This is a genomic window from Rufibacter ruber (assembly GCF_001647275.1).
Classification (GTDB): domain Bacteria; phylum Bacteroidota; class Bacteroidia; order Cytophagales; family Hymenobacteraceae; genus Nibribacter; species Nibribacter ruber_C.
In genome coordinates, this window is sequence record NZ_LRMM01000040.1 from 1 (window position 1) to 42,943 (window position 42,943).

General features: G+C 53.2%; 32 protein-coding genes. 15 read left to right on the forward strand and 17 right to left on the reverse strand.

Annotated features, from left to right (window positions below):
- Positions 1–383: 383 nt before the first annotated feature.
- Entirely contained in the window at positions 384–1,175 is a 792-nt protein-coding gene (locus tag A8O25_RS14545) for a polysaccharide deacetylase family protein (protein WP_066836180.1), read from the forward strand.
- Between the two features lie 72 nt (positions 1,176–1,247).
- Here A8O25_RS14545 and A8O25_RS14550 read toward each other — a convergent pair whose 3' ends face one another.
- From A8O25_RS14550 to A8O25_RS14600, 11 genes are all read right to left on the reverse strand, one after another.
- Positions 1,248–2,378 carry a CgeB family protein gene (locus tag A8O25_RS14550; RefSeq protein ID WP_066836118.1) on the reverse strand — a complete coding sequence of 377 codons (1,131 nt, stop codon included), beginning with the start codon at positions 2,376–2,378 and terminating at the stop codon, positions 1,248–1,250.
- 353 nt (positions 2,379–2,731) lie between these two features.
- Positions 2,732–3,856, reverse strand: a complete 1,125-nt coding sequence (locus A8O25_RS14555; protein WP_066836120.1) for a CgeB family protein — start codon at positions 3,854–3,856, stop codon at positions 2,732–2,734.
- Positions 3,846–4,985, reverse strand: a complete 1,140-nt coding sequence (locus tag A8O25_RS14560) for a CgeB family protein (RefSeq protein WP_066836189.1) — start codon at positions 4,983–4,985, stop codon at positions 3,846–3,848. Before A8O25_RS14560 ends, A8O25_RS14555 begins: the two co-directional genes overlap by 11 nt.
- A gap of 474 nt (positions 4,986–5,459) precedes the next feature.
- Positions 5,460–6,584, reverse strand: a complete 1,125-nt coding sequence (locus tag A8O25_RS14565) for a glycosyltransferase (protein WP_241499036.1) — start codon at positions 6,582–6,584, stop codon at positions 5,460–5,462.
- Positions 6,574–7,620 carry a Gfo/Idh/MocA family protein gene (locus tag A8O25_RS14570; RefSeq protein ID WP_066836194.1) on the reverse strand — a complete coding sequence of 349 codons (1,047 nt, stop codon included), beginning with the start codon at positions 7,618–7,620 and terminating at the stop codon, positions 6,574–6,576. The genes A8O25_RS14565 and A8O25_RS14570 overlap by 11 nt, the downstream gene beginning before the upstream one ends.
- Positions 7,621–7,865: 245 nt before the next feature.
- Positions 7,866–8,870 (reverse strand): MDR/zinc-dependent alcohol dehydrogenase-like family protein, encoded by a 1,005-nt coding sequence (locus A8O25_RS14575; RefSeq protein WP_206598694.1) that lies wholly within the window; start codon positions 8,868–8,870, stop codon positions 7,866–7,868.
- Positions 8,871–8,874: 4 nt separating this feature from the next.
- Positions 8,875–10,944 carry an SDR family NAD(P)-dependent oxidoreductase gene (locus A8O25_RS14580; RefSeq protein ID WP_082893662.1) on the reverse strand — a complete coding sequence of 690 codons (2,070 nt, stop codon included), beginning with the start codon at positions 10,942–10,944 and terminating at the stop codon, positions 8,875–8,877.
- A 45-nt stretch (positions 10,945–10,989) separates the two neighbouring features.
- Positions 10,990–12,108 carry an NAD-dependent epimerase/dehydratase family protein gene (locus tag A8O25_RS14585; protein ID WP_066836122.1) on the reverse strand — a complete coding sequence of 373 codons (1,119 nt, stop codon included), beginning with the start codon at positions 12,106–12,108 and terminating at the stop codon, positions 10,990–10,992.
- Positions 12,109–12,135: 27 nt separating this feature from the next.
- A complete protein-coding gene (locus A8O25_RS14590; RefSeq protein ID WP_066836124.1) occupies positions 12,136–12,849 on the reverse strand; it encodes an SDR family oxidoreductase in 714 nt (237 codons plus the stop codon).
- A gap of 848 nt (positions 12,850–13,697) precedes the next feature.
- Positions 13,698–14,402, reverse strand: coding sequence for a class I SAM-dependent methyltransferase (locus A8O25_RS14595; RefSeq protein ID WP_206598695.1), 705 nt, complete (start codon positions 14,400–14,402; stop codon positions 13,698–13,700).
- Positions 14,403–14,723: 321 nt separating this feature from the next.
- Positions 14,724–16,034, reverse strand: coding sequence for a hemolysin family protein (locus A8O25_RS14600; RefSeq protein WP_066836131.1), 1,311 nt, complete (start codon positions 16,032–16,034; stop codon positions 14,724–14,726).
- A 214-nt stretch (positions 16,035–16,248) separates the two neighbouring features.
- On the opposite strand from A8O25_RS14600, the gene A8O25_RS14605 reads away from it, so the two are divergent.
- Both A8O25_RS14605 and A8O25_RS14610 read left to right on the forward strand, forming a co-directional pair.
- Positions 16,249–18,501: a protein-disulfide reductase DsbD family protein gene (locus tag A8O25_RS14605; protein WP_066836133.1), complete on the forward strand. Its 2,253-nt coding sequence runs from the start codon at positions 16,249–16,251 to the stop codon at positions 18,499–18,501.
- A 351-nt stretch (positions 18,502–18,852) separates the two neighbouring features.
- Positions 18,853–20,115 carry a DUF819 family protein gene (locus A8O25_RS14610; protein WP_066836135.1) on the forward strand — a complete coding sequence of 421 codons (1,263 nt, stop codon included), beginning with the start codon at positions 18,853–18,855 and terminating at the stop codon, positions 20,113–20,115.
- A gap of 45 nt (positions 20,116–20,160) precedes the next feature.
- On the opposite strand, the gene A8O25_RS14615 is transcribed toward A8O25_RS14610, so the two are convergent.
- The 4 genes from A8O25_RS14615 to A8O25_RS14630 form a co-directional block, all read right to left on the reverse strand.
- Positions 20,161–20,691: a DUF4385 domain-containing protein gene (locus A8O25_RS14615; RefSeq protein WP_066836137.1), complete on the reverse strand. Its 531-nt coding sequence runs from the start codon at positions 20,689–20,691 to the stop codon at positions 20,161–20,163.
- 140 nt (positions 20,692–20,831) lie between these two features.
- Complete coding sequence (locus A8O25_RS14620; RefSeq protein WP_241499037.1) at positions 20,832–21,491, reverse strand: ClpP family protease; 660 nt, start codon at positions 21,489–21,491, stop codon at positions 20,832–20,834.
- A 19-nt stretch (positions 21,492–21,510) separates the two neighbouring features.
- A complete protein-coding gene (locus tag A8O25_RS14625) occupies positions 21,511–21,783 on the reverse strand; it encodes a hypothetical protein (RefSeq protein ID WP_066836142.1) in 273 nt (90 codons plus the stop codon).
- Positions 21,764–22,315: an RNA polymerase sigma factor gene (locus A8O25_RS14630; protein ID WP_066836144.1), complete on the reverse strand. Its 552-nt coding sequence runs from the start codon at positions 22,313–22,315 to the stop codon at positions 21,764–21,766. Before A8O25_RS14630 ends, A8O25_RS14625 begins: the two co-directional genes overlap by 20 nt.
- Positions 22,316–22,501: 186 nt before the next feature.
- Here A8O25_RS14630 and A8O25_RS14635 point away from each other — a divergent pair, with 186 nt between their 5' ends.
- The 5 genes from A8O25_RS14635 (at position 22,502) to A8O25_RS14655 (ending at position 30,618) form a co-directional block, all read left to right on the forward strand.
- Positions 22,502–23,065, forward strand: a complete 564-nt coding sequence (locus A8O25_RS14635; protein ID WP_153042762.1) for a hypothetical protein — start codon at positions 22,502–22,504, stop codon at positions 23,063–23,065.
- 561 nt (positions 23,066–23,626) lie between these two features.
- Entirely contained in the window at positions 23,627–24,670 is a 1,044-nt protein-coding gene (locus tag A8O25_RS14640) for an isoaspartyl peptidase/L-asparaginase family protein (RefSeq protein ID WP_082893663.1), read from the forward strand.
- A 408-nt stretch (positions 24,671–25,078) separates the two neighbouring features.
- Positions 25,079–25,405, forward strand: a complete 327-nt coding sequence (locus tag A8O25_RS14645; protein ID WP_066836149.1) for a hypothetical protein — start codon at positions 25,079–25,081, stop codon at positions 25,403–25,405.
- Between the two features lie 94 nt (positions 25,406–25,499).
- A complete protein-coding gene (locus A8O25_RS14650) occupies positions 25,500–28,427 on the forward strand; it encodes a M4 family metallopeptidase (protein WP_066836152.1) in 2,928 nt (975 codons plus the stop codon).
- Between the two features lie 337 nt (positions 28,428–28,764).
- Complete coding sequence (locus A8O25_RS14655) at positions 28,765–30,618, forward strand: hypothetical protein (RefSeq protein WP_082893665.1); 1,854 nt, start codon at positions 28,765–28,767, stop codon at positions 30,616–30,618.
- A gap of 101 nt (positions 30,619–30,719) precedes the next feature.
- On the opposite strand, the gene trxA is transcribed toward A8O25_RS14655, so the two are convergent.
- A complete protein-coding gene (gene trxA / locus A8O25_RS14660) occupies positions 30,720–31,046 on the reverse strand; it encodes a thioredoxin (RefSeq protein ID WP_062542637.1) in 327 nt (108 codons plus the stop codon).
- Positions 31,047–32,334: 1,288 nt separating this feature from the next.
- Between trxA and A8O25_RS14670 the strand changes: the two genes are divergently transcribed.
- Positions 32,335–33,417, forward strand: a complete 1,083-nt coding sequence (locus tag A8O25_RS14670) for a hypothetical protein (RefSeq protein ID WP_066836161.1) — start codon at positions 32,335–32,337, stop codon at positions 33,415–33,417.
- A 566-nt stretch (positions 33,418–33,983) separates the two neighbouring features.
- On the opposite strand, the gene dnaE is transcribed toward A8O25_RS14670, so the two are convergent.
- Positions 33,984–37,619: a DNA polymerase III subunit alpha gene (dnaE, locus tag A8O25_RS14675; protein WP_066836163.1), complete on the reverse strand. Its 3,636-nt coding sequence runs from the start codon at positions 37,617–37,619 to the stop codon at positions 33,984–33,986.
- Positions 37,620–37,794: 175 nt separating this feature from the next.
- Between dnaE and A8O25_RS14680 the strand changes: the two genes are divergently transcribed.
- The 6 genes from A8O25_RS14680 (at position 37,795) to A8O25_RS14705 (ending at position 42,848) form a co-directional block, all read left to right on the forward strand.
- On the forward strand, positions 37,795–38,316 hold the full coding sequence (locus A8O25_RS14680) for a copper resistance protein NlpE (protein WP_153042763.1): 522 nt from the start codon (positions 37,795–37,797) through the stop codon (positions 38,314–38,316).
- A 64-nt stretch (positions 38,317–38,380) separates the two neighbouring features.
- Positions 38,381–38,686: a DUF3817 domain-containing protein gene (locus A8O25_RS14685; protein WP_066836167.1), complete on the forward strand. Its 306-nt coding sequence runs from the start codon at positions 38,381–38,383 to the stop codon at positions 38,684–38,686.
- Between the two features lie 244 nt (positions 38,687–38,930).
- Positions 38,931–39,617: a response regulator transcription factor gene (locus A8O25_RS14690; protein WP_066836197.1), complete on the forward strand. Its 687-nt coding sequence runs from the start codon at positions 38,931–38,933 to the stop codon at positions 39,615–39,617.
- On the forward strand, positions 39,614–40,993 hold the full coding sequence (locus A8O25_RS14695; protein ID WP_066836176.1) for a sensor histidine kinase: 1,380 nt from the start codon (positions 39,614–39,616) through the stop codon (positions 40,991–40,993). The genes A8O25_RS14690 and A8O25_RS14695 overlap by 4 nt, the downstream gene beginning before the upstream one ends.
- A 429-nt stretch (positions 40,994–41,422) precedes the next feature.
- Positions 41,423–41,875 (forward strand): hypothetical protein, encoded by a 453-nt coding sequence (locus tag A8O25_RS14700; protein WP_066836177.1) that lies wholly within the window; start codon positions 41,423–41,425, stop codon positions 41,873–41,875.
- Positions 41,876–41,927: 52 nt separating this feature from the next.
- Positions 41,928–42,848: a bestrophin family protein gene (locus A8O25_RS14705; RefSeq protein ID WP_066836178.1), complete on the forward strand. Its 921-nt coding sequence runs from the start codon at positions 41,928–41,930 to the stop codon at positions 42,846–42,848.
- Positions 42,849–42,943: the final 95 nt, after the last annotated feature.

The window sequence follows — 42,943 nt, forward strand, 5'->3', positions numbered from 1 at the left end:
AATGAAATAATAATCAAAGTCAACTTTTTTTATTAATGCCATGCTATATTTAATTTAATAGTTAAGAAAAAAGAAAACAGAACGTGCCCTGCTGCTAAAGAAATAATGTACCGGCACTTAAAGCAGATCATTGCCTTTATCTTTTTCTATGGGTATCTGGCTTACCGCTGGATACCGGTTGCCCCTAGGGGTGGTTGGGGAATGAAGATGGAGTGCTTGCCCCCAAAGCCAGATTGAACAAGTCTGATGCCTGGTAGCATGACCGGTTCCGGAGCAGAATCACTCCCTGGCAATTAGAAAATCCTGTATATTGGGTAGTAATTTCAGGCTTTGTACCGCAAGGGCTGGCGCTTGATTGTTGTATGGTCACTTATCCACCCCAGATGATCTTTAGAAAAACCCTTCTGTTCCTGTTTTGCTGTTTGAGCCTTTCTGTGGCGGAGGCCCAGCATTGGAACCAGAAAAAATGTGCCGTGGTGCTTACGTATGATGACGCCTTAGACGTGCACCTGGACAATGTGATTCCGGTGCTGGACTCGCTCCACCTGAAAGGAACCTTCTACCTCACCGCCGGGGCCCGTGCCTTTACCCAGCGCCTGCCCGAGTGGAAGAAGGTAGCCGCCAACCAGCACGAATTGGCCAACCACACCCTTTTCCACCCCTGTGACGGCAGCCTGCCCGGCCGCAACTTCGTGTCTGAGTATGATCTGTCTAAATACTCCATGCGGCGGCTTATAGATGAGCTGCGCATGACCAACACCGTGCTGGAAGCTATTGACGGCAAAAAAGAACGCACCTTTGCCTACCCCTGCGGCGATGCCAAACTCAACGGTGTTTCTTATCTGGATCAAATGAAGGGCGAGTTTGTAGCGGCCCGTGGCGTGCACAATGAGCTGGTGCCCTTTGCACCCAGAGACCTCTACACCATTGGCTGCTACAGCGGCAACGGCCAAACCGGCCAAGAGCTGATTGACCTGGTGAAAAAGGCCATGCAGAGCAATAGTCTGATTGTGTTCCTGTTCCACGGTGTAGGCGGCGGCCATGGCCTCAACGTCTCCAATGAGGCGCACCGCCAGTTGGCGCAGTTTCTGAAACAGCACGAAAAAGAGATATGGACAACCACTTTTCTGGAGGCCGCCCAGCATTTAAAAACGGCCGGCGCTGTGAAGAAGTAGGAGCGGGTCCTGTTTTCGGCCTGTTTTGAGAAAAACAGCGAAAACGGAAATCACAAATACGTTCAACTACAATCAACTCCCCAGCTCCACTTCTTCCTCTGCACTTAGAACGCTAGACTCAGAAGGCAGGACTCCCAATACATAGCTTTCCAGCTCCTGCGCGCGGTGGGCGGCGGTGTGTTGGGTAAGCACTTTCTGGCGGGCGCGTTCGCCAATGGCGAGGCGTTCTTCCTCGGGTAAATCTATCAGGAAGCCTAGGGTGTCTTCAGCGGAGTAGGAGACCAGAATCTCTTTGTTGAACTCAAAGATTTCATCCAGCCCGTCCCAATAGTCGGAGATGATGGGCGTACCGCAGGCGGCGGCTTCAAAGAGGCGCACGCTGGGCGAGTATCCTGCCTTGATCATATCGGCGCGGGTGATGTTCTGGGTGAAGCGCTGGCGGTTGTAGAATTTACGGTGTTCAGCGGGCGGAAGGTGGTGGATGTATTCGCAGTTCTCAGGCCACTGAATAGAGTCTGGGTACTGCGGACCCGCCACTACAAAGCTGCCCAACTCCCACTGGCGGGCGGCGTCCAGCATGAGTTTCTCCAGCGGCGGCTGGCGGTCATCTGAATAGGTGCCCAGGTAACCTAAGTCCCATACTTTCTCCTCGTTGGGTTCGGGGAAGTACAGCTCCGGGTCAAACGAGCAGTACAGCGGCCGCGCCATAGGCGACCCGAATTCTTTCTCCAGCTTTTCCAGCGTGGGCCCGCCCGTGAACGACAGGTATAGGTCATACATCGGGATGAGGCGCGGGTGCAGGTACTCGTAATCTTCGCGGGCCAGTTTGGCCAGGGTCACCGGCGTGTCAATGTCATAGAAGCCCGTCACGCCCTGCGCGGTGTTGATGGCCCATTCACCCACGGCCACGCCCTCGGGCACATAAGACCCAACCATCACGAAATCCGCGTCGCGCACCTGCTCGGTGAAGCGGGCCTGCAAATCATCTAAGGATTGGTACAGCTCCAGTTGGCAGTATTCAGGATTGGGTAAATCGCGGTGAGAGGCGTACCACGGCACATCGCGCTCCAGGAACAGGATATGGTGGCCTCGGTTACGCAGTTCGCGCACCAGCCCTCTAAACGTGGTGGCGTGCCCGTTCCCCCAACTGGAGGTGATGGACAAACCTAGGATGACTATGTTCAGATGTTTTATTTGACTCATGGTGATGAGATGTTAGTATCTGGATGTTAGATGCTAGACTTTTTTCTTTTTTACTCTTTCGGATTTCTCAATCCGAAAGCCCTCTGTCGGGGTTTGGAATCCCCATGCCTGCCAATTCTGCTCGTGGTTCACGGAGGATTGATAAATCCGCGACAGAGTGGTTCGGGATTGCAAATCCCGAACAGCAATAGTAGAAGCGGCTAACAATTTTCCTGGCGCAAGCGTCCGCTTGTGTCCGCACGCATTTTGAATCTGCTATGCGTTGGCACAAGCGGACGCTTGCGCCAGAAGTAGGTATATCTAGTTATTGTTTTGGGGCTGTTTTCTGAAAAACAGCCAAAACGGAAACTCATTTAAGACACCAGCGCATCAGCGGCCGAAGATTTGGCAGTGGTGCGTGGGGTGGTCAAGAGCAGTTGCTCCAGTTCATCGGCACGGTGCCCGTAGGTGTGCTTAGCCAGTACTTTTTTGTAGGCGGCTTCCCCGATGGCTTTGGCGCGTTCCGGAGTTAAGCCTTGCAGCAACTTGGCTACTTCCTCGCCGTCTTTGGCTACCAGAATCTCTGTGTCTGGCTCGAAGAAGAAGTCAATGCCTTCCCAATAATCAGTGATGAGGCAGGCACCGGCTCCGGCGGCCTCAAACACGCGGGTAGCGGGGGAGAAGCCGTAGCGGGCCATGCTCTCGCGGCTGATGTTCAGGACGGCTTTGGGGGTGCAGTTGAAGGCATTGTGCTCGTTGGTGTACACGTGCCCGATGTAGTTTACGTTGGCACTCAGAGGTTTATCACCCCAGCCGCTGCCGCCTATGATGAATTTCTGTTTTGGTAATTTGGCGGCTACGTCTAAGAAGAACTGCTCTACGCGGGCTTCGCGGTCGGGTAGGCGGTTGCCTAAAAACGCGAGGTCACATTCAAATTTCGCCTCTGGCGCAACGTGGTAATGGGTGGCGGTGTCCAGAGCGTTGTAGATGGGCACGCATTTCTTGGCGCCCAGTTTAGTGTAGGCATTTACCACGGGGTCGCCGCCGCCGTAGGTTAAGATTAAATCATACTGCGGAATGCAGGGGCGGAACGGATCGGCGGGGTCGCTTTCCACGCGGTCCAGGGTAGCGGGGGCATCCACGTCCCAGAAAATCACGAGGCGGTCTTTGCTTTGTAGTTTCAGCACCTCGGCCTCCAGCAGTTCGTCAAACACGCCTACGCCGCTGGCTTTCACTACCACATCGGCGGTAGCCGCGTCTTCCAAGGCATTATAAACTGCTTCCTCGGTGGCTTGGTACACCACTACTTTGGCGTACTCGGGGTCTGGGATGTCGCGGTTTTCCTGGCGCTGGTAGGCATCTGGCTCATAGAAAGTAACCTGGTGGCCGCGGGCATGCAGGGCCCGCACGATACCACGGTAATAGGTGGCGGCCCCGTTCCAGTACGCTGAAACCAGACTTGATCCGAAAAAGGCGATGTTGAGCTTTTTATTCTGCATATGCTACGGGGGAGTTAGACGTGGAGGAAATTTTAGAGGGGGCAATGCCCAGTTCTGCGCAGATGGCTTCCAGTTCATTGACGCGGTGGGCGCAGGAATGGCGGCGGTTGATGACGCGCAGGCCGTTGCACATTAAGTCCATGGCGCGGCGCTGGTCGGTGAGCACGGTTTGCAGGTGCTGTTTCATTTCTTCGCCGTTGCGGGCTACCAGGAAATCTTTGCCCGGGGCGAACAGGTTCTCAGCGTCTTCCCACGGCGCCGAAATAAGCGGAATCCCGCAGGCCATGGCCTCAAACGGACGGATGGTAGGAATGCCGGGCAGCGCCTCTACGTACGGTCTGCGCGGCACGTGCACCGTTACTTTGTACCTGGCAAATACCTCGGGCGCTTTATAATTGGGCAGCCACTCACCGTACTCAATGCCGGCTTCGGCTAAGGATTTAATGGCGTGGTCTGGATAACGTACGCCATACACTTTGGCCTTCAGGCCGAGTTCTTTCACTGGATTTAAAAGGAATTCGTGCAATTCAGCGGTGCGCTCTTCGTCGCCCCAGTTGCCAATCCAGACCAAGTCGCCGTCAAAGGAATCTTTGGTGTGGGGGTAAAAAACGCGGGTATCGGCGGCCTCGTGCCAAGTCCAGGCTTTTTGGGTCCAGCCTTCTTTGAGGTATAACTCTTTGATAACTTGGCCGAAGGCCAGCACTCCGTCATAATGAGTCAAATCATAGGCGGCCATGCTTTCGCGTTCGGTCACGGCGCGGTGGTGGGTGTCATGGAATAGCAGGCGGTAATTGTTCTGCGTTCTGTGCTCACCCACGCGGCGTACTAGTTCATGGTCGTTCCACTCGTGCATGAGCACCAAATCGGCGCCCGCCAGAACTTCGTCTAAATTAAGCGAATCCAGCTCATAAAAATTTGTTTCCAGACCCGGATAATACTGTTGTAGTTCCTCCAGTTTTTGCTCGCCGTATTGGCCAATTAAGTTGCTCAGGCTCCAGCCGCTTTTGGGTTCATAGACCTGCACGACATGGCCTCTGGATTTCAGTTCCGTCACCACGCCGCGCAGGAAGTGGGCGTTGCCATGGTTCCAGTCAGAGAGGAGGGAGTGGTAGAATAAGACAAGTTTCATAGGCATTTTTTGGGACATAAGACTCAAGATGTAAGACTTAAGACTTTTTGTTTTATTAATTTTTTATTCAGGTTCAAGTCTGGGACTTGGACCTGAAATGGCGGGAAGTTCTCAACTGCCATGAGGCGGAGCCTCAAATTTCTTTTGCTGGTCGTCCCCCTTTGGAGGGGGTAGGGGGAGGATTACACAGGAGAGCCAGACATTGCTGATTCTTTTTCAATTGTAAACACCCCTCTTTATCTCCCCTCAAGGGGAGAATCTGCTTCTTCAAACGTTCACTTACTAAGACGCGGATTTACTTCCGTGCCTTTCTGATACTCCCCCTTTGAAGGGGGCGAAGGGGGATGTTTACACCTGCAGGTTCACGCATTGCAGATGTTCACTGTTTTGTTCTTAGCATGAGCTACTCCTATCAGCAACCGTCCTTGTCCTCACCCTATCCCCTCCGAAGGGGGACCACCAGGAATGCTTTAATTACAGTGTCTCCACCTGATTCGCTGCTTCTGTTTTCACGCGCGCTTGCAGACTGGCATAAGCTTGCAGGTATTCCTGCGCCATGAGGGCGGCGGTGTAATCCTGGGCTTTCTTCACGGCACGGCAGGCCATGATGTTGCGGAGGAATTCATCATCAATCAGTTTCTGCAAAATGGCGGTGAGGCCTTCTACATCGTTTGTTTCCACGAACTCTGCGGAACGGTCCCAGACTTCCTTGAGGCTGTTAATCTTGCCCAGCACTAAGGCGCAACCCGAAAACGCAGCCTCCAGAATGGATAACCCGAAAGGCTCATATTTGGCAGGCAGCACGTACAAAGAGGCGCGGGAAAGCCAATCAGAAATTTCCCTTTGGGACAGCTTGCCCAGGAAGTGCACGTTCTTGAAGAGCTTGTTTTCGCCTGTGGCGGGGTGGGTGGCATCACCGGCTATATAAATAGGCCAGTCCACGGCATCGGCTACCTGGGTGAGGAGGGCGATGTTCTTGGCCTCGTCCCAGACCCGGCCCATGCTGAAGATGAACGGTTCCTTTCGCCCGAAGCGGAAGGCGTGTGGGTCGCGGCCGTTGTTTATGACCTGTTTTTGCGAAAATGTGCCATAAACGGCTTCGGCCTCGGTGAGCATGGCTTGGGTAGGGGCTACTACCACATCGGCGGCATGCAGGCCATCGCGCACGCGCTCAAAGTAATAGTCTCGGCCGGCGGGGGCTTTCTCGTTTTTCACGGCGCGCCACCAGGTCTGCACGCACGAATGGATGACCATGAGCACGGGTTTGTTCCAGGGCAGTTGGCCGTGGCAGAAGTTGTTGAGGTGAATGAGGTCTGGATTGAGTTCGCGGCTGAGTTCCAGGAGCCACTCACCGGCCGCGTCCACATCGGCCCAGGGGTAATCCATCCACTCCAGCTGATATTCACTTTCGTACACCGTCACGTTAGAAAGGACGGTCAGTTCCTGCCGTTGCTGCAGGGTAATGGCGGCACCCATGGTGGCCAGGTAAAAGTGCACGTGGTGCGGCGCCATGGCCCGGATGAGCTCCAGGCTGTACGTCCAGACGCCGCCTACGGTGTCGGTGGTCATGAGAACGGTTCTGTGCTGCTTATCTACCATAGATGCGGTCTAAAACGGTGGCTACTTTTACAAACTGCTCTGCCTCTTCATTGAATTTCTCGCCGTTGGCTACCCGTTGGGCCCATTCTACGGCGGCACGTCCGCCCCAGGTATCTGGCGGAGAGACCAGCGTTTCGGTCTTGGTGCCCCAGAACCGATCGGCCACGAAGTCATAGAAGGAACCGTTCACGTTCTTGAACGAGGCGCCGCCGTTGGTGCCGTAGAACGTGGCGCTGATGATGGCTTCCTGCCCCGCGGGTAGGTTCCAGGAACAGCTCAACTGCACGTGCGGACCCGTAGCCAGGTGAATGCTGGCGGTGGCGTAGTCTTCTACCTTGCCATCGGCGGGGGTAACACGTTTGCCTTTGGAGAAGAGGCTGCTGGTCACGTTCTCCACTTCAGGGAAACCTAGTGTCCAGAGGGCTAAATCAACCAAGTGCACACCCAGGTCAATCACGCAGCCGCCGCCCGACAGTTTGGGGTCATAGAACCAGGCCTTATCGGGGCCATAGGCGTTGTGGAAGACCAGCTCCACGCCGTAGATGTCGCCTAGCTCACCTGATTTCACCAGTTCATAGACTTTGCACATGGCCACGGTGCTGCGGTAAGAAAGGTCTACGCCCAGTAAGGTATTGGCCTGGCGGGCGGCCTCTACCACGCGCTTGGTTTCCTCGGCGTAGCGGCCCAGCGGCTTCTGGCAGAAAACGGCTTTGCCGCTCTCTAACGCAATGATGGATTGCTCGGCGTGAAAGGCGCTGGGAGTGGCGATGACCACGCCCTCAATGTCTTCCTCTAACAATTCATTGATGGTTTGGCAGACTTTGGTGTTAGGCGCGGTTTTCTGGGCCTCCTCCACGTTTTGCGGTACAGGGTCGGCCACGGCGGTTACTTCGCCCACGCCCGAATTGGCAATGGCTTCCATGCGGTTACGGCCAATCCAGCCAATGCCCAGAAAGCCGAGTTTTAAAGTATCAGTAGGAGCAACGGTAGGGGCCGCTGCGGCTTGAGTAGGTTCTAGTACAGTCTCTTCCGCCATAGTGTAAAGGGTTATGGTTGTGTTTTGCGTTTTTGGCCTGTTTTCAGAAAAGTAGGCCAAAAACGGGTTTGTGTTTGTTGTTGGTCGTCCCCCTTTGAAGGGGGTAGGGGGGTGATTACTCCTGTAGAATTTGGCTTTCTCGCTTTCAATTTTTCAAACCATTGCTTATAGCCGGAGCTAATTAAGCTTTAAGCGGCCATGTCATCCCCCTACCCCCTTCAAAGGGGGACGGAATAAGTGAGAGTCTACATCGTCACCAACGCCTTCATGAATCCGTCTGGGCGGTTGGTCAGGGCTTGAAACGCCTCTTCCATGTTTTCCAGCGGGAAGGTGTGGGTGTAGAGCATGTCTGGTTTCAGGCGGCCGCTTTCTACGGCGTCTACGGCTTCTTTCATGCCGTCAAGGTACATCTGCGGGTCGCGCTCGTGGGCGTTGATGACGTCCAGACCGCGCCAATTCCAGAGTTGGATGTTTACCTGGCGCATGCCGTCCTGGTGGAAACCGGCAATGATTAATCTGCCGCGTTCCTTGCATAACTCGCCGGCAAGGTTCAGGGGCCACTCCTTGCCAGTGCACTCAATCACGCGGTCGCAGAAAACGCCGCCGGTGAGGTCTTTCACCTGCTCAATGATTTTGTAGTGATCATTCATGGGAATGAGTTCATCGGCACCGCATTGTTGGGCGATGTCCAGAGAGAACGGACGCTGGGAAATGGCAATAACCCTGGCGCCCGCCTCTTTGGCCAATTGAACCAGTAAAGCGCCTAAAAACCCGATGCCCAAAATGGCCACCGTCTGGCCCGCCTTGATGTCGGAGCGTTTGAAGATGTTCATCGCGCAGCCTAGCGGTTCACCTGGGAACGGTTTACCTGCCAAGGAGGCTGGCAATTTTACCACAGAAGTAGCCTCAGCCACGTCATAGGCGGCGTAGGAATTGTAAGAAAGAGCCGCCACGCGGTCGCCCACCTGCAGGTCTTTCACTTCGGCACCCACGGCGTCAATGATTCCCCAGCCTTCGTGGCCAGGATTTCCTGCGCTGATGGGGTAAGTGAACCAGTCACGGCCTTCCCACACGGGAATGTTGGAGGCGCAGAGGCCACAGCCTTCCAGCTTAATGCGCACTTGCGTGGCGGTAGGCTCGGGCAGGGCTACTTCTTTGATTTCAACCTGCTGGGGCGCAGTAAGCACCGCCGCAGCCATGGAGGTGGCGACGGCGGTGTCTGGAGTGTCTTGGAAAAGATCAGTCTGCATAAAACTAAGCGACGGCTACGTTATCGGTTTCTTGTTCAACGGCGGTGGCAACGGGGGCGGGCAGGGAAACTTCAATGCCTCTGGTTTCGCAGAGCCATTGGTACAGTTTGGCTACGCCTTCCTGCACGCTGTTCTTGGGGTACCAGCCCGTGGCCTCATGGAACTTGCGGATGTCAGAGACATAATAGTGCTGGTCACCGGGGCGCCAATCACCGAAGCTCAAGTTCACTTTCTTGCCGCGGTAGGTGCCAATCAGGTCTAAAAGTTCTAACAAGCTGGTGGTGTTTTTTACGCCGCCGCCAATGTTGAACGCCTGACCCGACAGGTCTTTCATGTTCTCCTGTGCCAGTAAAAACGCGTCAACCAGGTCTTCCACGAACAGGATGTCACGCACCTGTTTGCCATCGCCGTAAATACTGATGGGTTTGTTTTCAATGGCGCGTATGGCGAAGTGGGCTACCCAACCCTGGTCTTCGTTGCCGTACTGGTGCGGACCGTAGATGCAGCTCATTCTGAACACCACGGCCGGAATGCCATAGGTTCTGGCATAATCTACCACGTACTGGTCGGCGGCTCCTTTTGAGCAACCGTAGGGGCTGTGGAAATCCAGCGGACGGGCCTCAGAGATACCGCTGGCCAGAATGTTTTTATCTGACGGGTTATACCGGGTTTTGTCTGGCAGAAACTGTAAATCTTCCAGGCCGCCATATACCTTATTGGTAGAAGTGAACACCAGTGGCGGCGGATTGTCCTGGGCTCTGATGGCTTCCAGCACGTTCACCACGCCTCGGGCGTTGATTTCAAAGTCCTGAATGGGACCCGTGAGCGAAGTGGTCACGGCAACTTGTGCCGCGAAATGGAACACCTCATTGGCATACTTCATCACCCGCTTCACCGACTGCAAATCACGGATATCGCCTACATATACTTCCAGTTTATCGCCGTAGTTTTCGTGCAGCCACTGGAGGTTGCGCTCTACGCCGGTGCGGGAGAGGTTGTCAAAAATAAGCACACGCTTGCCTTGCTCCAAGAGGCGCTTGGCCAAGTTAGTGCCCACAAACCCGGCACCGCCGGTTACTACGGAATAGCGCTCTTGGTTGGAGAAATCCGTTTTGCGGCGGATGAAGTTGAATTTGTTTAGACCTTCCAATCCGTTCTCGGCCCAGAGGCGGTACAGGAGTTTAGGCGAGCCGTCGGTTTGCTTTAGCCCGAAGTAATATTCGCGGTCATCTACGTGAAACCCGCCCACGGTAGAACGCTCCAGATCCAGGTCATGCAGGCTGTACCAGAACACTTTGTTTACCGGTGCCTGGCACACGTTCCGGAACTCCTGCAGTTGCTTGAATTCATCGTGCTGCCAGGTGGAGAAACCAGCTTCGGTAATCCAGAGCTCGGCTTTGCTTTCGTTGCGGTCCAAGACTTCGCGCACGCGGCTGATGTTGGTTTCCCAGCCTTCCCACATCTGATCGAAGACATCGGGGAAGCCATGGATGCCCACGGCATCAATGTATTGCATCACGCCACGATCAAACATGAGTTGCAGCCAGTTAGGGTCAATGGGGCTCATGCCGCCCAGCACGGTTTTCTTGCCACGGTGCTTGGCCCAATAGGCCGCGCCGCCAATCATCTCAGCGAATTTGTCCCAGCTGTGGTCCAGCGTATAATCGTATTCTACTTTGTTGTTGGGTTCGTTCCAGAGCTCTACCCACTCAAAGTGCTGGCCCAGGTCGGTGATGATCACGTCCAGGAAATCGGCGAAGGCCTTTAGGTCTCTGGGTGGGGAAGAGGTTTTGGCAACCTCGCCTAGAGATGGTGGCGTGTACAGGAAACATGGCAGCACCTTCACCTGTTGGGCGAGGGTAGGGATTAACCAGGCGTACCAGTCTTTGCCGCTGGGGGTGTAATAGTCGGCCCAGGAGATGCCGGTGCGCAGCTCGGTCACGCCCAGTTCCTTCAGTTCCGCGAGCACTTTCTCCACGCGGGCGTGCTCGTTGGGCTGGAACCATTCAACCAAGCCGATGGTAGGGGCGGCGAGGGGAGTATGTATAGGTTGAGTTTTAGCGATTTTAGTCATAGCGTTTTTAGCTTCTTTTGGGAAAAACAGGTCAGAAACGCAGCGTTAAACGGTTAAGCCTCTGGCCGCCAGTTCGGCGCTGGCCTCATTCACGCGGTCGTACGCAATCTGTCCCTCCAGCCAGTCGGCCAGCTCGGTTAAGCCGCTGTTGAACTCAACCTGCGGATAGAAACCGAGCACTTTATTGGCCAGGCTGATATCGGCGTAGCAGTGCCGGATGTCGCCTACGCGGTACTTGCCCGTAATCTCTGGCATCAAGTCTTGCTTGCCCATTACCTCGGCCAGACGCTCGCCAATTTCTCTGATGGTGTAGTTGTTGCCACTGCCCACGTTGAAAACCTGCCCATTGGCTTCTTCTTTTTCCATGGCCAGACGGCAGGCCAATGCCACGTCGCGCACGTGCACAAAATCGCGCTGCTGGTTTCCGTCCTCAAAAATCATAGGGGCGTTGTTGTTCAGGAACCTTGATGCGAAGATGGCCAGCACGCCCGTGTACGGGTTGGAAAGCGCCTGCCGCGTACCATACACGTTGAAGAAGCGCATGGCCACGGTTGGGATGTTATAGGCGCGGCCTACCATGAGGCAAAGGCGCTCCTGATCATACTTAGACAGCGCGTACACCGACGAAAGTGACGGGATTTTAGACTCTGGCGTAGGTACGGGCCTTAAGGTTTCGCCTTTGGGATCTTTCAGTTCCCAATCACCGGCTTTCAGTTGCTCCAGACCGCGCTCAACGGCGGTGACGGTCTCGCCGGAAGTTGATTTATATAGGCCCTCACCGTAGATGCTCATGCTGGAGGCCACCACCAGTTTGTTCACGGGTTTCTCAATGAGGCATTCCAACAGAACGGCGGTGCCGATGTTGTTCACGTCTGTGTATTCCTTGATCTCATACATGCTCTGGCCCACACCCACCATGGCCGCGAAGTGGAACACGGCATCTACCCCGTCCAGGGCTTTCATGACGGCGGCTTTGTCGCGCACGTCGCCAATTTGTAGTTCTACCGCTGGGTTCAGGTATTCTGGGCGCTCACAGTCTTTGCCGTGCACCTGCTCAGAAAGGTTGTCCAGTGCGCGTACCTCATACCCAAAGTTGATCAGTTCATCTGCCAGGTGCGACCCAATGAAGCCAGCGCCGCCCGTAATCAATACTTTCTTTTTCATCGTCATTCGTGGGTGTTTTTTAGGGGGTTAAAAGGGTTGTGGCGTGGGCCGAAGGGTGAGGTAGTTCAGCGAGACGTGCCGGGGTTGCTGCAACGCAAACAGCACGGTCTCGGCTACCTCCGCAGGGCTCAACGCGCCATACCCGATAGATTCAACAGTGTTATAGCCAGAAATGGTGTTCTCAAAGAAATGGGTATCCGTGACGCCCGGGGCGATGGTGGTGACCCGCAGTTTGGGCAGCGTCTCCTGCCGGAGCGTCTCGGCAATGATGTTGAGGGCGCTCTTGCTGGCCGCGTAAATGCCACCGTACGGGTATGCCTGTCCCGCCGAAACGGAACTCATGATGACCACATCGCCGGCTCCTTTCTCCAGCATACCGGGCGTAAAGGCCCTGATGAGCCGCAGCGTACCCATGATGTTCAGGTCCAGTACCTTCTGCCATTTGGCGGGATCGCCCTCCGTAAGTTTCTCATGAATGCCTTGCCCGGCGCAGCATACCAGTACATCCGGGTGACCGTAGGTCTGGGTCACGTGGGCATAGAGCGCGTCAATGTCCTCTGGTTGGGTGACATCACAGGTGAAATAATCAACTCCTGTGCCTGTTGGGCCAGCCGCCACATCGGCTGCGATGACGTTTATGCCTGCTGCGGCCAGTTTCTCCGCGATAGCTTTCCCAATTCCCGATGCTCCGCCGCTTACTACGGCTACGGATTTCTGGGTATGGGAAGAGGTTGCTGCCATAGAAGAAGATGCTGACGGATTTATATATAGTTATTTTGCTTTCTTTCAAGTCAACAAAACGTGATTCAACGGCATGGGGTTTAGGTAAATTCAAGGAATAGGTATTTATACGGATAGGGCAACGGCGTTATCCTTTGTGTCTATTGCCGGAGTTTTATTTTTATAGAAATTGTAATAATAGTGAGGGCAGATGAGAGCGTGAATGGAGGGGGAAAGAGCGACCTGGTAGTATGAGGCTGGTTCCAAGGTGTTTGGTGGAAAGGTGGCCTATGTAAAGAGATGCGATTGATTTGTGCTATTCTGATAAAATGAAAAGTATTGTTCAGGGAAGGCAGACAAAAGAGGCGTTCAAGAAGAAGATGGTTGAGTAATCTACTTTTTTGAGGTAGGACAACCGTTTTCTGTTTTCGGCCTGTTTTCTGAAAAACAGCGCCAAAACAGAAAACCGCAACTTGAAAAACCACGATCTAAGAGCAGGTTTACATTTGTCTTTTGCGCTGCAAACGGGCCTCAACAGAACCTGACCTGGCGGTTGTCTCTCCCCGTAGCGCTGTTATGCTGCTCAAAATACGCTGTAGAAGAACCTTTTGCTCCTGTTTTCGCCTGCACAACCAAAAGGAAAATCAAGTTTTAACAAGAGACGCCCTCATTGCCTTGAAGCGTTCTTAAAGCCTGGTCGCGAGCATCTGGCCCAGCCGGTGCTAGCTCAATCCAGAAAATAAGTTGTCATCGTTATTGTTCTGCTGCTGACCAGGTACGCCTAACAGGGAGTCGGCAGACCTCTTGCGGGTAGTAAACAGGCCCAAGAGGTATACCCAGCAGCCCGGGGTTGGGAAGAAAAGCTGTTGTTATTTTTTCTTAACAATCCAGAAGTCATGAGGGAGCCAACCGTTTGCGTGCGGAGGAGCTGTAAGATGCTCTACAATTTCCTCCTTTCTGAAAAGGTGCCGCATAAATGGTTCAGGGTGAAAAGCTGAATAGGTTCTATGGCCTTCCTTTACCTTCCCTCTCACTACCAGTTGCCCTTGGTTGAAGGACTCCCGTTCAGTGTTTGTGAGCTTGGCTATGTAGTTGTTGCCCTGGGTGGTTAAAAATAAGATTCCCTGTGGCTTTAAAACCCTGATGAGCTCTGCGTACCATTCATAATGAAGCGTTTCAGAGAGATGGGTAAAAATTGAGTAACCGTAGATAAGGTCAAAAAAGTTGTCTGGGTAAGGTAACTGGGCGGCTAAGGTGTTGGTGTTGAAGGTGATGCCTTTCAGGTGTTGGGAGCACCACGCAATTGATTTTTGGTTGTAGTCAGTACCGTAGAATTCACAGCCATTCCCAGTCAAGGCTGGCATGTGCCGTATAATTCGGCCGGGGCCGCAGCCCCAGTCTAAAATTTTCTTATCCTTTAATTCAATATGTTGACGAAACAACTCTACCAGCTCCTGTGCGGTTTCCCAGCCATCTTCATAGTACAGCGGGTAGTGCAGCTGGAACGATTCATAGAGCAGGTAATCTGGCGGTAACTTTACTTCAGGGTGAGCTTTTCTAAAAGATTGGTTCAATTTCCGGTACCTCAGCCAATGGAAATAGAACCGGGCCTTGTCAGTTAGGTAAAGTAATCTAAGATGCCTGAGCAAATTACTGATTTTCGCCTTGAGCATTGGCTAGCTGGAATAGGAGTGAACTCAAAGATAAACAGACAACCAATATGAGGCACTTTAAAACCGAAAACAAAACCCCGCCTGCAGGAGGTGAGCGCGGGGTTTTGTTTTCAATCTGTAGGTAAAGCGGGTGAATGACTAAATTGAACGTAGCCGTTTTCACCCCTCAGGGCCGGTGCTGACGGGAGGTTGGGACCATGAAGACTATATGGTAGGGGCAATCTACAAGATATCATCCCGCTTGTCTTCAGTCACGGTGAGCAGCACAGATTCAATGTTCCGCTCCGTTTTCTCCAGCACTTTGATTTCATAAACGCCGTGTACTACCGTTTCGCCCACTTCAGGGATACGGCCGTAGATCATGGTCACGTAACCGCCCACGGTTTCATAGTCTTCGCCCTCTGGCAGCGGGTAAGGGAGGTCGTCATTGGCATCTTGAATAGAGACGGAGGTGCTTACCTTGTACTCAAAGTCCCCAATCTTCTCAATAAGCGGTACCTCCTCATCATACTCGTCCTGAATCTCGCCCACCAGCTCTTCAATGATGTCTTCAATGGTCACAATGCCTGAGGTGCCGCCAAATTCATCTGTGACCACGGCAATGTGCATGCGGTTGCGCTGGAAATCTTTGAGCAGGCGGCTGATGCGCTTGGTCTCCGGCACAAAGTAGGCGGGGCGCATGAGCTTCTCCAGGTTCACGGGCTCGCCGGCCCGCAGTACCACCAGCAGGTCTTTCACATAGAGAATGCCCACAATGTTGTCAATGGAGTCACGGTAGACGGGCATGCGGGTGTAGCCTTCGTTGAAGACCACGTCAAAGATTTCCTGCTCGGTAGAGTCCAGGTCCAGGGCAATAAGTTTGGTACGGGGCACCATGATCTGCTTCACCATGCGCTCATTGAACTCAAACACATTCTCAATCAGCTCCTGCTGGCTCCCGCCAATCTCGCCGCTTTCAGCACTCTGCTCAAACAACAGCCTCAGCTCTTCAGCGGTGTGTACCTCTGAGCCATGCATGGGGGTAACGCCAATGCGCTTTAAGATAAAGTTAGAGAACCCGTTCAGTACCCAAATGAAGGGCAGCAGCACATAATACACAATGCGCAGCGGGAGTGCCACGGCCAGCGTAGTGGCCTCAGGGCGCTGAATGGCCAGGGACTTAGGGGCCAACTCCCCAAAGACAATGTGCAGCACGGTAATCACCGCAAAGGAAATGGGCAAGGCAATCTGGTGGGCAAGTTCCGGGTCAGGGGCGGCCCCAAACGCATGCATGATCTCAATGACAATCTCAGACACCACCCCTTCGCCAATCCAGCCAAGCCCCAGTGAGGCGAGGGTGATGCCCAGCTGGGTAGCCGAAAGATAGGCGTCCAGGTGGCTGATCATGTGGTGGGCAATCTTGGCCAGCTGGTTTCCGGCCTGGGCTCTCAGTTCAATTTGGGAGGACCGTACTTTTACCAGCGCAAACTCTGCGGCTACAAAGAAACCGTTGAGTGCTACCAGCAGGATGGTCCAAAATATGTTCAGTATCATAGTTTCAACGCCGGGCAGTCGGGGTGTGACAGACCAGCTTGCGTCAAATTTAGCGGTTTGTTAACACTATCAAAGGGAGAATCTGCGTTTGGTTTACGGTAAATGCAGAAGAAAGGTGATTTTGCGGGTGGTTCCTTAGAGGCAATGGCGGCAATGGTAAACGGTGTGAGGGATTTGTGTAAATTTGTCCGTTGCTAGACTGAAAAAAGAACAAATGACTATATTCCTGAAACGCAGCTGGGCGTTGTGGTTGCCCTTGTGGTTGCTGAGCCAAACGGTTCTGGGCCAGATCCTGAAGCCCTCTACCTGGAGCCATGACGTGTCTGCCTCTGAGGTGAAGGTGGGCGAAGAGGTAGACCTGGTTTTCAACGTAAAGATCATCCCAGACTGGTACCTGTATTCCTCAGACTTTGATCCTGACCTGGGGCCTATTGTCACGTCTTTTTCCTTTCAGAAGCACCCGTCATACGCGCTGGTGGGTAAGATCAAACCGGTCAACCCCAAGAAAAAGTATGACGAGATGTGGGGCGGGGAGTACACCTACTTTACCAAAACCGCTCAGTTCAGGCAGCGCATCAAAGTGCTGCAGCCCACGCTGGTGGTCAAAGGCACTTATGAATACCAGGTTTGCTCTGAAGTGAGTGGCCAGTGTATTCCCGGCGAAGGCGATTTCAACTTCACGCAGATCAAAGTTGTGGCGGGGGCCGCTCCGGCAGCCTCCCCTGCTTCTGGTACGGGCGCTTCACCAGGTACTGGGGCTGTGCAACAGCCTGCTTTGGGTGCGGCTACCACTGCGGCTGCCCCGGCAGGGGCAGGTTCAGGCAGACAGGCTACAAACAATGCTTCGGCTGCTACTACAGATGTTTTCCCGCAAGATAGCTCCTTGTTGGGTACCGGTGCAGAGGGCTCAGCGCAGCCGGGAGTTTTAGACAGTGGCACTGCGCCACAAACTGAAACGGCGCCTGCACCGGCGGCCAGTGCTCCCGTGGCGGCGGCGGCGGTAGAGGCTGCCGTAGAGGAGAACCTGTGGGAGTTCATGCTGGGGGCGTTTCTCTCTGGCTTACTGGCATTGCTTACGCCCTGTGTGTTCCCTATGGTGCCCATGACGGTGACCTTCTTTACCGGCGGAAGCTCCAGCCGCAGCCAGGGCATCATGAAAGCGCTGGTCTATGGCTTTTCTATCATTGCCGTGTACACGCTGATAGGCACGCTGGTGGCAAAACTGGCTGGCCCCGAAGCCGCCAATTTCCTGAGTACGCACTGGTTCCCCAACATCCTGTTCTTTGCCATCTTCCTTTTTTTTGCCATGTCTTTTCTGGGCATGTTCGAAATTACCCTACCGCACTGGCTGGTGAACAAAGCGGATGCCCAAGCCGATAAAGGCGGTTACTACGGCGTCTTTTTTATGGCGCTTACGCTGGTGCTGGTGTCGTTTTCCTGTACGGGGCCCATTGTGGGTTCCCTGCTGGTGCTTTCCGCCGGCGGCGAAACCCTGAAACCTATTGCGGGCATGTTTGCCTATTCTCTGGCGTTTGCGCTGCCCTTCACGCTGTTTGCCATTTTCCCCAACTGGCTCAGCCGCTTACCTAAATCTGGGGGCTGGCTGAACTCCGTAAAAGTATGTCTGGGGTTTATAGAGCTGGCGCTGGCGCTGAAATTTTTGAGCGTAGCTGACCAGGTGTACCACTGGCGTCTGCTGGACCGTGAAATCTATCTGGCGCTCTGGATTGTCATTTTCTCCCTCATGGGCATTTACCTGCTGGGCAAACTCAAGTTCTCCCATGACTCAGACCTGCCGTACCTGGGGGTGCCGCGCCTGTTTGTGGCTATTGCCACCTTTGCGTTTGTAGTCTACCTGGTACCGGGGCTGTTTGGCGCCCCCCTGAAGGCCTTGGCCGGTTATCTTCCGCCACAGTCCACCTTAGATTTTGATCTCATGGCTAACCGCGGTGCCGCGGGAACTACTACGGCCAGCACAATCTGTGAACCGCCCAAGTATGATGAGTTTCTGGACCTCCCGCACGGGTTGCAGGGATATTTTGATCTGGAGCAGGCCAAGAAATGCGCCGCAGAGCAAGGCAAGCCTATCTTCATTGACTTCACCGGCCACGGTTGCGTGAACTGCCGCGAGATGGAGGCCAACGTGTGGTCGCACCCCGAGGTGCTGAAGCGTCTGAAGGAAAATTTTGTGATTGCCGCCCTGTACGTAGATGACAAAACCGAACTTCCGCAGAGCGAGTGGTACACCAGCACTTATGACGGAAAGGAGAAAAAGACATTAGGCAAGAAATACGCTGATTACCAGATCACCAGGTTCAACGTGAACGCCCAGCCGTATTACGTGCTCCTAGATGAACACGAGAACTCACTGGTGGCCCCGGTAGCGTATGAGAAAGACGTGCAGAAGTTCATCCGGTTCTTAGACGCTGGTGTGGCCGCCTATAAAGCCCGGCAGCAGGCGCAGTAATTATCTTATAAGTACCGCCCTTTTCTGATGAACCGCACGCTTTCCCATTCTGGAAGGATCTTGGTGGCCAACAGGAGGAAAGATTCTGAATTGCTTTTCTAGTTTGCCCAGAAGGTCCTTTTAAGATGGCAGGGTGGTATGCTGCCGCGCTACCCCTGTACTGCTCACCCTTTGGCGCAACCTAGGAATCTGTTTTAGGGCTGTTTTTAGAAAAGTAGCCCTAAAACGTATTTTGATTCGGCCTGCCGCGCATTTTAATAGAAAAGACTGGTGATTTACGGGTGTAGCTCTTTATCTTCACCCTTTCCAACCTAACAGACAAACCCTAACCTACCCACTTACGCTCTCTCCATGGAACCAGCCCATACGCCAGAACCGCTTATTACCAATGATGCCGTTGTCTTAGGCATTTTGGTGCTCATTCTCGCTTTTGTTTTTACCACCTCCTCCAGTGACCGCCCGTTTTTCAAGAAGTTTTACGGGGTTGTGCCCTCGGTGCTGCTGTGCTACCTGATCCCCAGCCTGCTGAACTCGGCGGGGGTCATTAACGGGGAGGTGTCTAAGCTGTATTTTGTAGCCTCGCGGTATCTGCTGCCGGCCAGTTTGGTGCTGTTCACCGTTAGCCTGGACCTGAAGGAAATCTGGAAGCTGCGGCACAAGGCCGGGGCCATGTTCATTACGGGCACCGTTGGGATCATGATTGGCGGCCCCCTGGCTATTCTGCTGGTGTCTGCCGTGGCACCAGACGTGGTGGGCGGTGCCGGGCCAGACGCCGTGTGGCGCGGGCTCTCTACCATAGCGGGCAGCTGGATTGGCGGCGGCGCCAACCAATTGGCCATGAAAGAGGTGTTTCAGCCAAGCCCTACGCTTTTCTCAGCCATGATTGCGGTAGACGTGGTGGTGGCCAACGTCTGGATGGCCACGTTGCTCTACGGCATTGGCAAAAGCGAAAAGGTAGATGCCTTCTTCAACGCAGACAGCACTGCGGTAACCGAACTGAAAAACAAGATTGAAACCTACCGCCTAAGCATTACCCGCATCCCCACGCTGTCAGACACCATGGCCATTGTGGGGATAGGGCTGGGCATTACCGGTATTTCCCACTTCTTCGCAGATATCATTGCCCCCTGGATTGCCGAGCATGCCCCGTATCTGGAGCAGTACAGCCTAACCTCCGGCTTCTTCTGGCTGGTGGTGATTGCCACGGCCCTGGGTATTCTGCTTTCCTTCACCAAAGCCCGGGAGCTGGAAGGCGTGGGCGCTTCCCGCATTGGCAGCGTGTTCCTCTATATTATGGTGGCCACCATTGGGATGCAGATGGACCTGCTGGCGGTGTTTGATAACCCGGGGCTGTTCCTGGTGGGCTTTATCTGGATTGCCATTCACGCCGTTCTGCTTATCATTGTGGGGAAACTGATCAAAGCGCCGTTCTTCTTCTTCGCCGTAGGCAGCCAGGCAAACGTGGGCGGGGCCGCCTCAGCGTCTATTCTGGCGGGGGCGTTTCATCCGGCCCTGGCCCCGGTGGGCGTGTTGCTGTCCATTCTGGGCTATGCCATTGGAACCTACGGGGCGTACCTCAGTGCACTGGTCATGCAGATGGTGGCGCCGCAGTAAGGATTTCTGTTTTTGGGCTGTTTTTCAGAAAACAGCCCAAAAACGCTACGTCTCATAATATTTCTCCCTGAACAACTGCTTCTGCCGCAGGTACTCCGGGTGGTCTTTGGCCCTGAACCAGTATTCCTTGAAGATAGCGGCGGCCTGGGCTTTCTCATTGGTCAACGCATCTTCTGCCTGCGGTAACTCTTTGTTGCCTTTATGGGCGCTGCCCGAGGAATAAGGGTAAGGCAGGCTTGCGCTTTTGTCTTCATGGGAGGCGGTGTATTTGTGGCCGCTCTGGTGGTTGGCGTAGCGGCGGGCGCGGGTGAAGCCCATCTGCAGAAACTTGCGGGCCATGTCAGCGCCCACAAAATCCTGCTGCCCCAGGTACTCCTCAAATAGCTGGTAGATTTTCTGGGCAGAGGCGGTTGCCAGCTGCACGTTCTTAAACCGCCAGTGCGGCAGTATCTCGCTTTTATACGGCTCTACCAGCAGCACACCCTGCTCGCCCACCCCCACGCGGTACAGCTCTGGGTGCAGCCTGAAATCAGTAGACGTAAAGTTCAGGTGGTAGGGGAATTTGTTTTTGGCCATATCTCCTGTAACTGAACCTTTGAAATTTTGTTAGTTTCTGTAGAGGGGACAAATCAATTTCGGTTTCACAAGGCCATTTTAGGCCTGTTTTCCCAAAACAGGCCTAAAACGGGTTCTGTGGGAATAACTTTTGGTGAAGGCTAAGGGGTTAGCGCTTTGCCCTCTGCATAGAAGCGAATGTCAAAGGCGGGCTGGTTGAGCTGGATCAGATCAGTGGTATCCCCCAGTACCTCATCAATCAGCCCAAACGCCTTGGCCTCCAATACGCTCATGTAGCGGTCCCTGATGAAGAACTCCTCCACTTCTCGCCAGGAGCGGCCGCAGTGCTTGCCCATGAGGTGGAACAACTGCGTCTGAATGCGCTCCTGCTCACGGGTGGCAATGCGCACATCCTCAGTATATCCTTTAGAACCGCTGGTGGTGGGGTGCATGTGAATGGTGGCATGCGGCAGCGCCAACCGTTTGCCCTTGGCACCCGCTGAGAGCAGAGCTGTGGCCATGCTGCCCGTAAACCCGAAAGAGACGGTCGAGATTGGGGCTGCTACCATTTGCATAGCGTCATAGATGGCCAGGCCCGCATAAACGCTTCCGCCGGGGCTCTGGATATAAAGGTTGATCTGCTCAGTCTGGCTCAGGCTGTTGAGGTAGAGCATCTGCGCTACCACTACATTGGCTAACTGGTCATCAATGGCGCTGCCCAAGAAGATGATGCGCTCTTTCAGGAGCAGGCTGTAAATGTCAAAGGCACGCTCCCCGCGGCTGGTGTTGTCAATCACCATGGGAATAAGGCCAGAATTCATGGGAAACATAGCGGTAGTATTATAAGTGGGAGAAAAGCTGAAGAATGCGTTGCCTGAAGCTGCGGTGTTCAGGTGCCTGAAACAGTTTCTGGTGCACCGCCTCCAGTTCGGCTTTCAACTGCTGCCTGCCGTACAGGTGCACCAGCTGGTAGGTCTTCTGCTGCCATTGCACCTTCTCCTGCAGGGCCGGCGAAAGCAGTAGGTTTGCCTCAAAAACCAACTTGTCTTCGGCTGGGCCCAGACCAAGCAGGTGCTGTTCTATTTGCTTGCTTTCAATCACAGAAGTCTTCATAGTCAAGGGCTTGGGTGCGTACGGCTTCTCTTACTTTCTCCAGGCATTTAAACTTTTGAACGGTGGCAGACCGCGGCCCGGAAAACCCGAAGGAGCTGGCCATTTCCTCAGCGGGGATTCTGTCATAGTAGAAGGCCTTGAGCAAGTCCATGCATTTTTGACCAGCGGTGTTCAGGAACCGTAGCACCTTTTGAACTGAGGGCGTTGGCGGTTCTAGCGTGGCCGTTTCCAGTTGCAGCTGCGCCGGGTCAAGTGACTTCTGTTGCTGCTCTTGGCTATACCGCTTTGCCCACAGGTGTTTGGCTATGCCCATCAGGTACTTGGGCACATGGGGGATTTCATTGGTGTGCCCGTTGGCCGCTTTCTCATAATACACCACCACAGTGTCCTGGAAAACATCTTTGGCCTGGTCTAACGAGCCGCCTCTTCTGCTGACATACCTGGCCACCGCTGGAAATACCTGCTGGTACAGTTCTGTAAAGAGCGCCTCCCGTTCAGCCGCGGCGGGCGCTACTAACATGCTCTGGGTCATGGCTTTGTTTTTTTGTTTATCTATATGTGCCTGATTCAGCAGACGTATCACCTGAAAACCTGAGTTTAATTTTTCCTGCTGACTTCTAGCCCGCCCTCTTTCCAACAGATGCTACCTGCAGAACAACAGAAAAGCATCTGCAACGGCAGAATTTCGTATGAGGGGTATTTCAACCTTTGTTGTACCATGAAACGTCCTTTCCTGTTCCCGCTTTCGCTGTTCATGTTTCTCACCGGCCTGCTCACGGCCACCATCTCCTGTGACACCACTCCGCGGGAGCGGAAGGAAACGGTTAGCCGGGAGCTGGACAAGCTGGATGAGCGGGTGGAAAGCGCCGCCAACAAAACCAGGGAGGAAGCCAAAGAGGCCAAAGCCGCCCTGGCCAGAAAGCGCGCCCAATCATTGGAGCGCAAAGCCCGCGGCCCCGTGGCGGGCAAGCAGCAGCAGATGGAGCAGGAGCTGCTGGGGGAGTACCGCTTCCTGTCCCAGGTTTCGGCAGAAAATATCAAAGATGCCTACGTGCATTTCCTCCAGCAGGTGCGTGACCGCAAAGACGTCTGGACCATGGAAGACTGGGACTACGCCAACGGCATTTACAAGCGCCTGAACGAACGCGAGAAAGTGTTGCATGAAGATATCATCTTACGCCACGCCACCAAGATCAAGGCCCTGCAGGCCGAATACCTGGCCCTGGAGAACCGGGCTGATTTAAAAGATTACCAGCGCATCAAGAAAGAGCAGGGCCAGTAATTGCTAATTTTTGAATGTGCTGATGTGCTAATTGGGATTTGAAGTTTTTCGCAATTTGGAGATGTGGGAATGGGTTGCTTCACTTAACTTCTCCTGTCATCCTGAAAGGATCTTGTGGGCGAACGGTAGTGGCTTTTTCTAAATGCGCAATCTGTGAACTGTACTCAATTTCAGAGTAACAATTCAATAATAAACCTTTTCCGCAAGTTTAGCGGCAGCATACCTTATGGGTGCCATAAGGTAAGTTTAAAAACTTACCCATTAGTCTCAGTTGAAATACCAGCATGCCTGTTCGGCTTGGCGTGTAGCCCGGGCAGAAGAAGGAAGTTGAAAACTTCCTGTCAAGTAAACCCGCAAGTTACGGTGTCGCTAAACTTGCGGGGGTTGCGTTTTGAGCCTGTTTTCTGAAAAACAGGTCAAAAATAGAAATGCTCTCAATCCTGGGCTCCGCTTCATTAATCCCCAATACCCTTTATCTTCAAATTCTCACATCTCCAGATTTCTCAATTACATTCTGTAAATTAGCACATCAGCCCATTCTCACCTTAGCACCTTAATCCCTTGAAAAAACAACTACTCCTTACCTGGTTCTGCTGCTTTTTGGCCCTGACCGGGTGGGCCCAGGCCCCAAAGCAGGACTTTAGCAAAATCACACTGGTGATTCATGGCGGCGCCGGCACCATTACGCGCAAGAACATGACGCCCGAACGGGAGAAAGCCTATCAGGAGGTTCTCAACCAGGCGTTGCAAACCGGCTATGCCGTTCTCAAAAAAGGCGGCTCCAGCCTTGATGCGGTAGAGGCCACCGTGCGCGTGATGGAAGACTCCCCTTTGTTCAATGCCGGCAAGGGTGCCGTGTTCACCAATGAAGGCAGGAATGAGCTGGATGCCGCCATCATGGACGGCAAGACCCGCAAAGCCGGTGCCATTGCCAGCGTCACCACCATCCGGAACCCCATCTCCACGGCCCGGGCGGTGATGGAGAAATCTGAGCACGTGATGATGATTGGCTCCGGCGCAGAAAAATTTGCGAAGGAGCAGGGGCAGACCCTGGTAGATCCGGGGTACTTTAGAACCGAGACCCGGTTCCAGCAGCTCCAGAGGGCCAAGGTTAAGGAGAAACCCACCCTGGACCATTCAGACACCACCAGCAGCCTTAACAACGGCGAGAACATCTTCACCGAAGGCAAAAAGTTTGGGACGGTGGGTGCCGTGGCCCTGGACGCCTACGGTAACCTGGCCGCGGCCACCTCTACCGGCGGCATGACCAACAAACGCTACGGCCGGGTTGGGGATGCCCCCATCATTGGCGCGGGCACCTACGCAGACAACGGCACGTGTGCGGTTTCGGCCACCGGCCACGGCGAGTTTTTCATCAGGTCAGTGGTGGCCTATGACATTGCCGCCATCATGAAATACAAGAATGCCAGCGTGAAGAAAGCCGCCGAGGAGGTGGTGAATGACAAGCTGGTGACGTTTGGCGGCGAAGGCGGCGTGATTGCCCTGGACAGGAATGGAAATTTTGCCATGCCGTTCAACTCTGAGGGCATGTACCGCGGCTACATCAACCAGAAGAAAAGCGAAGTGCTGATTTACAAGAACTGAGGCAGCTGGAGAACAGCTGAAAGCCTGTGCCTCAAGCGGTTTTCTGTTTTAGCGCTGTTTTCAGAAAAAGAGGCCGGAAACGCTCCGGCCTCTTTTTTTGCCTACACTGGAATTGCCCGCCTCTCTGGGGGTAGGAGCAGCCTGAGCTGGGGCCGTTCATGAGGATTTTAAATTTCTCTGTCCTCCCCAGTAGAAGCATTTGGAAACATGCAGGGCTGCTGCCTATATTTACTTGAAAATCATTTACCTACCTCTGCCTTCCGCCGTTCCCACTGAACAGGATGCTGTTATTCTTTTTACATGAAGCCAAGTTGCTTTTTTCACCTTTCCGGCTGGTGGGTGTTTCTTCTGGTCTGCAGCCTCTCAGCGTGTGTAACACAGGCCCCCACTGCCAGTGAGTATACAAGTATGGCCCTGGTATGGGGCAAAGGCGGCGGTGTGACGGGTAAAGTGACTGAATACGTGCTTATGCCCAACGGGCAGCTCTCAGAAAGGGATGCTTTTACCAGGGAGCTGAAAGACGTGAAAACGGTAGGCCAGGCAGAGACTCTCCAATTCTTCAGGCAGATGACCTCCCTGCCGGCTTCCTTTCACCGGCCTGGAAACATGTACCAATACCTTAAATTAGAAAAAGAAGGCACGGTGCAGAAAGAAGCCGTGTGGGGAGAACACAGGTTTACCCCGCCCGCAGAGATAGAGGCTCTTCACCGTCAGTTACAATCCTTGGTTTTATAAACGAATCGGCTATTCTTATATCCAGAATTTTATGCAGTCAATTTTTACACGGGCCACCTCTGTTGCCGCTCTTTTTTGTTTACTACAGCTCCCAATGGCCCACGGGCAGCAGAAGCCGGTGCGTTTGCCGGCTGCAGATGTTTCTGTGGTAGAGGCAGAAATTCCCCATTTTCCCGCGTTGCCAGAAGGCCTTGAGGTCAAGCGTGCGCAGCAATCGCACCTGCCTGTTTTCATTACAGGCAAGTTGCCGGCCAAGGGCCAACCAAATGCCCGCAAAAGCAGCTCTCCGCAGGAAGCAGGTTATAGCTATTTAAGGGAGCTCAAGGCTACCCTGCAGATTATTGAACCAGACCAGGAGTTTGTGGTGGCCAACGTGCAGACAGATGAGCTGCAGCAAACCCACCTTCGCATGCGCCAGCAGTACCGCGGGGTGCCGGTGTACGGCGGCGAGGTGATGCTGCATACCCAGAATAACCAGGTTTCTGTGTTGAACGGGCAGTATTTTCCCACCCCTTCGCTGGTAAGCGTGTTGCCAACCGTGTCTGGGGAGGCGGCCATTAAAACAGCCCTGGCTTCTCTGGGTACTACGGGCACTGCTGCGCATTTGCAAAGCCATTCTATGCTGGGCAAGGGGGAAAACAAGGCCCGGCTGGTGATTTACCACCCCAAGAGAAACCATTTGGCAGAACGGCTTACGTGGCATGTAACGGTCTATCCTGATCTGGTGCACCGGTGGGAATACTTTATTGATGCCCTGAATGGGGAAGTGCTCCACAGGTACAACCACCTCTGTTCGGCAGACGGCCCCAGAACAGCCACCGGCAAAGACCTCAACAACGTCAACCAGTCTTTGAACACCTACCAGCTGGGCGCTTCTTACTACCTGATAGACGCCTCCCGGGCCATGTATAACCCAAGTTCTGTTCTGCCAGAGAAAGGAACGGGCGTGATCTATACCTTAGATCTGAAAGACGCCGCCTACACGTTCAATGGCGCTTTTCAGCAGGTAACCTCTACTGATAACCTCTGGGCTAGCTCTGCCTCCGTTTCGGCGCATTACAATGCCGGGGTGGTGTATGAGTATTTTAAAACCAAGCATGGGCGTAACTCCATTGATAATGAGGGAAGTTCCATTGTCTCCGTCATCAATGTGAAAAGTGATAAAGGGGAAATATTGGATAACGCCTTCTGGAATGGAGAGGCAATTTTCTACGGGAATGGAGACAAGGCATTCAAACCTCTGGCGGGCGCCTTAGATGTGGCAGGCCATGAGATGTCACATGGCGTAGTGCAATACACCGCAGGGTTAGAGTACCAGGATGAGCCTGGTGCTATCAATGAGTCAATGGCAGATGTGTTTGGGGTGTTGGTAGAAGGCCGCAACTGGTTGATTGGCGAAGACATTGTCAAGGCTACCGCTTACCCGTCTGGGGCTCTAAGGAGCATGCAAGACCCGCATAACGGCGGCACCGGGTTGCAAGATGTCAACAAAGGCTGGCAGCCGGCGCATTACAGTGAGCGCTACACCGGCACGCAAGACAATGGTGGCGTACACGTAAACAGCGGGGTTCCCAATAAAGCTTTCTATCAGTTTGCCACCGCTACAGGCATGAGTAAAGACAAAGCCGGGCGGGTGTACTACCGGGCGCTGAGTGTCTACCTGACCAGCCTGTCTCAGTTTACTGACCTCAGGTATGCGGTGATTCAGGCGGCCACAGATTTATATGGGGCTAACTCAGCAGAGGTGGCGGCCGCCCGCACTGCCTTTACCACCGTGGGGATTGTGGACCCGGGCACCGGGCCTACCCAGGAGGGGTACCAATTTACCATGGCTCCCAACCCGGGCGCTGACTTCCTGTTGTATCAGTATGCCCCAGATAAGTCATTGCGGAACGTAAATATCGCTAGCATGACGTACACCACCGTCACCACTACCCTGATGAAAGGCAAACCCAGTGTGACAGATAACGGAACGGTCGCCTACTTTGTAGCCCAGAACGGTATGATCAAGGCTGTAAACCTCACCGGGGCGGTAAACGAGCGGGTAATAGACAGCCAGCCGGTTTGGGACTATGTGGCAGTATCTAAAGACGGCTCTAAACTGGCGGCAGTAAAGTCTGTCCTGGAACCGGTTGTCCATATTTATGACTTAGCCCGGAGCCAGTGGTCTGCCGTGACTGCCGTTAATCCTGACCCGTTTCTGCAAGATGAGAAGCTACTTGATATCAAAAGCCTGGAGTGGGACTACACCGGTGAAAAGCTCCTTTTTGATGCCCTGTATTCTTACACAAGTGGCGCTGCCAAAAAAGAGATCAGAAACATTGGGCTTCTGAGTGCCTGGAGCAACACCAGTGCAAGCGTGGGAGATGGGGCTACTAAGAACTTTATTCTGCTGAACTCAGATATCATCAACCCCACGTTTTCCAAAAACTCTCCCCATATTGTAGCTTTTGACTATGTGGGAAAGGACCCTGCCAACCCCACCTCTGTCTCTTATACATTGGTTACCTTAAACTTGAAAACGTCAGTGTTCAGAGGGGTTTTTGGCGGACAGGTCATGCACTACCCGTCATTCTCCAGAACAGATGACAGACTTATTTTTGGCGGCCGCAGCACCACCGGCTCTGAGTTGATAGGTTACCTGCCAATGGCCGAAGATAAATTACTTGCCTCTGCAGGGCCGGTGGGCTTTATTGGGCAAGGCAACTGGGCCGTCTGGTATGCCCAGGGCACCCGCATTCTGGGGTCTGAAGAAGATGTGGCCACCCAGGTGAATGCGCAGGTGTATCCCAACCCTTTCCTCTCAGAGTTGACCGTGCGGTATGACTACAAGGGCAAAGGGGCCGTCTCTATGACACTTATCAACCTGCTGGGGCAGGAATGCAAAACCGTGACTGTTCCCCGGGCGGCTGTAGGGCAGAACCTGGAGACGCTTTCTCTGCAGGGGCTCCCCGCGGGACCCTACATTCTGCGTCTCACCAACGGGGAGGTAACCAGTAGTTACCGCCTGCTTAAACAGTAAAGAAAAGGGGACAAAGCCCCCTTTCCCCAGAGGAACCAAAAACCTCTGGGGATTTTTTTTGCCTTAGACCCAGGGAGCCATGGCGGGTAGAAATCCTGTTTTAAGCCTGTTTTTCAGAAAACAGACCGAAAACAGGAGAGGGGTACGCTGAGAAACCTGCCCTGCCGGCTTGGCAAAAGCCTCAGATTCACCGAACTTTACGCAGGCACACACGCGTTGGGGCAATTAAATCGTTAGGGATACAGAATTAATCACTGAGTACATGAGGTCAAGTAGCTTACGCCACTTCTTTTTGCTTTTTCTACTACTAGGCGCTTTCTCTGCAAAAGCGCAGGACATGCAGATTGACACCCGCCTGGGCTATAATTACCTGGACAAGTTTGAGTTTACAGATGAGTGGCAGTACCTCTCAACAGACATGTACCTCTTTAATCCCAGCAAATTTTCCAGGGTGATCAATGAGCTGGAGCAGGGCACTACCAAAGCCAGGAGGCGGGACTACATCAACCTGGAGTCGTTGTTTATTTCGGCGCAGCTCAAGAACGCCAAGCTGTTTGGGCAGGAACCGGTGGTGTACCCGTTGTACAACTTCTCTATTGACAACTCCAAGCAGGGCTATACCACCACCACCTCAGACAACATTGACGCCATCCGTATCATAGACAAACTGCCGCTGGCCGCAGATGAGCGCAACATTGACGCCCTGGTAGAGGCCAAGCTGTTCACCTCAGACAGCCGCGAGCTGTTCTTCCACCTCATAGCCAACCAGCTCACCAATATCTCCAAGCAGGTGTCTCTGCAGGCGGCCATGCTCTCCCTGGTGGGGGAGTTTGGGAATTTGATCCGGAACTCCGCGCAGCGGAAGGAGTACAAGTTCAGCTCTACCATCAGGCTGTATGAGGGGCAGAACTTTGATACCCGGTTGCACTCTGTGCGCGTGTATGTTTTCGTGCCCAGCTTTGCCAAGATTCCGGCGCTGCGCACAGCCCGGTTGACAGAGCTGCTGAGCAGCAGCCCGCAGGGCTTTGAGCGCGCCAAACTGGAGGCGGCGCTGGCGTATAAAGATTATCCGGTGCTGGTGGTGGCCAACTACAAGTCACTGTACCGCATGGATGCCCTCACCGGCTCTGAGATTACCTCTGAGACCATTGAGCGCCGCCGCGTGCGCATTGAGAACGCCTACGGCGCCGGTCTGGTGAATGATGACGCCTATAAGCAGGAAAAGTTCTTTATTGAGTTCCTGCGCAGCTTCGCAGATCTTAAACAGAAGCTGAACAGCTACCAGCTCAACTACAAGAACAACAGCCCAGAGGCCAACGCCAAAACCCTCTTTGCGGTAATTCAGGAGTACAAGCGCCTGAAAACCATGGCCAGCCTGCGCGACCAGGAGTTTTCACGCAACAGCACCTACCAGCGCATCTTCAAAAACGAGTATGAGTCTATTCTGGCAAACGCTGATGGCTACATGGAGTCTGACCACAACCTTAAAAACGGAAAGGAACTGGTGAACACCCTGCTGGTGCTGGACCGTGAGCAAACCAAACCCTACACCCAGCCCCAGCGCGAGTTTTACCTGAGCCGGCTGTATTCAGTGGAGCTGCCCAGCAAAGACTACCTGACCAGCACCCTGGAGGGCGAAGGCATTTCCCGCCACCTCAACCGCCTGGAAACTGCCCAGTACACAGACCTCTTCGCCAGAGACGTGGTGCGCCTGCGCGATGCCCCGCCCACTGAGGAGAATGTCTCTTTCAGGAACTCAGTGCTGGAGAAAGCCAGCACCACCAAGTGCCGAAGCTGCCGTGACGAGGTGCAGCAGGCGGCCCGGCAGTTTAACCAGCGGCTGGAAGAGCAGCAGCTGCAGCAGGAACGCATTAAGCTGCAAGAGCTCAACCAGCAGGTGGAGCAAAAGATCTTCGCCTACCTCAAGCGTGACGACTGCCTGGATACTATTTTCAAGACCCAATATCCGGCAGACGCCCTGCCTGACTTCATTCAGCGGTTGTATGAAAAGAAGGTTGAGCTAAGGAAGCAGGTGACAGAGCTGGATAACCTGTACAAGGCCCCTCCCAAGGAGCTGAAGTTATCTTTGCTCAAAGAGCATAACCAGCGTCTGGCCGTTCGTTTAAAGCTCCTGGACCAAGGCTACGCCGATATCTGTACCGCTGAGAAAACCCTCTGTGGCTGTGACTAGCGTGTCTTCTGTTTTCGCCTGTTTTCTGAAAAACAGGCCGAAAACAGAAAAGCCGCTCCTGCAAAGGAGCGGCTTTTCTGTTTGATGAGGGCAGAATCAGCTTACGCCAGCTGGCCGTCTAATTTCTGGGCCAGCACGTTCTTAGGAACGGCGCCCACTTGTTTGTCTACCACTTGGCCGTTTTTGAAAACCAGCAGGGTAGGAATGCTTCTGATACCAAACTTGGCAGACGTCTGCGGGTTGGCGTCTACGTCTACTTTTCCTACTACCACGCGGCCTTCATAGTCGCCGGCCAGTTCTTCCACCACGGGGCCAACCATGCGGCAAGGTCCGCACCACTCGGCCCAGAAGTCTACTAAAACGGGTTTATCAGAATTGATGATCTCCTCAAAGTTAGCATCGGTGATCTCTATTGCTTTATGTGCCATAATTGTCAGTTTATGATTGCTTAGTCTAACGTAATGATCTCTGTTCAAAGATAGAACCAAATTTGGTCTTCAGGTAAAACTACCACTTTTCTAGCAGGAAATCTAGTTTCCCCCAGGATACCGTTTTTGGCCTGTTTTCTGGAAAACAGCCCGAAAACAGTCAGTATATCTACTGATTACTATGTGAAAAGGTTAGGTTGGCCCGGAAGTTTGTACCTGACAGAATGTCAACGTCTGTGCCTTGCCTGAGCAGCTGCCGTTTCTGCCCGGCAGCGGGAGGTCCCTGAAAAAAACAAGGCTTTCCCAGAGAAAAGAGGTGGAAGCCAACTTAACCCGGAAAAGCCCAGAACCCGAAGGTTGGGACAAAGATAGGCAAAGTTGTGATGGCGGGCAAGCCGAAAGGAGATGGTTTTGCAAAGGCCGGCTATAAAGCCAGCTCCAGCACCCCTTTGCAGCTTTACGGTGGCCTGTCTCCTTACAGGCCGTCATCTGCCCTACCGGAGTTCTGCTTCGTATGCTAACTGCTAGGGCGTTTCTACTTTCCGGTATCCTTTTCAGATTCGCCTGAACGGGCTCAAACTGTTGCCGGTAAGGCTTCTATGGGGGTGAAGGGTAAAATACATGAAGACACCTTTCCTTTTTAACCATAGCAGTAGTAGGTTGGGTAGACGTTTTCACACGTTCAGTATAGCGGAGCAGACTTATAGACTCTCTTAAATTCTGCCAAGAAAAGAAAGACCTGGAAATTTAGGCGTGGTGGTGGTGAGCAACCACCTTCCTTTGATTGCCGCCGCCAAAGATGGGTATCCTCTGTTTAACATTCTTCGGGATTTTAAACAATTCACCAGCCGCAACATCACAGAGACTGGATTACATTCACAAATGCCCGGTACGCACGGAGATTGTGCAGAAACCAGGGCAATAATACAGCTCTGCCATTGATTATGCAGGCGGGAAAGGTCTGCTGGAGATGATTCTGGTGGAGTAGTTGTATTTGTTCGGTACTTTTAGATTCCTGTAGTTGCTGTTTGGGAGATCTACGGTGTGCTGTTCGGGAGTTCCACTCCCGAACGTATCTGCTACGGAGTTCCACTCCGCGGGAACCACGGGCAGAAGAAGGGGAGTGGAACTCCCCGGCAGATGGCTTTAGGAGTAGGACTCCGAAAGAGCAGAGAGCAGAGGAGCAGAGTTTCTTTTAAGAGCTTGTCGGTTTTTACAACATAACTGTTCGCAAAAAGTAGAAGAACATCTAGTGCCACTTGATTTGTACTGATAAACGCTTTTTACCATGGCCAAAACCAAACCAGCCCAGGATACCCTGCTCCCGCAGATTCAGCAGAAGGAAAAAGCCAGCCTTTCTAAGTTGCAGCAGCAATTCAACAGCAAGGTGAAAAAGATAGACAAACTCAAAGCCGACCTGGCCGAGCGGGTCAGGGTGCTGGATGAGATCAGGGCCCGGGTGCAGCAGGAGATTCACCCGCTGGTGCAGGAACTGGTGCAGCAACGGGTGGCGTACGTGAAAATGCTGGACCAGATGTGCGGGCAAGATTTCTTCCGGAAGAAAGAAAAAGAGAAACTGGGTTACCTGATTGAAGACCTTTCCTATTCCCTCATTCATACTTACGGGGTGGAGGAGATGAAGGAGTACTTTGACAAATACGCTGAAACCACCTTTGAGGAGGAAGAGGAACTGGCTGACGCCGAAGCCAAAGAAATGACCCAAACCCTGCTCAAAAACCTGCTGGGCCTAGACGTAGACCTCAAAGACCTGGATGATTTTGGAACGTTGCAAGAGAAGCTGGAGGGGCAAATGCGGGAAGAGCAGCAGAAGCGCGAAGCCCAGCAGAAGAAGCGTCAAAAGACCAAAGCCCAACTTGCCAAAGAAGAGAAAGCCAAGGCCGAGCTCCAGAACATCAGCAAAGCCACCCGCCGCCTCTACACAGACCTGGTCAAGCTGCTGCACCCAGACAAAGAGCAGGACCCCGCCGCCAAAGCCTGGAAAGAGGAGGCCATGAAAAAAGTAACCACCGCCTACAACCAGAATGATTTCTTTGAACTGCTAAGGCTGCAGATGGAGTTCATGCACGAGCAGGAACTGCACCTGGACCGCATTCCTGAAGAACAGTTGAAATACTTTGTGAAGCTGCTCAACGAGCAAATACGGGAGCTGCAGGAAGAGCAAAGCAGCTACTTCTACGGGCCAGACGCCCAGCTTTTCTATCAATTTGGTGGGCTACCCAAACAAATGGAAGCCAAATTCAACCGCGCCAAAAAAGAAATCCAAGCTGAGATAAAGCAACTTCAATTGGACACTCTGGAATTTCAGGATCCCCAGTTCCTGCGCCAATACCTAAAGGATCTGAAGTTTTAGAGGGAAGTAAAGAGTTTTAGAGATGGCGTTTTAGGGCTGTTTTCTAAAAAACAGCCCTAAAACGCAAATTTTCTTAGCCAAGAGTTATCCAGGTGGAGGGACTAGGATATGCTCTGCTTCTTCGGGCTGGCCTTTCATTTTAGTTGCTCTATCAGAGTTCTACTTTTTGCTCTTCCCCAGTTCTACTCAGAAAGAGCTGGTAAACCCTGGAAGAGAAGGCTTATGCAATCTTCAGTTATGACTTCCATTGAAGTAAGTGAAAGCTGCGGAAGAAGGTTTGTACGGTTGCTAATGCTGAATGGAAGTTGCTTTAGCTGCTGCTTGGGATTGGTAAAAACGGAACAGCGAAAAATCTGGAAGAGCAGACAAAAGCAGATTTATGAAGTGCAAATAAGCTGTGAGTGCTGAGGAGAACGGAGCTGAAGACTAATCACTTTTCCTGTTTTTGGGCTGTTTTCTGAAAAACAGCCCAAAAACGGAAAAAGCCCAGCCGAAGAACCATCGTCCTCAACTGGGCTTTCTCTACAAGCCTTGCTACTTGATACGTGCTACCTGATACCGCGAAGCTATATCAACTGACAAGTAGCCACTTCCAAATCCTTCACATTCTGTAGAAACGCCTTCGGGTCAATGCGGTACTTGCGACTAAATAATTCCACCGCTAACCGCTCCCCAGGCTCCGTCAAAACCAATTCCAGTTTCTTCTGTCCGGGGCTGTTGATGGCGGCTTCCTCCAGGCGGTCAATGAGTAGGGCGTTGATGTTCCGGATGTCAATGTCCATGCGCACGCCTTTGGCCATTTTGTCGGCTACGTCACTTAGCAGCTGCATGGAGATAGGCTTCAGTTCCCACTGGTCTTCAGACTTGTAACGCAGGGTTACTTTTGCCCGGATGAACAGGTACATGCCTTCTTTGATGTACGGCGAGAACTTCACAAAATCCTCCCCAAACAGCGCCAAACCCATGGTATTGTCATAGTCTTCAAAGGAGAAGAGCATGAAGGGGTTACCGTTTTTACCGGTGCGTACCACCACGTTGCTCACAATGCCGGCTACGTTTACATCGCGGTTCTTGAACTCAGCAATGCGGTCCAGACTGCAGGTGCAGTACGAGTCAATTTCCAGCTTGAACTGATCTAGCGGGTGTCCGGAGAGGTAGAAACCAATTACTTCCTTCTCGCGGCGCAGCATTTCCGTCAGGGTCCAGGGCTGTACGTCTGGTACCTTCGGCAACGGCATGTCTACGGCTCCTCCACCGCCGAACAACGACTGCTGGGCAGCATTTTTCTCGGCTTGGAACTGGTTCCCGAAGCGCACCGCCTTTTCAATCAGGTTGATGCTTTCGCCTTCAGGAGTTTCTAGGTACTGGGCGCGGTGGTAACGTTCAAACGAGTCAAAAGCACCAGCTTGAGCCAGACTTTCAAAGGTCTTCTTATTCACGGCGCGCAGGTTCACGCGCTTCGCGAAGTCAAAGATATCGGTGTATGGACCGTTCTTTTCGCGTTCTTCAATAATAGCTTCCACGGCGGCTTCGCCGGTTCCTTTCACGGCCCCCATCCCGAAACGGATTTGCCCCTGCTGGTTCACGTTGAACTGATGGATGGATTCGTTCACATCGGGCCCCAATACCTGAATTTGCTGCTTGCGGGCTTCCTCAATAAAGAACGTCACCTTTTTGATGTCGTTCATGTTATGGGTGAGTACCGCGGCCATGTATTCTGCCGGGTAGTGCGCCTTGAGGTAACCGGTCTGGTAGGCTACTACAGAGTAAGCGGCGGAGTGCGAGCGGTTGAAGCCGTACTGCGCGAACTTCTCCATCACGTCAAATACTTCAGAGGCGTGCTTGGCCGGAATGTTATGAATCTCCTTGGCTCCGGCCACGAATTTCTCGCGCTCCTGGGCCATTTTCTTCATGTCCTTCTTACCCATCGCACGGCGCAGCAAGTCGGCACCGCCCAGAGAGTAGCCCGCCAGAATCTGGGCCGTTTGCATAATCTGCTCCTGGTACACCATAATTCCGTAGGTATTCTTCAGGATAGGTTCCAGCAGGTCATGCGGGTATTCCACTTCCTCCTTGCCCTGCTTCCGGTTAATGAAGTTCGGGATGAACTGCATAGGCCCCGGGCGGTACAAGGCGTTCATGGCAATCAAGTCCTCAATATTAGTGGGCTTCAGGTCCTTGAGGTACATACGCATGCCCTCAGACTCGAACTGGAACGTACCAATAGTATCACCACGCTGGTAGAGGGCATAGGTTTTCTCATCGTCCAGCGGAATGTTGTCAATGTCAATCTCCACGCCGTGGTTCCGCTTGATGAGCGCCATGGCGTCTTTCAGAATAGACAGGGTTTTCAGGCCCAAAAAGTCCATCTTCAGCATGCCCGCGCTCTCAATCACCTTTCCGTCAAATTGCGTCACCAACAAGTCAGAATCTTTGGAGGTGGAGACGGGAATGTAATTGGTGATGTCATCTGGCGCGATGATCACGCCCGCCGCGTGGATACCCGTGTTCCGCACCGATCCTTCCAGTTTCTCGGCCAGCCGAAGGGTTTCGCCTTTCAGGTCGTTCCCTTCTCTAAACGCAGCCAGTTCCGGAGATTCCACAAAGGCCTTGGCTAGCGTAGTGCCCGGTACTTCCGGTACCAGTTTTGCCAGTTCGTTCGCTTCTGACAAAGGCAAATCCAGGGCACGGGCTACGTCTTTAATAGACGATTTGGCAGCCATGGTACCGAAGGTGATGATTTGGGCCACCTGCGTCTTGCCGTATTTATCTACCACGTAGTCAATCACGCGCTGGCGGTTCACGTCGTCAAAGTCAATATCAATATCGGGCATGGATACCCGCTCCGGATTCAGGAAACGCTCGAACAGCAGCGAGTACTTGATGGGGTCAATGTTGGTGATCCCCACACAGTACGCCACGGCAGAACCCGCCGCCGACCCCCGGCCCGGACCCACGGCCACGCCCATGTCACGGCCTTTGTTGATGAAGTCCTGCACGATCAAAAAGTACCCCGCAAAACCCATGGTCTCAATGATGCCCAGCTCATAGTTCAGGCGTTCCTCTACCTCAGGGGTAATGTCAATGTACCGTTTCTTGGCGCCCTCAAAGGTGAGGTGGCGCAGGAATAAGTCAGCGGTGGGGTGCTCCGGAGGGAGCGGGAAGTTAGGCAACAGGATATCGCGCTGCAGCTTGGGTGGCGTGATTTTGTCTACAATCTCGTTGGTGTTATCTACCGCAAAAGGAACGTCCTTGAACAGCTCGTTCATCTCGGCCTGAGACTTGAAATAGAACTGGTCATTGGGGAACCCGAAGCGGTCTGCGGGGCGGGGTTTCTGCAGTTCTTCGTCAATGCGGTAAAGCATGCGGCGCACGTTCTCGTCGTGGCTGTAACTCTGCCGGATGTTATCTAAGGTGTCATAAATCACTTCGCCGCGGCCGCTCATCAACCGGAAGTAGTTCGTTCTAAAATCGCCCACGGGCACGCTCTGCTGCTCACCTGTATTTACGCACAACAGAATATCATGCGCGCTCCAGTCGGTTTGGTCTACGTAGTGCGAGTCATTGGTACAAATGACTTTCACGTTGTACTTAATGGCCCACTTCAAAAGCACCTGGTTCACGTCTTCCTGAGATAGGCCGGTGCCGTCAATGTTCATGAGGCCGTGGCGCTGAATCTCAATGTAAAAATCGTCCCCAAACAGATCCAGCCACCATTTCAGAAGCTTTTCGGCTTCCTCTTCGCCTTTCCAGAGAATGGCCTGGGGTAATTCGGCCCCGATGCAGCAACTGGTGGCGATGAGGCCTTTGTGGTATTTCACCAGCAGTTCCTTGTCAATGCGGGGCCATTTGCTGTAGAGGCCGTCAATGTAGGAGTAGGAGCAGAGCTTGGCCAGGTTCTGGTAGCCTTTCTGGTCTTTGGCCAGCAGCAGCTGGTGGTGGCGCACGTCTTTCTGCTCCTTAGAGAAACTTTTCTGGTGCCGGTCTTCCACCAGGTAAAACTCACAGCCCACAATGGGTTTCACGTTGTACTTGTTGGCCTCGGCCACGAAGTTGAACGCCCCGAACATGTTGCCGTGGTCGGTCATGGCAACGGCTTTCATGCCGTCGGCCTGGGCCTTTTTCATGAGCGCGCCAATGCTGGCGGCCCCGTCTAGCAAGGAGTACTGGGTGTGGGTATGGAGGTGGGAAAAATCTGGCACGGCGGTAAAGAGTCTTGAGTTCTGAGTCTTGAGTCCAGAGTTGAAAATGAACCCGAAACGGACTACGAAGATACGAAGAAAACACCGGAAACCGGAGTAAAAGTTGCTGCTGCGGAGGGCGTTTCCGGGCTGTTTTCTGGAAATCAGGCCAAAAAAAGGAAATCAAATTTTTAAGGTGTCTAAACTTTATCTGGTAGAGGCGAGTAAAAATGAGAGTATGAAAATGAAAGTGTCTGTTTCCTGTTTCATGACAACGTTCGCGCCCCTTCTGCTGGCGGGCTGCGTGCTGGTGGCGTGCCAAAAGAAGGAAACCGACCAGCAACAACCAGGTGCCGCCGCAGTGGAAGAACCAGCCCATGAAATGGCTTTGGTGGGCACGTATTCCGGTACGGTGCCCTGTGCAGACTGTGAAGGAATCTACACCTCCCTCACGCTGCAGCCAGACCAGAAATATCTGCTGGTAGAAGAATACATACGTGAACGCCCCTACCCCCAGGAAAGCGAGGGCCGCTGGACTACGCGGGAAGGCGGTGTGCAGGTCATGCTTCTGAAAGACGAGGGGGAAGAGGTGCGGTACTTTGAGGTGATTGACGGAAAGACCCTGCGGGTGGTGCTGCCCCAGGAAGAGCGCATTGAGAACTCCCTGGACTATATGTTAGCCAGAGTTGACTCCACTGATATTGAGATGGCAGAATAACACAGGGTGGCAGGTAAATTGCAGAGGAACCAGTACCTTTGCGTTATCAAAATCCTGTTCTGTTATGAGTTTCCATTTAGATACTACCCTTGGCCGTTTCAGGCTTATTGCCGTTCTGGAAGGCATTTCTTACCTGGTCCTGCTGCTGATTGCCATGCCCCTCAAATATATGGCAGGCATTCCTGAGCCTGTTAAATACGTAGGCTGGGCGCACGGAGCCCTGTTTGTGTTGTTTATGGGGTTGCTGCTGCAGGTCTGGATCCAGTACCGCTGGTCTTTCTGGAAGGTGGCCCTGGCGTTTGTGGCTTCGTTGCTCCCCTTCGGTACGTTTTACCTGGATAAGAAAATTGCCCATGACAAGCAGCTGTAAGGCGGCCGCACATTTTTTTAACTTTATCAAAATTGCCAGGTGCTCCTGTTTTGGGGCTGTTTTTAGAAAAACAGCCAAAACAGGAGCATTCGTTTGAAACGGTTATGAAATTAGTGCCTGTTATCCCTTAAAGTCACAGATGAAGAGAAAAGCTGATAAAAACGGGGCGGCGCTTAAACATCTCCCATTTTGGCCTGTTGCTCAGTAGCCTTTATTTTTGGAAATATTGCGTGCTTATATGGGGGTGAAGATATTAATAGTAGAAGATGAGGCAAAGCTGGCCTCCATGCTCCAACGGGGACTGAAGGAGGAGGGGTATCAGGTGAGCGTGGCCATGACCGGGTCCTCTGGGTTTGAAATGGCCAAGTCTTTCAACTTTGACCTGATCATTCTGGACATTATGCTGCCCGGGTTAAGCGGGTTGGAAGTGTGCAAGCAACTGAGGGGGCAGGCGGTCTGTACCCCCATTCTCATGCTCACCGCCCTTGATTCGCCGGAGAACATAGTGTCAGGCCTGGACGGCGGGGCCGATGACTATCTGGTAAAACCTTTCAATTTTGCTGAGCTGAGCGCCCGTATCAGAACCTTGACCCGGCGGCGGCAGAATGGGGCGCTGGCCTCCCACCTCCTGACTATTGCAGATTTACAGATAGACACCCAAAGCAAAACGGTTACCCGCAGCGGCAATCCCATCACGCTCACGGCCACTGAGTTCAGGTTATTGGAGTTTCTGGTGCAGCGGCCTAACCGGGTGCACTCCAGAATGGAGATTCTGGAGCAGGTCTGGAATATAGACTTTAACCTGGGCACCAACGTGGTAGACGTGTACATCAACTACCTCCGGAAGAAGCTGGACAAGCACTACCAGCCCAAGCTGATCCACACCATCATTGGCATGGGCTACGTGCTGAAAGAGGGGGAGGGGGCATGAAAATCCAGACCAAGGCCACCCTGCTGTTTTCGGCACTCACCACCCTGGTCATTCTGGTGTTCAGTGGCTTTATCTATTTTTTCACCAACCATTACGCCTTTGAAGACTTCTATCAGCGGCTGGAGACGCGGGTGAACATAGCCTCTGACCTGCACCTGTTCCTGAATTCAAACAGTGACAAGCAGCTGGTGCGGCAAATGCGGCAGGCGTATCTGGAAAAGCTTCAGGGGGAGCGGGAATATCTGTTGGAGGTGCCAGAAGAGGGGACCCTGAAAAAGCTGAAAACAAGCGGCCTGCCACAGCCCCTGCTAGAAGAAGCGCTGGCCAACCGCACCGCCCGCTACAGAGCCAGCCATACCCTGTATCTGGGCAAGCTGCAGCAAGTTGACGGGAAAACCTACTTAGTGGTGGTGTCTGCACAGGACCCGTACTGGCTGGAGGAGATCAACACCCTGTCACGGGTTCTCCTGATTGGCTTTGTTCTGTCTGTTGCCCTGGTGTACGTCATAGGGAGGCGGTTTACCTGGCACACCTTTAAACCTGTGCGGGCCATCATTAAAAACGTGCAGGGCATCTCTGCTGAGAACCTGAACCTGCGGCTGGTGGTGGGGAACAGCAAAGATGAGCTGGCAGAACTGGCGCAAACCTTCAATGATATGCTCACCAGGCTGGAGACCGCGTTTGAGACCCAGAACAACTTTGTGAGCAATGCCTCCCATGAGCTGCGCACCCCGTTAACGGTGATCAAAGGCGAAGCCGAATTAACCCTGGCCAGCCCTGGCCTTACTCCTGTGCAGCGGCAGTCAGTTGAGGTGATTCTCCAGGAGGCCAACGTGCTGAGAGACATCCTCACCAGCTTGCTGGGCATGGCGCAGAGCGGCTTTGACGGCAAAAAGCAGAATTGGGAGCAGGTGCGGGTAGACGAACTGCTGTGGCTGGTCAAAGAATCTGCAGACCAGCTGTACCCAGGCAACCACATCAGGTTAGATTTCGCCCAGATGCCCACTGAGGAGGAGCAGCTTCTGGTAAAAGGCAATGTGAACCTGCTCAAGTTGGCTGTGAGCAACATTGTCATGAATGCCTGTAAGTACTCCCGCAACCAGGAGGTGGTGCTGGGCATTAAAGCCGAAAACACATTTGTGGCGGTGGTGGTGCGGGACAAGGGCATTGGCATTCCAGAGCCGGAGTTGCCGCATATCTTTGTTCCTTTCTTCAGGGCTTCCAACACGGCCAGCTTTGAGGGGCACGGGGTGGGGCTTCCTCTGGCCCTGAACATTGTGCGCCTCCACAAAGGCAGCATCATCATCAATACACAGGTTGATATTGGCACTGAAATAAAGGTGCTCCTGCCCACCATAGATGCCAGTGCCCCTTAAAGGAGCCTATTTGTTTTGTCTATTGCGCTGCAAACCGGCACCGCCAGCACCTGCTTTCCTCCCGTTCATCTGCCGTTGCTTTGCTGCTCAAAAGGGCTGAGCCAGAACCATGCGTGGCTGATCTTCGCCTGCTAATCAAAAGATAAACAAGCGCTTAAAAGCACCGCTCTTCTCTGGCTGGCCTTCTTTCTGCTTTTGGGCTGTTTTCAGAAAAACAGGCCAGAAACACAGCCAGGAGACACACGGGGTACTTTTTATATCCCTTTCTTCAGGTGCGCCTAACGGGGCTGGTGAGAGGGGTTGGGTGTGTCAAAAGAGCGGCAACTGTTCATCAAACAAAGGTTTTCTACCTTCTAATGGTATTCTAATCTCATTCTTACATGGGCTTAATGGGGGGCGCGTATGTTTACCGAAACCACTTTTTGTCCCATGACCCATGTACTCCTTCCTTCCAATTTTCAAGAAGATTCATTCGCCAGTCTTGTGGAGCTGACAGAGACTTTTTCTGGGCTTCCGCTCAAAGTAGTCCTGTTCCATGCCTTAGAGATACCTACCTCTATCACAGAGTTACTGATGCTGCCCAGAGAAGGCGGTTGGGAGGAGTTAGCCCCCAAAGGCTTCGCCCAAAAGTGCCAACGGCTGGTGCAGGAACTGGGGCAGATACAGGAACTGACCCACACGGTTTTCTATGGGAATACCCAAAAAGCATTTACTAATTTCTTGAAAGCCCATAGAATAGATTTCATGGCCGTGCCCAAAGGCTTCTGTTTTCAGGCGTTATCCACCCGCAGCCAGAACCCTTTGCCTTTCCTGGAGAAAGCGGTGCTGCCGTTGGTGACCATTTCCCACGGGGAGCCGCAGCTTGCCCAGGCCTTTGCATAAGCAAGCCCAAATGCGGGGTAGACATTTCCAGTATTTTAAACGTGTTGAAGTTATGTTGTTGAAGAAGAATATCCCTGTGAGGTATGTGTTCGGGAAAATAAAGGCAGAAGTGCTGCTGGTCTTTATGTATGCCACGCTGGTAGCGTTGGTGTACGTGAACTTCCATTTTACCAGAATCTCCATTCCTATTGCCGTGCCTACCATGCTGGGCACCATCCTGTCTTTGCTGCTGGCGTTCAGGTCTAACCAGGCCTATGACCGCTGGTGGGAGGCCCGTACCCTGTGGGGAGCCATTGTCAATGACTCCCGCACGCTCACGCGCCAGATCCTGAATTTTGTAGAGACGCCGTACAATTCTGTAGAGGCGCTTTACTTCAAAGAAACATTTGTGAAACGGCAAATTGCCTGGTGCTACAGCCTGGGGCAGTCGCTGAGGGGGCTGAACCCGGTCAAAGGCGCTTCTGAGCATATGGGCAAAGGCCAGCTGGCATACCTGCAGGAGTACACCAACAAACCGGTGGGGCTGCTGGAGCTGCACGGCGAAGATCTGGCCAGTGCCTACAAAGAAGGCTGGATCAACCAGTACCAACAGGTGGAGCTGGACCGTACCCTAACCCGCCTCTGCAATGCAATGGGGGGCTGTGAGCGCATCAAGAATACTGTTTTCCCCGCTACCTACAGCCTGTACACCCATTTGGCGCTGGTGCTGTTCATTTTGGTTCTTCCGTTTGGGGTCATTGATGTGTTTGGGGTGATGATGGTGCCGTTTGTGGTAGCGGTAGCGGCGTCTTTCCTGCTCATTGAGAAAATGGCCATTCACCTGCAGGACCCGTTTGAGAACAAGCCCACTGATACCCCCATGACCACTATTGCCCAGACCATTCACCGGGACCTGAAGCAGATGCTGCGTGAATCGCAGGAAGTGGAAAAGCCTAAAACCTCTTCTAAAGTTGCCACTTTTTATATTCTGTAGGGACCGGCTGTTGCCCCTGCACCAGGTGGCCTGCCTTCATTGATAAAGCTGATACTGCAGTGCTTCCTTCCTGTTTTCGGGCTGTTTTTTCAAAA

Coding starts and splice junctions, on each gene's coding strand:
- A8O25_RS14545 (WP_066836180.1), top strand. CDS start 384: ATGATCTTTAGAAAAACCCTTCTGTTCCTGTTTTGCTGTTTGAGCCTT.
- A8O25_RS14550 (WP_066836118.1), bottom strand. CDS start 2,378: ATGAGTCAAATAAAACATCTGAACATAGTCATCCTAGGTTTGTCCATC.
- A8O25_RS14555 (WP_066836120.1), bottom strand. CDS start 3,856: ATGCAGAATAAAAAGCTCAACATCGCCTTTTTCGGATCAAGTCTGGTT.
- A8O25_RS14560 (WP_066836189.1), bottom strand. CDS start 4,985: ATGAAACTTGTCTTATTCTACCACTCCCTCCTCTCTGACTGGAACCAT.
- A8O25_RS14565 (WP_241499036.1), bottom strand. CDS start 6,584: ATGGTAGATAAGCAGCACAGAACCGTTCTCATGACCACCGACACCGTA.
- A8O25_RS14570 (WP_066836194.1), bottom strand. CDS start 7,620: ATGGCGGAAGAGACTGTACTAGAACCTACTCAAGCCGCAGCGGCCCCT.
- A8O25_RS14575 (WP_206598694.1), bottom strand. CDS start 8,870: ATGCAGACTGATCTTTTCCAAGACACTCCAGACACCGCCGTCGCCACC.
- A8O25_RS14580 (WP_082893662.1), bottom strand. CDS start 10,944: ATGACTAAAATCGCTAAAACTCAACCTATACATACTCCCCTCGCCGCC.
- A8O25_RS14585 (WP_066836122.1), bottom strand. CDS start 12,108: ATGAAAAAGAAAGTATTGATTACGGGCGGCGCTGGCTTCATTGGGTCG.
- A8O25_RS14590 (WP_066836124.1), bottom strand. CDS start 12,849: ATGGCAGCAACCTCTTCCCATACCCAGAAATCCGTAGCCGTAGTAAGC.
- A8O25_RS14600 (WP_066836131.1), bottom strand. CDS start 16,034: ATGATACTGAACATATTTTGGACCATCCTGCTGGTAGCACTCAACGGT.
- A8O25_RS14605 (WP_066836133.1), top strand. CDS start 16,249: ATGACTATATTCCTGAAACGCAGCTGGGCGTTGTGGTTGCCCTTGTGG.
- A8O25_RS14610 (WP_066836135.1), top strand. CDS start 18,853: ATGGAACCAGCCCATACGCCAGAACCGCTTATTACCAATGATGCCGTT.
- A8O25_RS14615 (WP_066836137.1), bottom strand. CDS start 20,691: ATGGCCAAAAACAAATTCCCCTACCACCTGAACTTTACGTCTACTGAT.
- A8O25_RS14620 (WP_241499037.1), bottom strand. CDS start 21,491: ATGAATTCTGGCCTTATTCCCATGGTGATTGACAACACCAGCCGCGGG.
- A8O25_RS14625 (WP_066836142.1), bottom strand. CDS start 21,783: ATGAAGACTTCTGTGATTGAAAGCAAGCAAATAGAACAGCACCTGCTT.
- A8O25_RS14630 (WP_066836144.1), bottom strand. CDS start 22,315: ATGACCCAGAGCATGTTAGTAGCGCCCGCCGCGGCTGAACGGGAGGCG.
- A8O25_RS14635 (WP_153042762.1), top strand. CDS start 22,502: ATGAAACGTCCTTTCCTGTTCCCGCTTTCGCTGTTCATGTTTCTCACC.
- A8O25_RS14645 (WP_066836149.1), top strand. CDS start 25,079: ATGGCCCTGGTATGGGGCAAAGGCGGCGGTGTGACGGGTAAAGTGACT.
- A8O25_RS14650 (WP_066836152.1), top strand. CDS start 25,500: ATGGCCCACGGGCAGCAGAAGCCGGTGCGTTTGCCGGCTGCAGATGTT.
- A8O25_RS14655 (WP_082893665.1), top strand. CDS start 28,765: ATGCAGATTGACACCCGCCTGGGCTATAATTACCTGGACAAGTTTGAG.
- trxA (WP_062542637.1), bottom strand. CDS start 31,046: ATGGCACATAAAGCAATAGAGATCACCGATGCTAACTTTGAGGAGATC.
- A8O25_RS14670 (WP_066836161.1), top strand. CDS start 32,335: ATGGCCAAAACCAAACCAGCCCAGGATACCCTGCTCCCGCAGATTCAG.
- A8O25_RS14685 (WP_066836167.1), top strand. CDS start 38,381: ATGAGTTTCCATTTAGATACTACCCTTGGCCGTTTCAGGCTTATTGCC.
- A8O25_RS14695 (WP_066836176.1), top strand. CDS start 39,614: ATGAAAATCCAGACCAAGGCCACCCTGCTGTTTTCGGCACTCACCACC.
- A8O25_RS14700 (WP_066836177.1), top strand. CDS start 41,423: ATGACCCATGTACTCCTTCCTTCCAATTTTCAAGAAGATTCATTCGCC.
- A8O25_RS14705 (WP_066836178.1), top strand. CDS start 41,928: ATGTTGTTGAAGAAGAATATCCCTGTGAGGTATGTGTTCGGGAAAATA.